The sequence below is a fragment of the Polaribacter sp. OB-PA-B3 genome (assembly GCF_054589375.1).
This window is the reverse complement of sequence record NZ_BAAIIX010000008.1, coordinates 115343-171807: the sequence shown is the minus strand read 5'-3', so window position 1 is coordinate 171807 and position 56465 is coordinate 115343. Positions and strand designations below refer to the sequence as shown.

The 56465-nt window shown below is 31.0% G+C and carries 46 protein-coding genes and 1 tRNA gene (1 of these 47 cut by a window edge); 19 read left to right on the top strand and 28 right to left on the bottom strand.

Annotated elements, in window-relative coordinates; genetic code table 11:
* Positions 1 to 562 precede the first annotated feature (562 nt).
* A complete protein-coding gene (locus ACYPV9_RS13945) occupies positions 563 to 4018 on the top strand; it encodes a pyruvate carboxylase (protein WP_459744713.1) in 3456 nt (1151 codons plus the stop codon).
* 84 nt (positions 4019 to 4102) lie between these two features.
* On the opposite strand, the gene ACYPV9_RS13940 is transcribed toward ACYPV9_RS13945, so the two are convergent.
* From ACYPV9_RS13940 to ACYPV9_RS13920, 5 genes are all read right to left on the bottom strand, one after another.
* Positions 4103 to 4828, bottom strand: coding sequence for a metallophosphoesterase family protein (locus tag ACYPV9_RS13940; protein ID WP_459744710.1), 726 nt, complete (start codon positions 4826 to 4828; stop codon positions 4103 to 4105).
* A gap of 71 nt (positions 4829 to 4899) precedes the next feature.
* Positions 4900 to 6150, bottom strand: a complete 1251-nt coding sequence (locus tag ACYPV9_RS13935) for a BamA/TamA family outer membrane protein (RefSeq protein ID WP_459744708.1) — start codon at positions 6148 to 6150, stop codon at positions 4900 to 4902.
* Between the two features lie 25 nt (positions 6151 to 6175).
* Positions 6176 to 7585, bottom strand: coding sequence for a hypothetical protein (locus ACYPV9_RS13930; RefSeq protein ID WP_459744706.1), 1410 nt, complete (start codon positions 7583 to 7585; stop codon positions 6176 to 6178).
* The gene (locus tag ACYPV9_RS13925; protein WP_459744704.1) at positions 7575 to 8576 is read right to left on the bottom strand and encodes a glycoside hydrolase family 113; all 1002 of its coding nucleotides are present in this window, start codon (positions 8574 to 8576) and stop codon (positions 7575 to 7577) included. The genes ACYPV9_RS13930 and ACYPV9_RS13925 overlap by 11 nt, the downstream gene beginning before the upstream one ends.
* Before the next feature lie 27 nt (positions 8577 to 8603).
* Entirely contained in the window at positions 8604 to 9473 is an 870-nt protein-coding gene (locus ACYPV9_RS13920; RefSeq protein WP_299065879.1) for a transporter, read from the bottom strand.
* A 175-nt stretch (positions 9474 to 9648) separates the two neighbouring features.
* Here ACYPV9_RS13920 and ACYPV9_RS13915 point away from each other — a divergent pair, with 175 nt between their 5' ends.
* Together ACYPV9_RS13915 and ACYPV9_RS13910 are read left to right on the top strand one after the other, a co-directional pair.
* Positions 9649 to 10998, top strand: a complete 1350-nt coding sequence (locus tag ACYPV9_RS13915; protein WP_459744700.1) for an NAD(P)/FAD-dependent oxidoreductase — start codon at positions 9649 to 9651, stop codon at positions 10996 to 10998.
* Positions 10999 to 11002: 4 nt separating this feature from the next.
* Positions 11003 to 12625 (top strand): 4Fe-4S binding protein, encoded by a 1623-nt coding sequence (locus tag ACYPV9_RS13910; RefSeq protein WP_299065910.1) that lies wholly within the window; start codon positions 11003 to 11005, stop codon positions 12623 to 12625.
* A gap of 203 nt (positions 12626 to 12828) precedes the next feature.
* Here ACYPV9_RS13910 and ACYPV9_RS13905 read toward each other — a convergent pair whose 3' ends face one another.
* Positions 12829 to 13830 (bottom strand): fasciclin domain-containing protein, encoded by a 1002-nt coding sequence (locus ACYPV9_RS13905; protein WP_459744698.1) that lies wholly within the window; start codon positions 13828 to 13830, stop codon positions 12829 to 12831.
* A gap of 25 nt (positions 13831 to 13855) precedes the next feature.
* A complete protein-coding gene (locus ACYPV9_RS13900) occupies positions 13856 to 14725 on the bottom strand; it encodes a hypothetical protein (protein ID WP_459744696.1) in 870 nt (289 codons plus the stop codon).
* Positions 14726 to 14899: 174 nt separating this feature from the next.
* Here ACYPV9_RS13900 and ACYPV9_RS13895 point away from each other — a divergent pair, with 174 nt between their 5' ends.
* The 6 genes from ACYPV9_RS13895 (at position 14900) to ACYPV9_RS13870 (ending at position 20840) form a co-directional block, all read left to right on the top strand.
* Positions 14900 to 15361 (top strand): toxin-antitoxin system YwqK family antitoxin, encoded by a 462-nt coding sequence (locus ACYPV9_RS13895; protein ID WP_299065871.1) that lies wholly within the window; start codon positions 14900 to 14902, stop codon positions 15359 to 15361.
* Positions 15361 to 16053: a glycosyltransferase family 2 protein gene (locus tag ACYPV9_RS13890; protein ID WP_459744691.1), complete on the top strand. Its 693-nt coding sequence runs from the start codon at positions 15361 to 15363 to the stop codon at positions 16051 to 16053. The genes ACYPV9_RS13895 and ACYPV9_RS13890 overlap by 1 nt, the downstream gene beginning before the upstream one ends.
* The gene (locus ACYPV9_RS13885) at positions 16053 to 17543 is read left to right on the top strand and encodes a cellulose synthase family protein (RefSeq protein ID WP_459744688.1); all 1491 of its coding nucleotides are present in this window, start codon (positions 16053 to 16055) and stop codon (positions 17541 to 17543) included. The genes ACYPV9_RS13890 and ACYPV9_RS13885 overlap by 1 nt, the downstream gene beginning before the upstream one ends.
* Positions 17543 to 18931 (top strand): mannosyltransferase, encoded by a 1389-nt coding sequence (locus tag ACYPV9_RS13880; protein ID WP_459744686.1) that lies wholly within the window; start codon positions 17543 to 17545, stop codon positions 18929 to 18931. The genes ACYPV9_RS13885 and ACYPV9_RS13880 overlap by 1 nt, the downstream gene beginning before the upstream one ends.
* A gap of 66 nt (positions 18932 to 18997) precedes the next feature.
* Positions 18998 to 20026: a LacI family DNA-binding transcriptional regulator gene (locus ACYPV9_RS13875; RefSeq protein WP_299065860.1), complete on the top strand. Its 1029-nt coding sequence runs from the start codon at positions 18998 to 19000 to the stop codon at positions 20024 to 20026.
* A 4-nt stretch (positions 20027 to 20030) separates the two neighbouring features.
* Positions 20031 to 20840 (top strand): HAD family hydrolase, encoded by an 810-nt coding sequence (locus ACYPV9_RS13870; protein WP_459744683.1) that lies wholly within the window; start codon positions 20031 to 20033, stop codon positions 20838 to 20840.
* Here ACYPV9_RS13870 and ACYPV9_RS13865 read toward each other — a convergent pair.
* From ACYPV9_RS13865 to ACYPV9_RS13850, 4 genes are read right to left on the bottom strand one after another with little or no spacing between them, the layout of a single operon-like run.
* Positions 20837 to 21259: a secondary thiamine-phosphate synthase enzyme YjbQ gene (locus ACYPV9_RS13865; protein ID WP_459744681.1), complete on the bottom strand. Its 423-nt coding sequence runs from the start codon at positions 21257 to 21259 to the stop codon at positions 20837 to 20839. The two genes, ACYPV9_RS13870 and ACYPV9_RS13865, sit on opposite strands and share 4 nt — an antisense overlap.
* Positions 21260 to 21261: 2 nt before the next feature.
* Positions 21262 to 22215, bottom strand: a complete 954-nt coding sequence (locus ACYPV9_RS13860) for a carbon-nitrogen hydrolase family protein (protein ID WP_299065853.1) — start codon at positions 22213 to 22215, stop codon at positions 21262 to 21264.
* A gap of 22 nt (positions 22216 to 22237) precedes the next feature.
* Positions 22238 to 22819 (bottom strand): hypothetical protein, encoded by a 582-nt coding sequence (locus ACYPV9_RS13855; RefSeq protein WP_299065851.1) that lies wholly within the window; start codon positions 22817 to 22819, stop codon positions 22238 to 22240.
* Positions 22820 to 22835: 16 nt separating this feature from the next.
* On the bottom strand, positions 22836 to 23627 hold the full coding sequence (locus tag ACYPV9_RS13850) for a DUF2797 domain-containing protein (protein ID WP_299065847.1): 792 nt from the start codon (positions 23625 to 23627) through the stop codon (positions 22836 to 22838).
* Positions 23628 to 23709: 82 nt separating this feature from the next.
* Here ACYPV9_RS13850 and ACYPV9_RS13845 point away from each other — a divergent pair, with 82 nt between their 5' ends.
* The gene (locus ACYPV9_RS13845; protein WP_299065845.1) at positions 23710 to 25218 is read left to right on the top strand and encodes a GH3 auxin-responsive promoter family protein; all 1509 of its coding nucleotides are present in this window, start codon (positions 23710 to 23712) and stop codon (positions 25216 to 25218) included.
* Positions 25219 to 25224: 6 nt separating this feature from the next.
* On the opposite strand, the gene ACYPV9_RS13840 is transcribed toward ACYPV9_RS13845, so the two are convergent.
* The 5 genes from ACYPV9_RS13840 to ACYPV9_RS13820 all read right to left on the bottom strand — a co-directional run bounded on the left by ACYPV9_RS13840 (position 25225) and on the right by ACYPV9_RS13820 (position 31685).
* Positions 25225 to 27108, bottom strand: coding sequence for a hypothetical protein (locus tag ACYPV9_RS13840; RefSeq protein ID WP_459744674.1), 1884 nt, complete (start codon positions 27106 to 27108; stop codon positions 25225 to 25227).
* 62 nt (positions 27109 to 27170) lie between these two features.
* On the bottom strand, positions 27171 to 28148 hold the full coding sequence (locus tag ACYPV9_RS13835) for a polyprenyl synthetase family protein (RefSeq protein WP_299065839.1): 978 nt from the start codon (positions 28146 to 28148) through the stop codon (positions 27171 to 27173).
* Between the two features lie 25 nt (positions 28149 to 28173).
* Positions 28174 to 29211: a dual-specificity RNA methyltransferase RlmN gene (gene rlmN / locus ACYPV9_RS13830; RefSeq protein ID WP_459744669.1), complete on the bottom strand. Its 1038-nt coding sequence runs from the start codon at positions 29209 to 29211 to the stop codon at positions 28174 to 28176.
* Between the two features lie 122 nt (positions 29212 to 29333).
* Entirely contained in the window at positions 29334 to 30383 is a 1050-nt protein-coding gene (gene queA / locus ACYPV9_RS13825) for a tRNA preQ1(34) S-adenosylmethionine ribosyltransferase-isomerase QueA (RefSeq protein ID WP_299065837.1), read from the bottom strand.
* A 72-nt stretch (positions 30384 to 30455) separates the two neighbouring features.
* Positions 30456 to 31685 (bottom strand): 3-phosphoshikimate 1-carboxyvinyltransferase, encoded by a 1230-nt coding sequence (locus ACYPV9_RS13820; protein WP_459744665.1) that lies wholly within the window; start codon positions 31683 to 31685, stop codon positions 30456 to 30458.
* Positions 31686 to 31739: 54 nt separating this feature from the next.
* Here ACYPV9_RS13820 and ACYPV9_RS13815 point away from each other — a divergent pair, with 54 nt between their 5' ends.
* Both ACYPV9_RS13815 and ACYPV9_RS13810 read left to right on the top strand, forming a co-directional pair.
* Entirely contained in the window at positions 31740 to 34844 is a 3105-nt protein-coding gene (locus ACYPV9_RS13815) for a VPS10 domain-containing protein (RefSeq protein ID WP_459744663.1), read from the top strand.
* Positions 34845 to 34938: 94 nt separating this feature from the next.
* Positions 34939 to 35547 (top strand): type IV pili methyl-accepting chemotaxis transducer N-terminal domain-containing protein, encoded by a 609-nt coding sequence (locus ACYPV9_RS13810; RefSeq protein WP_299065829.1) that lies wholly within the window; start codon positions 34939 to 34941, stop codon positions 35545 to 35547.
* On the opposite strand, the gene ACYPV9_RS13805 is transcribed toward ACYPV9_RS13810, so the two are convergent.
* The 6 genes from ACYPV9_RS13805 to ACYPV9_RS13780 all read right to left on the bottom strand — a co-directional run bounded on the left by ACYPV9_RS13805 (position 35544) and on the right by ACYPV9_RS13780 (position 40727).
* On the bottom strand, positions 35544 to 35825 hold the full coding sequence (locus ACYPV9_RS13805; RefSeq protein WP_299065826.1) for a hypothetical protein: 282 nt from the start codon (positions 35823 to 35825) through the stop codon (positions 35544 to 35546). The genes ACYPV9_RS13810 and ACYPV9_RS13805 overlap by 4 nt on opposite strands.
* Position 35826: 1 nt before the next feature.
* Positions 35827 to 36153: a nucleotide pyrophosphohydrolase gene (locus ACYPV9_RS13800; protein WP_299065823.1), complete on the bottom strand. Its 327-nt coding sequence runs from the start codon at positions 36151 to 36153 to the stop codon at positions 35827 to 35829.
* A 39-nt stretch (positions 36154 to 36192) separates the two neighbouring features.
* The gene (locus ACYPV9_RS13795; protein ID WP_299065820.1) at positions 36193 to 36747 is read right to left on the bottom strand and encodes a thioredoxin family protein; all 555 of its coding nucleotides are present in this window, start codon (positions 36745 to 36747) and stop codon (positions 36193 to 36195) included.
* 35 nt (positions 36748 to 36782) lie between these two features.
* Positions 36783 to 37997, bottom strand: a complete 1215-nt coding sequence (locus ACYPV9_RS13790; protein WP_459744655.1) for a BaiN/RdsA family NAD(P)/FAD-dependent oxidoreductase — start codon at positions 37995 to 37997, stop codon at positions 36783 to 36785.
* A gap of 73 nt (positions 37998 to 38070) precedes the next feature.
* A complete protein-coding gene (locus ACYPV9_RS13785) occupies positions 38071 to 39000 on the bottom strand; it encodes a GYDIA family GHMP kinase (protein WP_459744652.1) in 930 nt (309 codons plus the stop codon).
* A complete protein-coding gene (locus ACYPV9_RS13780; RefSeq protein ID WP_459744649.1) occupies positions 39000 to 40727 on the bottom strand; it encodes a hydroxymethylglutaryl-CoA reductase, degradative in 1728 nt (575 codons plus the stop codon). The genes ACYPV9_RS13785 and ACYPV9_RS13780 overlap by 1 nt, the downstream gene beginning before the upstream one ends.
* A gap of 142 nt (positions 40728 to 40869) precedes the next feature.
* Between ACYPV9_RS13780 and ACYPV9_RS13775 the strand changes: the two genes are divergently transcribed.
* The 3 genes from ACYPV9_RS13775 (at position 40870) to ACYPV9_RS13765 (ending at position 45229) form a co-directional block, all read left to right on the top strand.
* Positions 40870 to 43089, top strand: a complete 2220-nt coding sequence (locus ACYPV9_RS13775) for a S9 family peptidase (RefSeq protein ID WP_459744647.1) — start codon at positions 40870 to 40872, stop codon at positions 43087 to 43089.
* Positions 43090 to 43091: 2 nt separating this feature from the next.
* On the top strand, positions 43092 to 44606 hold the full coding sequence (locus tag ACYPV9_RS13770) for a peptide MFS transporter (RefSeq protein WP_459744644.1): 1515 nt from the start codon (positions 43092 to 43094) through the stop codon (positions 44604 to 44606).
* Between the two features lie 104 nt (positions 44607 to 44710).
* On the top strand, positions 44711 to 45229 hold the full coding sequence (locus tag ACYPV9_RS13765) for a thioredoxin family protein (protein ID WP_459744642.1): 519 nt from the start codon (positions 44711 to 44713) through the stop codon (positions 45227 to 45229).
* A 1-nt stretch (position 45230) separates the two neighbouring features.
* Here ACYPV9_RS13765 and ACYPV9_RS13760 read toward each other — a convergent pair whose 3' ends face one another.
* The 5 genes from ACYPV9_RS13760 to surE are packed head-to-tail and all read right to left on the bottom strand — an operon-like array spanning position 45231 to position 49934.
* Positions 45231 to 47249 (bottom strand): ComEC/Rec2 family competence protein, encoded by a 2019-nt coding sequence (locus tag ACYPV9_RS13760; protein ID WP_459744637.1) that lies wholly within the window; start codon positions 47247 to 47249, stop codon positions 45231 to 45233.
* Positions 47250 to 47274: 25 nt separating this feature from the next.
* Positions 47275 to 47766, bottom strand: coding sequence for a C40 family peptidase (locus ACYPV9_RS13755; protein ID WP_299065795.1), 492 nt, complete (start codon positions 47764 to 47766; stop codon positions 47275 to 47277).
* An 11-nt stretch (positions 47767 to 47777) separates the two neighbouring features.
* Positions 47778 to 48887 (bottom strand): lipid-A-disaccharide synthase, encoded by a 1110-nt coding sequence (gene lpxB / locus ACYPV9_RS13750; protein WP_459744633.1) that lies wholly within the window; start codon positions 48885 to 48887, stop codon positions 47778 to 47780.
* A 1-nt stretch (position 48888) separates the two neighbouring features.
* Positions 48889 to 49176, bottom strand: coding sequence for a hypothetical protein (locus tag ACYPV9_RS13745; RefSeq protein WP_299065789.1), 288 nt, complete (start codon positions 49174 to 49176; stop codon positions 48889 to 48891).
* Positions 49164 to 49934, bottom strand: a complete 771-nt coding sequence (gene surE, locus ACYPV9_RS13740) for a 5'/3'-nucleotidase SurE (RefSeq protein WP_299065786.1) — start codon at positions 49932 to 49934, stop codon at positions 49164 to 49166. The genes ACYPV9_RS13745 and surE overlap by 13 nt, the downstream gene beginning before the upstream one ends.
* Before the next feature lie 224 nt (positions 49935 to 50158).
* On the opposite strand from surE, the gene ACYPV9_RS13735 reads away from it, so the two are divergent.
* Together ACYPV9_RS13735 and ACYPV9_RS13730 are read left to right on the top strand one after the other, a co-directional pair.
* Positions 50159 to 52285: a carboxy terminal-processing peptidase gene (locus ACYPV9_RS13735; RefSeq protein ID WP_459744630.1), complete on the top strand. Its 2127-nt coding sequence runs from the start codon at positions 50159 to 50161 to the stop codon at positions 52283 to 52285.
* A 67-nt stretch (positions 52286 to 52352) separates the two neighbouring features.
* Positions 52353 to 52796 (top strand): acyl-CoA thioesterase, encoded by a 444-nt coding sequence (locus ACYPV9_RS13730; protein WP_459744628.1) that lies wholly within the window; start codon positions 52353 to 52355, stop codon positions 52794 to 52796.
* A 50-nt stretch (positions 52797 to 52846) separates the two neighbouring features.
* Here the strand turns inward: ACYPV9_RS13730 and ACYPV9_RS13725 are convergent.
* Positions 52847 to 52928 (bottom strand) — tRNA-Leu (locus ACYPV9_RS13725).
* Positions 52929 to 53033: 105 nt separating this feature from the next.
* Between ACYPV9_RS13725 and ACYPV9_RS13720 the strand changes: the two genes are divergently transcribed.
* Together ACYPV9_RS13720 and ACYPV9_RS13715 are read left to right on the top strand one after the other, a co-directional pair.
* Positions 53034 to 54422, top strand: coding sequence for a dipeptidase (locus ACYPV9_RS13720; RefSeq protein WP_299065778.1), 1389 nt, complete (start codon positions 53034 to 53036; stop codon positions 54420 to 54422).
* A gap of 16 nt (positions 54423 to 54438) precedes the next feature.
* Positions 54439 to 56465: the 5' portion of a S9 family peptidase gene (locus tag ACYPV9_RS13715; protein WP_459744625.1), read on the top strand. The gene runs 301 nt beyond the window's last position; the window shows 2027 of its 2328 coding nt (coding positions 1-2027); its start codon is at positions 54439 to 54441; its stop codon lies beyond the right edge, outside the window.

The window sequence follows — 56465 nt, the reverse complement described above, 5'->3', positions numbered from 1 at the left end:
TTTGGATGCTTGCCGTTACTTACAATTTGAATTCTTACAAAATTTAAAATAGGTCGGTGCTGTATGTTATCATGATTTGCTTTTCTTGACTCTTGTTTCTTGTCTCTTATCTCTTCACTCATTTTTTTTCTTCCCTATTCTTTTCCATTGATGAAAAGAATCAAAAATCTAGACGTACTTTTAAATTTCTTAAATTCTACTTTGTAATCCACTATCGCATCCAGACCACTGCGTTTTTTGGATGCTTGCCGTTACTTACAATTTGAATTCTTACAAAATTTAAAATAGGTCGGTGCTGTGTGTTATCATGATTCTCTTGCCTCACTTAACTTGTCTTTCTTCTTGTTTCTTGTCTCTTTCCTCTTACCCCAAACTCCAATCCCCTCAATTCAAAAAATCATCATCTGATAAAATGAACCCGTTTGAATTCATACATCAGCAATAAAACCGTTAAATGTTAAGAAAATCTTAAAAAAAATCAAAAAAAAGCCAACTACATCGATTTCGCTTAGTATCTTTAGCAAGAAATTTTTACTAAAAACTAAAAACAATACCCAAAAAAATGAAGATTAAAAAAGTACTTGTTGCCAATCGCGGTGAAATTGCCATTCGAATTTTTAGAGCCTGTACAGAGGTAAATGTAAAAACCGTTGGGGTGTACACATTCGAAGATCGCTATTCGTTACACAGGTACAAAGCAGATGAATCGTATCAAATAGGAGAAGACAATGCCCCATTAAAGCCGTATTTAGATATCAAAGAAATTATACGAATTGCTTTAAAAAGTGGTGCAGATGCCATACATCCTGGTTATGGTTTTTTATCTGAAAATGCAGATTTAGCACAACAATGTGCAGACAATAATATTATTTTTGTGGGGCCTAAAGTTGCTGTTTTGCAATCTTTAGGTGATAAAATTATGGCTAAAGAGGTGGCCGTTGCCAATAACATTCCGGTTATTAAAAGTAACGAAAACCCTTTAGACAGCATCGAAACGGCATTGGATGAAGCCTTAAAAATAGGATATCCTGTAATGCTAAAAGCAGCCTCTGGTGGTGGCGGAAGAGGTATGCGTGTTATTAGAGAGGCTGCCGAATTAAAAAAAGCGTTTAACGAAAGTAAACGAGAGGCACTAAATGCCTTTGGAGACGACACTGTTTTTCTAGAAAAATTTGTGCAAAATCCTAAACATATAGAAATACAAATAGTTGCCGATAATTATGGCAATACCGTACACTTATTTGAACGCGATTGCTCTGTGCAACGTCGCTACCAAAAAGTAATTGAATTTGCACCTTCTTACAATTTAAAGCAAGCAACAAAAGATGCTTTGTACAACTACGCTATTACTATTTGTAAGGCGGTAGAGTATAACAATATTGGTACTGTAGAGTTTTTGGTGGATGATGATGGATCTATCTACTTTATAGAAGTAAACCCAAGAATACAAGTAGAACATACCGTTACAGAGGTTGTTACCAATATCGATTTGGTTAAAACACAATTGTTTATTGCGGGTGGTTATAAATTAACAGACCAACAGATTAAAATACCGAGTCAAGAGGCGATTAAAATAAATGGCTATGCGTTGCAATGTAGAATTACTACAGAAGATCCGCAGAACGATTTTAAACCCGATTACGGCGAAATTACCACGTATAGAAGTGCGTCTGGTTTCGGCATTCGATTGGATGCGGGTAGCGTTTACCAAGGTGCCATTATTTCGCCATTTTTCGATTCGATGTTGGTAAAAGTTACGGCAAATAGTAGAACTTTAGACGGCGCTTGCAGAAAAGTAAGAAGAGCCATGGCAGAGTTTCGTATTCGTGGTGTTAAAACCAACATGCCGTTTTTAGATAATATTTTAAAACACGAAACTTTTAGAAAAGGAGATGTTACGGTTAATTTTATTAAAGAAACTCCTGATTTATTTGTGTTTAAAGCGCCTAGAAATAGAGCTACCAAATTGGTTACGTATTTGGGCGATGTGATTGTAAATGGTAATGCAGATGTTAAAAAATTAGATACATCTAAGAAATTTATAAAACCAATTGTACCTAAGTTTGATGCCGATGCTGCCTATCTAGAAGGTACAAAAGATAAACTAACAGCATTAGGGCCTGATGCATTTTCACAATGGTTAAAAGATGAAAAGAAAATTCATTTTACAGATACCACCATGCGAGATGCACACCAAAGTTTACTGGCCACAAGAATGCGAACTTTTGACATGTTAAAAGTTGCAGAAGGTTATGCAAAAAACAACCCCAACATTTTTAGTATGGAAGTTTGGGGAGGCGCAACTTTTGATGTTTGTATGCGTTTTTTACAAGAAAACCCATGGGAACGTTTGCAATTATTACGCAAAGCAATGCCAAATGTGTTGTTGCAAATGCTGTTAAGAGGCTCAAATGGTGTTGGGTATACAGCATATCCAGACAACTTAATTGCGAAGTTTGTAGAGCAGTCTTGGGAACATGGCGTTGATATATTCAGAATTTTTGATTCTTTAAACTGGATGCAATCGATTGCACCTTGTATAGAACATGTAAGAACTAGATCCAATGGTTTGGCAGAGGCTTCGATATGCTATACTGGCGATATTCTAAATCCTGAAAACACAAAATACAATTTAAAATATTATACCACTTTAGCCAAAGACATCGAAAATGCGGGTGCGCATATTTTGGCAATTAAAGACATGGCAGGTTTGTTAAAACCTTATGCCGCTTTCGAGTTGGTAAGTGCTTTAAAGCAAACGGTAAATATTCCGATTCACTTACACACACACGACACCTCTTCTATACAAGCAGCTACGTATTTAAAAGCCATCGAAGCAGGCGTGGATGTGGTTGATGTTGCTTTGGGTGGTTTGTCTGGTTTAACATCGCAACCCAACTTTAACGCGGTGGTAGAAATGATGAAGTTTAACGATAGAGCAAGCGATATTAACATCGATTCTTTAAATGAATATTCTAATTATTGGGAAACCGTAAGAGAGTACTACTACCCTTTTGAGTCTGGTTTAAAAGCAGGTTCTGGCGAAGTTTTTAAACACGAAATTCCGGGTGGTCAATACTCGAATTTAAAACCACAAGCGCAAGCACTTGGTTTAGAAGACCGTTTTTATGAAATTACCAAAATGTATGCAGACGTTAACTTACTTTTTGGTGATATTGTAAAAGTTACACCAAGTTCTAAAGTTGTTGGCGACATGGCGCAATATTTAGTAAGTAACAACTTAACAGTACAAGATGTATTAGAGCGTGGCAACACCATCTCTTTTCCGCAGTCTGTTGTAAGTTTCTTTAGAGGCGATTTAGGGCAACCCGTTGGCGGCTTCCCTAAAGATTTACAAAAACTAATTTTAAAAGACGAACAACCTTATACAGATAGGCCCAATGCCCACATACCACCAATAGATATTGATGCCGAGTACAAAGATTTTAAAAAAATATTTGAAAATGATTTAAGCAGACCTATTGATTTTACAGATTTCTTATCGTATAAATTGTATCCGAAGGTATTTACAGAGGCGTACAATAAGCATTTAAAATACGATAGTTTGATTAACCTGCCAACCAAAAACTTTTTCTACGGAATGGAAGTTGGCGAAGAAATTATTGTTGAGTTAGACAAAGGAAAAACGTTGTTAATTACCTTAGACTCGATTGGAGATGCCAACGAAGAAGGAATGGTTACTGTATACTTTAAGGTAAACGGACAAGGAAGATCTGTGCAAATAAAAGATACCTCTGTAAAAGTAGAAACCGTACAAAATATAAAAGCAGATAAAGAGAATGCCCGCCAAATAGGTGCGCCATTACAAGGTTTATTATCTACCATTTTGGTTAAAAAAGGCGATAAAGTTGTTAAAAATCAGCCTTTATTTGTTATTGAAGCCATGAAAATGGAAACCACCATTACTGCCAACGAAGATGCTACTATTAGTGCCCTTATTTTAAAAGAAGGCACATTGGTTAATGCAGAAGACTTGGTCTTACAACTAGAAGGTTAATTTTTTTTTTAATAGTTCACGTTAGAAGTCCGTTATTGTTTTATGCAATAGCGGGCTTTTTAATTTACAGAGAGTTACTTGTGTTTAGTTTCTACCTCTTTCATCTGGATACAATCCTGGTAAATTATCACTTTGGTAATACGTTTTTGTATCAATATTCATGGCAGAGACTTTCCCTTTAAAAGCAGCACCTGTATCTACATTCCATACATTTGCTCTGTTCATAGGTGTAGGTATTCCGAAATTAGTTGTTGGCGTGTGCCCAATATAAATTTCTGAATAATGTTGTAATCTCTTTGGATAAATTGGGTTATTTTTATCAATAGTAACATCCATTGCCAAAGCCATTTCCCACAAAGTTCTATCAAAATAAAAATTATCTGGAATCATTTCTTTGGCAACACCGTGCATTGACGTAAAACCTGCATGTAAAAACAACCTATTTGCATCATCTAAATGGTACAACGATAGGTTTTGGAAAAACGTTAAATGTTCGCTTTTTTCTGCAGCGGTAAAACCATCATAACTATCAATAGTTTCTTTACCACCATGCATATACCAAGTAGGGTTTACGGTTTCATCTTTTAACCATTCTTCGCACCAAACATCATGATTTCCTTTGATAAAAATACAGTTGATTTTTTTTGACAACTCGAGTAGAAAAGAAACTACTTGCGCAGACTCGCTCCAGCCATCTACGTAATCTCCCATAAAAATAAGTGTGTCTTCTTCTGTAACTTCTAGTTTGTTTAATACTTGTATAAGGGCTTTTAAACCACCGTGAATGTCTCCTATTGCAAAAGTGCTCATGTGTTGTGTTGTTTGGTAAACAAAACTAAACCATTCTAGCCAACTTTATGCGTATTTGGTTTAAATTAAGGTTAAAAATACTGTCCTAAACCAAAAACCAAGCCTCCTTTTGTAGTATTTCTAACTTCGTAAACTTTAAAACCATAATCGATTCTAAATGTAGCATTGTATATTTTTTTACTGATAAAACGCAGTCCAATACCAGAAAAAACTCTTAATTTCTCTTTTTTAAAAAGGTCGCTTAATTGTCCGCCAGGTTCTCGCCAAGTACCTGCATCTGTAAAGATATTTGTTTGAATTGCCAGCCATTTTTTATCATAAATCGTATGTCTATATTCAGAATTTAACACCGCAACACCTGTACCTCTATCTACCAAAATACCAACACCTCTAATGTTTACATTGTTATCTAGGGCAAAGGGAGCAAAAGGTGAATTCTCATTAGAAGCAATACCCAAACGCAATTTATTTGCCCAATTGCCTTTTGCACCAATTCTTTTGTAATAGAAAAAATCGTTCCATGCAATTAAGAAATCGTTTTGAAAATCATTTTGAGTAGTAACATATTGCGTGTATAAGACACTTTTAAAACCGCTTACATATTGGTAATAATAGTCTAAACCATTGTATTGATACACCAGTTTTAAAAGCTTTTTATCTAAATCTAACGCCAATGGCACACCGACTGCTGTTTCACCAGACAAGTACTTATATTTCTCTGAAAAGAAGCTAATACCGAAATCGATACGATGCTTTAAATTCAATTGATACAAACCTAACAACTCAACCGAAGTATTATTGTATAAATAGTTTGCTGTTTTTTCACCAAAATACAACGGCTCTTCACTTTTCCAATCTTTAAAACTAATGGCCAATCCCCATTTCTTAGAAAACAAATTGGGTGCGCGGTAGGTAAAACCATACGAATGAAAACCATTGTTTTGGTAAAAGCCACCAAACGTAGTATTATTTCCTAAAAAATTATACTCGTACAAACCTAGCTTGTAAGCGAATTGTTTATTGGTGGTTGTCCAGAAATTTAAACTTGGTAACAACGTAAAATTCTCTTCTATACCAATTTTTACATGACTTTTAGAACTGGATAAAAGATCTACTTTAAAATAGGCATGACTTACAGCAGGCAATCTTTTTAAAAATGTAATGTCTTGATTTAGTTTTACAGAATCTAATACTTCGCCTTGTTTTGTAGTAATTATCTTTTTTAAATAGCTTGTTTTAATTTTATCTTGCCCCACTATTTCTAAAGAAACAATTGTTGTTTTTTGCGCAAAGGTTACTTGCAGGCAAAAACTAAAAAACAAGAACAAAAAACTCTTTTTAATCACGTTATTGGGCTATAAATGTATTTTGAATTACTAAATTAAGCCAATTATCTGTATCTAAACCATAAATGTACAATTTATAAGAATCATCTAACACCAACGCTGGTGGCGTACTGGTATGAATATTATCTGCAACAATAATATTTGATTCGTTATAATACACAAACTGCTTATCTTTTGTATAAGTACCTGTTAGAAATGTATCGTCATTTAAAGTAAGTACTTCAAAGTATTTGTCTGTATCTGTAAACGTGCCATCTTGCCAAGTAAAAACAGGTGCTAATGTGTTAGGATATGTAATATCAACAGCAGTAGACCATTCGGTTGGTTTGGTTGCATTTTTTGTTTTTATGGGTTTAGAAATGTACAATTTATCATCTAAAAGATAAGTTACCAAACAATACACATTGGTAGTAACCTCGTTTGTAAAACGTCTAAATTTACCACCAAACTGTGCTGCACTTGTAAAGTTTCTACGCGTATAATTGCTATAATCTAAAGGATCTACTGTAGTATCTGCGGTTTCATAATAGCGATAATCGTAAGCACCGGTTAACGGATAAAAATAAATATTGGTTTGCGCCGCATTACCGTTTGCAGAACCTGCAAATGCTATAGCATCTTCTTGTGTTGTTTTGTCGGAATTTTTTGCAATATATTCTGATAGGTTTTGCGGTATAAATTGGTCTTGAATAATTAGGTTTACCCAATTATCTTCACTTACGCCCATCATGGTAAAATTGTAAATCTCATCTTCTACCAAATCTCTTGGAGCCGCTTCATTTAACTTTGGCGATGCTAAAACATTGCTTTCATCGTAATACTGAAAAAACTTTTCTGTTGTGTAGGTACCAGAAATAAACTCATTTTCTTCATCAGAAATTACTTCAAAATAAATAACATTTTCATCAATTGCGCCATCATTCCATGTAAAATTAGGCTCTACAGTAGATTTGTAACTTATTTCAACATCGTTAGAATATTCTGTAGCTTTAGATTGATTGTTAATTTTTATGGGCTCAGAAATTCTTAGTTCGTTTTCTTTTACATACGTAACCAAACACCAAGATTCAATCTCACTAGTACGTGTAAAGCGCCCTAATTTACCACCAAAAACAGCTTCACTATCTAAACTTTCTCTTCTATAATTTTCGAAATTATCTTTATCTAAATCTGGCGATGTTAATTCGTAATAACGAATATCTGTTGCGCCTTCTTCTGGATAATAAAAAATATAAGTTGTACTTGTGTTAGATACTGCACTTGCAGCACAAGCAACTACTGTTTTTTCTGTAACATTTGCTTTGGTAGCAATGTATTCTTGTAAAGTTCTTGGTACTGTAATGTCTGTATCTTCTGAACAAGAAACAATTGCCAAACATAAAAAAAGAAATGCTATTTTTTTAAAGACCATATAATTTTCTAATTAATTCTTCTGCTGGTTTATTTTGCGGTGTAAATCTATTGTTTTTTTTGCCACCAACGGTAGCGTGTCTATGAAACCATTTCCAAATAAAACCACCAGCAAACCATTCTTCTTGCCAAAATTGATTGTGAATTGCTTGCAAAGCATTGGCTTGTGCTTGTAAATTTACCGAACCTTCTATTCTATTAGAATCCCAAGGTTCTTTACCATTAAAATCTACGCTTCTATACCCAAACTCTGTAAATAGAACGGGTTTATTTACAGATTTCTGAAGTTTTAGAATCGCTTGTTTGTGCGGTTGCCAACCCGCTTCATAGTCTGCTACTGTTGGCGATTTTAAATCGCTTAAAGGAAAGTATGCATCTATACCAATGTAGTCTATTTCTTTCCAGAAAGGTACACGAGTATACTCATCCCAATTGGCTGCGTAGGTTAATTTCCCTTTGTAAACTGCTCTTATTTTCTGAATAAGTTGTTGCCAAAAAGCGGGTCTATTTACTACAAATTGCTCTAATTCTGTACCAATGCAAAAAATCTCTGCATTTAAAGATGCCGCGGCTTTGGCGTAAGTTAAAATAAAAGCGGTGTATGAATCTTCTAGAATTTGCCAATTTTCTTCAGAATCCATTTTTATATTTCCAGTAAATTCTCCTCGCCACACCCAAATGTGTGGTTTTACCATAATATGCACATTTTCTTTTTGAAAACGTTTTGCGTATTGTAACAACCCATTTTCTGTTTCGCCAAACCATTGTCTTTTGGTGTTGTGCGTAATTGTTGGTGTTGCCAAATTCTTAATAAAGCCAAAAGGCATCAATGCAACGTAATTGCTTTGTGCCTTTAAAACTGGTGTAATATGTTGGGTGCTAATAGTATCTCTTGATGCTACAAAGCTTACTCCGTTTATTTTTTTAGACTGACTTTGACAAGAGAAGTTTAAAAGAATTACTAAGAGAAATAGGAGTTTATTTGTTTTCATAAATCTCCATAAAAATACTTCTTTTTGTTAAAATAACGCTCTTAAACCAATGTTAAAACTTTGTCCTAAGCCAGTATCGTTACCGCGTATAAATTTACTGTACAAAACCTCTAAGTTTAACAAGTCTGTTAACTGGTATTTTCCACCAAAACCCAGTGCTGTATAATCTTGTGTAAAATCGCCAAAACGTTGCGCATGTTGTACAAAACCTAAAACCGTAGATTTATCCGAAGGAAAATAACTCATAAAAACACCAGGAGCTAATAGAAACGTCTTGTTTGCAAAACTATCTTCTTCGCCAAAATTATACTCGGTATTTAACTCTGTAAACAATTGCCAGTTGCCACTTGGTAGTGTGTAATCATAAAAAAAACGATTCTGAAAAGTGTAAGCCGTTTGGTCTAAAAAAACACCATTTTCTGTTTCGTTTTCTATAATAGGAATATGAAAAGCAGATTGTATCGAGAAATTTCCTACATTTTCTAATGGCTGAAATTTAATTGCTGGCGCAAAAGAAGATAAACCTTTTCTTGCGGTAACATCATTGCCTAAATCGAAAACTGCCGTTGCACTTCTACCGCCAATTGTATTAGAACGATACTCTAACAATAACCCAACATTAATTCTATTATTTTCTGAAACCCCAGTAAATACTTCTAATGTAGATGTAAAATAATTTTCTCTTGCCTTGTCTGCCTTAACACCGTTAAAAGTACCTTTAGTTTCTGTATACAAATTGTTAAAAAACTTAATATCCCACTGCCCTTTGTTTAATAATTTTGAAGGTGTGTACGTTTGTACATTACTTTTTGCAGGAGCATCATTTTCTTGCGCTTGCACCTGTAAACCTATTACTAAAAAGAATGCACACAAACTTTTAATTAAAACTTTTCTCATTTTTTGGTTGATTTAAATGTTGGTAAAATTTTTAAAATAAGTCTTAACTATATCTGGTTACTTACAAAGTTTGTGAAAAAAATTTATTTATAATGATTCTAAATTTAGTTAAAATAGATTTTCGTTTTTAAGTTCTTAACTTTAGCTTCGACATAAAAGCAACAATCAATCAACTATGGAACATATTGTAATTATAGGAAACGGTATTGCCGGTGTAACAGCAGCTAGACACATTAGAAAAAAGTCTGACAAACAAATAACCATTGTTTCTGCAGAAACTAAATATTTCTTTTCTAGAACTGCTTTGATGTATGTGTACATGGGCCATATGAAATTTGAACATACACAACCTTACGAAAATTGGTTTTGGGACAAAAATAACATTGCTTTAAAAGAAGGTTTGGTAACCAAAGTACACACAGAGAAAAGTAATATTGAATTTGCTACAGGTGAAATATTAGCCTACGATAAATTAATTATTGCAACTGGTTCTAAACCAAATAAGTTTGGTTGGCCTGGGCAAGATCTAGAAGGCGTTATTGGCATGTACCACAAACAAGATTTAGAAAAACTAGAACAACTTGCACCAGATAATAAAGCTTGTAACAGAGCCGTAATTGTTGGTGGCGGTTTGATAGGTATTGAATTGGCAGAAATGCTGCGAAGTAGAAAAATACCGGTTACTTTTTTAGTGAGAGAAAGCAGTTTCTGGAATGGTGTTTTACCTGCTCAAGAATCTGAAATGATAAATCAGCATATTAAAGAGCACCACATAGATTTGCGTTTAAACACCAACTTAAAAGAAATTAAAGCAGATAAAAACGGACGTGTAACTTCTATTGTTATTAAAGAAACAGGTGAAGAAATTGCTTGTAATGTTGTTGGTTTAACTGCTGGTGTTACTCCAAATATAGATTTCTTAAAACAATCTAACATCGAGCTTGGTAGAGGTGTAAAAGTAAATCGTTTTTTAGAAACCAATGTACCTAATATTTATGCCATTGGCGATTGTGCAGAACAACATGAAGCCATCGGACAAAGAAGAAATATTGAGGCTGTTTGGTATACGGGCAGAATGATGGGAGAAACCTTAGCAGAAACTATTTGCGGTAATAGAATAGCCTACAAACCCGGTCATTGGTTTAATTCTGCAAAGTTTTTAGACATTGAATATCAAACATACGGTTGGGTTTTTAGTGAAAGAAATAAGAAAGCAAACGAAACGTATTTTCAGTGGAAACATCCATCAGAAAATAAATGTATTACCATTTCTTTTGATAAGGATTCTAAACAATTCTTAGGAATTAATACGTTTGGTATTCGAATGCGCCATGAAATATTTGACAAATGGCTCACAGAAAATAGAAATATCGAACACGTATTAGAATTTTTAGCGGATGCTAATTTCGATCCGGAATTCTACAAACTACACGAAAAAGAAATTGTAGCAAAATTTAATAACGAAAACAAAACCAACATAAAACTACAAAAGAAAAGCTGGAGTAGAATTTTTAGCAAAGCATAAGATGATGAAAGCAATAAAACAAACAGGATTACTACTTTTTCTTATAGGTTTAGCCACCTTTATAGCCTTAATTTTTACAGGTGATTTTAACTTAAATCAAACTGAACTTGATACTTTTTTAAAAGATCAAAACTATAAAAATGAAGTAATTGCCAAAGAACTGCAACAAGCGGTAGTAACCAAAGATAACTTGTCTATTTTTGAGTTCTCTAGCCGTACTAGAAAAGCATATGCAAATGCTAATAAACATTACGATGATTTAATTGCAAAATATGATGCAGCAAAAAATTGGGAGAAAAAAGGAGCTCAGTTTCAATATAAAATCTCTGGTAAACCACACAGTCTTAGTTATACACTTGCAAAAAAGGCTGGTAAAGGTTTTGCTGCACAACAAACAGGTTGGGCATGGTTTTTAACCTTTGGTTTGGGTATTATAGGTGCACTTATGTTTATTGTACCAGATGTAATTTTACTAGGAAAACCTGGTATTAAAAATGATGGTATATTTTTAAATGCTGCTACCAATCGCGGTTGGATTGGTTGGTTTGCTTTTGTGTTTTTAGTTAGTTTTTACATCCTTTTATACTTCTACCCAGATTATATTGTAAATTGGGTGTATTTGGTAGATCCTATTAGTAAGTTTATAAGCGGCAACCCAGCAAGTCAATGGTTCTTATACGGTTTTTTATATTGCATTGTAATGACAGTAATGGCTATTAGAATGTATATAAAATATCGCCATAATAAATACCAAATTTTAAGAACTACTTCTGTTTTATTCTTTCAAATAGTGTTTGCTTTTTTGATTCCAGAAATTTTAGTAAGATTCGAAAAACCATGGTACGATTTTAAAAATGCGTTTCCATTAGATTATGATTTCTTTTTTAAATGGAATTTAGAAGAATTATTAGCAAGCGGTGGTTTAGGATTATTCATTTTAGTTTGGGGCGTGGTACTTACCATTGTGGTGGTGCCTGTTATGGTGTATTTTTTCGGAAAAAGATGGTATTGTTCTTGGGTTTGTGGTTGCGGTGGATTGGCAGAAACACTAGGAGATCCGTACAGGCAATTGTCTAGTAAAACCTTACTTTCTTGGCGAGTAGAACGTATTGTAATACATTCTGTATTAATATTTGTATTAGTAATGACAGGTTTTGCCCTATACACATTCTTTACAAACCAAGGACAAGTATTAGGTATTCAAACACAAACAATACAAGATATTTATGGCTTTTTAATCGGTTCTATTTTTGCGGGAGTTATTGGTACTGGTTTTTATCCCATTTTTGGTAACAGAGTTTGGTGTAGATTTGGTTGCCCATTAGCTGCTTACCTTGGTTTTGTGCAACGTTTTAAATCGAGATTTAGAATTACAACAAACGGTGGTCAATGTATTTCTTGTGGTAATTGTTCTACGTATTGCGAACAAGGGATCGATGTTAGAGCCTATGCACAAAAAGGAGAAAACATAGTACGCTCTAGTTGTGTTGGTTGTGGTGTTTGTTCTGCTGTTTGCCCAAGAGGTGTTTTAAAATTAGAAAACGGACCAGAAGAAGGAAGAATAAATCCTACTGATGTTTTGTTAGGAAACGATGTTGATTTAATGGATTTGGTGAATAAGAAATAATTACCAATATCTTATAAGGTTTATCAAAAAAAGGACGCTATATAGCGTCCTTTTTTATGGAATTACATTTACATAAATTAAACTTATACAATTAAATTACACCATTATAAATAGCCACATAAAGCTTAAATACTTTATATATAAAATAAGCCACAGATACAATCTGTGGCTTATTCATTCAAATCAAAAAACTAAAAAAGTTTTTATAGGTTTGGTAACAATACTCTATCTATTACGTGTACGATACCATTTGTTGTCTGTACATCAGGAATTCCCATATTTGCAACTTCTCCTCCATTTCCTTCACCTGTAACTGTAAGTGTACCGTTTGTAAAAGCACCTAATGTTAAATCATCTCCACCTAACGCAGTAACTGTACCAGCATTTAATTCTGATGTAAATTTACCATCGTTAGCAATAACATGATTTAATAGTACTTGTTGTACAGTTTCTTTTGGTAACTGACGGATATCTGCAGGAGTTGTAAATGTCAATCCTAAGGCAGCACCTAAATCAATAAACGCTTGGTCTGTTGGTGCAAAAACTGTAAAAGAAGGACTCCCTTCTGATGCTGTTAAAGCTTCTGCCAATTCAGCATAAAGAACAGCCTCTACTAAATATGTTAATTCTGGTGAAGTAAATACATTTGCACTCTGTAAAGCAATTGCAGTTTGTACAATATCTGCACCACTAGCAATCATCACTTTATCAATTACATGCACAGTACCATTACTTGCTGTAACATCTGTTGCCAAAATTTTAGAACCATTAATATAGGTATCTTCTCCTCTTTCGATAAACCTTCTATCTAAAGAAAGTGCAGAAGTAGACGTACCACCAGCATTGATTGTATTTCCTGCTAAGTTTCCATTTGAAACGTGGTACAATAAAGTGTTTGTTAAAAATGATTTCTGAAGAACACCAAGTGTATTTTCATTCAATCCTAAACGAGCAAATGCATCATTAGTTGGTGCAAAAACAGTGTATGCTCCGCTTGCATCGTTTGGGTTCGAATTACTTAAAACACCTGCAACACCACCCGCAACTGCTGCTGCCTCTAGAGTACTAAAGTTTGCATTAGATACTGCTATATTTGCTATTGATGGCAACTCATCTTCGAAACTAGATTCGGTTTGACAAGAAGATAGTAAGATAACTGTTAAAATTGTAATAAATATATATTTTAGTTTGTATAAATTTTTCATGATTGTAAGTTTTAAAATGTTTTAATTAAAATGAGTAGACAACGCCACCATAAGATCCTGTAGCTTTTCCTAAATTTCTACCAGAGATGTACGTATTTGTTCCGGCAGTTATACCAATTGAATCTGTAAATGGATAAAATGCATTGATACCAATTCTTGTATAATTTACACGTGTTGAAGGAAAAAACCCTGTAAATCCTTCGCCTAAAATATCAACACCACTATCATCTGATAATTGGTTTGCTACAAAAGCGTCTACGTAAAACTTAGAAGCTGCATACCCCAATTTAAACTCACTTAATAAAGCATTTGGCACATCGTTACCTCTAACACTGTATCCTAATTGACCTGTTGCAAAAAAACCAGAGTTCATCTTATAAGTAGCAATACCAAAAGCGTTGTACGTTGTAGCTTCGTTACCAATTGCAATAATAGATTGTAAACCTTCGTTTGCACTATAGTTACCAATTGGTGTTTCTATACCCGCTGCACCAATAAAATCTAAACTACTGTTTTCAAAATTTAAAGTGTGTAATCTGTATTTAGCATACACTTTTAAATCTTGTACTCCTTTTCTTACATTTTCAAAACCATTGTTTTCTAAAACTGCATCAGATGCATTTCCTTCGGATTTAATGTAAGGTACATTTAATACAATATTAAAATTGTCTGAAACCCCAATTTCTCCGAATAAAGAAATACTACTAATACTTACATCGTTAAAAACAGGTACTCCATCAATTTCATTAGGTACTAAAAATACTTTGCTGTAATTTTCTTTAGAATATGAAACTACTACAGAACCTTCACCAGATTTTTTCATAAAACCATTTACCGGACTTTGAGCTATTGTAAAGCTCGATACTAAAAGGCATAAGCCTAAAAGTGTATTCATTTTTTTTGTCATAATGTTTGTTTTTTAATTGTTAGTGACACCATACCTACGAGAAAAAAAGAAGTGCGGTTTTATTTTTTTTAAAAAAAACCAAAAAAAAAAAATTACGTATGTAAAGTAACCTCTGAAAGTTTACACTTTTTGTAACGACAACTTAAACACATAACCAATAGTATGCTTTTTAAATATCTAACATTTTTATTTTTTCTAACTAGTTTTAATCAAAAAGAATTTATTAAAAACTACGATAATCAAGGAAACTTAACATCCGAAGGATGGATGATAAACAATAAAAAAACAGATTATTGGACTTTTTATTACACAAACGGAACCATAGAAAAAAAAGGTCATTTTAATAGTGGTAAAAAAACGGGTTATTGGTATTTTTACGCAGAAAATAATACATTGCTTAAAGAAGGAAGTTACAAAAATAACAAGGCAAGTAACTGGTGGATCTTTTATTCTAAAAATAAAAAAATAAAAATTCAGTATAAAAATGGTCTAAAAGATGGTTACGCGCTTATATATTACAATAATCGTTTAAAAAAATCTGAACGCTACAAGTCTAATAAAAAAATTGGAGAATGGACTTCTTACTATAGTTTTAAGAAAGACAATCCGAACGCAAAATTTTAATGAATTTAAATATTAAAGTAATCATTCCTGCTTATAACGAGCAAGATTCTATTGGAAACGTTATAAGAGACATTCCTAAAATAGTAGACGAAATTATTGTAGTTAGCAATAACTCAACAGACAAAACAGAAGAAAACGCTACCAAAGCGGGTGCCACAGTTTTAACAGAAAACAGAAAAGGTTATGGATATGCTTGCCTTAAAGGAATGGATTATATTTCTAAGCAAAAATTAAAACCAGAAATTGTTGTTTTTTTAGATGGAGATTACTCTGATTACCCAGAACAACTCACAGAGTTAATTGCACCAATAGTGCAACAAAATTTAGATTTTGTAATTGGCGCTAGAGTAAAAGAGTTAAGAGAAACTGGTGCAATGACGCCACAGCAAATATTTGGTAATTGGCTAGCTACAAGCTTAATGAAACTTTTTTTTAATGCTCGTTTTACAGATTTAGGACCATTTAGAGCTATTAAATACAATAAGTTACTGGCACTAGATATGGAAGATAAAACCTACGGATGGACTGTAGAAATGCAATTAAAAGCACTAAAACAGAAACTTACATATACAGAAATACCTATGAAATATAGAAACAGAATAGGTGTCTCTAAAGTTTCAGGAACCGTAAAAGGTAGTATATTTGCGGGCATAAAAATTTTAGGTTGGATCTTCAAATACAGTTTTAAATAATGGTTTTAGAATACATCGTAATTATCATTTATTCTATATCTCTTTTGCTTATTTTAATGTACGCAATAGCACAATTAAATTTACTTTTTAATTACTTAAAAGCAAGAAAGAAAAAAGACACATCAGCAAAACTCGATTTTTCTAACCCAGATGAAATTCCGTTTGTTACCATACAATTACCTGTTTATAACGAGTTGTATGTAATGAAACGTTTGCTAAAGAATATCGCCAAAATAGAGTATCCTTTAGACAAATTAGAAATTCAGGTTCTAGATGATTCTACAGATGAATCTGTAGAAACTACAGCGAAACACATTAAAGAAATTGAAGAAAAAGGTATTGACATACAACACATTCGAAGAACCAACAGACAAGGTTTTAAAGCTGGTGCTTTAAAAGAAGGGTTAAAAATTGCAAAAGGAGAATTCATTGCCATTTTTGATGCCGATTTTTTGCCTCAAAAAGATTGGTTGCTGCAAACTGTTCCTTATTTTAAGAACGATAAAATTGGTGTTGTTCAAACACGTTGGGGCCATATCAACAGAAATTATTCTACACTTACAAAAATACAAGCTTTTGCCTTAGACGCACATTTTACTCTAGAGCAAGTTGGTAGAAATAGTAAAGGACATTTTATCAATTTTAATGGTACAGCGGGTGTTTGGCGTAAAGAATGTATTTATGACGCTGGTAATTGGGAAGGTGACACATTAACCGAAGATTTAGATTTAAGTTACCGAGCTCAATTAAAAAATTGGGAATTTAAATATTTAGAACATGTAGAAACACCTGCAGAATTGCCTGTAATTATTAGCGCAGCAAGATCGCAGCAATTTAGATGGAATAAAGGTGGTGCAGAGAATTTTCAAAAAATGATGAAACGTGTTATTAAAAGTGATAATGTTACTTTAAAAACGAAAATACACAGTTTGCTACATTTATTAAACAGCTCTATGTTTACCTGTATTTTTTTAGTCGCGGTTTTAAGTATACCTATGTTATACATCAAAAACGAATACGAACATTTAAAAATTTACTTTTATGTAATGAGTTTCTTCGTGGTTAGTTCTCTTATCTTTTTTATCTGTTATTGGCACATGTACAAAAATATTTATGGCGGCGGATTTAAAAATTTTATAAAATATATTGGTGCTTTCTTTACCTTTTTCTCTATTGCAATGGGCTTTTCTTTACACAATACAATTGCGGTTTTAGAAGGACATTTAGGTAAGAAAAGTGAGTTTGTAAGAACTCCTAAATTTAATATCAAAACCATAAAAGACGGTTGGAAAAACAATAAGTACATTAAAAAGAAACCTTCTGTTCATGTTGTTTTAGAAGGATTGTTGGCAATCTATTTTGTTTTTGGAATGTACAGTGCATTTGTAGTAGGAAATCAAGGTGGTGATTTTGGATTGTTTCCTTTTCACTTTATGCTTTTTGTAGGTTTTAGCTACGTGTTCTTTAAATCTGTTTTTTCAAAAGCATAATGGCTTTTTTTAAAAAATACACCACAGCTTTTGCTGTTATTGTAAGTATAATTGCTTATTTTCTTTTTGCTTATTTTATTGAAAGAACCGCTTTTTATACTGTTTGTTTTTTATGGTTTTCTTTATTTACCGGTTTTTATATACTGATAAAAAACAAACAAACTTCTTTTGAAACCTTAGCTGCAATTGCCATTGTATTTCGTTTGGTTTTTCTATTTTCAATTCCGAATCTATCGCAAGATTTTTATCGATTTATTTGGGATGGAAGAATGCTATTAAACGGCTTTAATCCGTATTTATCTTTACCAGAAACTTTTATCCAGCAAAACATAGAACCCATTGCAGATGCCGATGAGTTGTATGCTGGTATGGGTTCTTTAAACGGAAGTCATTTTACCAATTACCCGCCATTAAATCAGTTATGTTTTTTTATTGCTGCGTTATTTGCTAGTAAGAGTATCTTCGGATCTGTAATTGTTTTAAGAACTCTAATTATTTTAGCCGACTTAGGGATTCTATACTTCGGAAAAAAACTACTACAAAATTTAAACTTACCAATTAAAAACATTTTTTGGTATGTATTAAATCCGTTTATCATTATAGAAATGACTGGTAATCTACATTTCGAATCTGTAATGCTCTTTTTCTTAGTTTGGGCCTTGTATAAATTGCAGCAACAAAAATGGATTTTTGCAGCTGTATTAATTGCTTGTTCAGTTTCAGTAAAATTAATTCCGTTGTTATTTTTACCCTTATTTTATCAATGGTTTGTTACAAGTAAAGCTTCTTTTAAAACAAATAAAAATTGGTATGATTTTAAGATCAATTTAAAAGGACTCTTAAAATTTACAGCATTTAATAGTATTATTTTAATAGTAACATTTTTGTTTTTCTTACCATTTTTCTCATCAGAATTAATTGCTAACTATTCTAATTCAGTTGGCTTATGGTTTCGTAATTTCGAATTTAACGCTAGTTTTTACTACATTTTCAGAGAAATTGGCTATTTATTTAGAGGCTATAACGAAATTGCAATCATTGGTAAAATAACTCCTATTTTAACTATACTTTTTTTACTGTATTTAACTTTTTTTAGAAAAAATAAAACTAGCATTCAGTTAATTACTGCGATGTTATTTGGTTTGTGCTTTTATTATTTTACTGCAACAACTGTGCATCCTTGGTATGTGGCTACTCCATTAATTTTAAGTGTATTTACAAAGTATAAATTTCCAGTGGTTTGGTCTTTACTTATAATTTTAACGTATCAAGCCTACGCAAACACACCTTGGCAAGAAAATTTGCTTATTATTTTCTTAGAGTATTTTGTGCTTTATTCTTTTATCGGTTACGAACTTTGGCAAGACTATAAAATGAAGAAATTGTAAAATTACAGCGAACTTCTTCTTATCTACTGAGATTTTTGTATTTTGGTCACTAATTTTTTACCATATATGAAAAGACTTACAATAAAAGACATAGCTAAACAATTTGGTGTATCTATTTCAACGGTTTCTAAAGCGCTGAACGACAGTTATGAAATTAGCGTGAGTACTAAAGAAAAAATTCAGAAATACGCAAAAGAAAACAATTACAAACCTAATTTTAACGCCTTAAGTCTTAAAAACAGGTCTACAAAAACAATTGGTATTATTATACCAAATATGTTAAATTACTTTTTTGCACAAGTATTTAATGGTATCGAAAAAGTTGCCAACGAAAAAGGATATAAAATTATTTCTTGTATTTCTAACGAATCTTACGACAAGGAAGTAGAAACGATGGAAATGCTTTCTAACGGAAGTATCGATGGATTTATACTTTCTTTGGCAGAAGAAACCGTTTTAAAAAACGACTTTAAACATTGCGAAAATATTTTAGATAACGGCACACCTATAGTAATGTTTGATAGAGTTGCAGAAATTATTAATTGCGATAAAGTTATTACAGATGATTTTAAAGGTGCTTCTAAAACTGTAAAATATCTTTCTAAAACAGGAAGTAAAAACATTGCATTTATCTCTACTATTAGTAATTTAGAAATTGGTAAAAAAAGACATCAAGGTTATTTAAAAGGTTTAGAAAAAGCTGGTTTGCCAGTAAACAACAAACTAATTATAAATATTATTGAAGAAGATTATAAGAAATACGAAAGCATATTAGCACCAATCTTTGAAGCCAATGAAATAGATGCCGTAATTGCTACAGACGAATCTTCTGCAATTGCAGCAATGAAAATTGCACAGAAAAAAGGCTTAAAAGTACCCGAAAATTTTGCGGTTGTAAGTTTTTCTAACGGAATTTTAGCAAGACATTCTCAACCAAAAATGACTACTGTGAGTCAGCACGGAGAAAAAATGGGTGCAACAGCTGCTAAACTGTTAATAGATAGATTAGAAAACAAAGCAGAAACCAAAGAACAACCAAAAACAGTAATTATTAAAACAGATTTAGTAGAGCGTAATTCTACTAAAAGATTTTAAATAAATGGATTTAAGCAATGTAAAATTAGTGGTTTCTGACATGGACGGAACACTGCTAAATTCTAAAGGAGAAGTTAGTCCGTTATTTTTTAAACTTTTTAAAAAACTACAAGAAAAAAACATCACTTTCTGCGCCGCAAGCGGAAGACAATATCATAGCATTGTAGAAAAATTAGCTACTATTAAAGATGACATTTTCGTTATAGCAGAAAATGGCGCTATTGCTAAAAAAGCAGATAAAATATTACTACAAGAATCTTTAGAACCTTCTAAGATTGAGAAAATCATTCCGATTTTGAGAGATCTAGAAGACACTAATTTTGTTTTATGTACCAAAGACGCTGCTTTTATAGAAAGTAAAGACGAGCGATTTATTGGTTATTTTAAAGAATATTATCATAATTATAATAAAGTAGACGATTTATTAGATGTTGTAAAACATACACCTGTTTTAAAAATAGCGGTGTATAACTTTAAATCATCAGAAGATTATATTTTACCTGCTATAAAACATTTAGAAAATGACTATCTTTTAAAAGTTTCTGGTAAAAATTGGTTAGATATTTCTACAGACAAAGCCAATAAAGGCAATGCTTTAAGACAAGTGCAAAACTTATTAAATGTCTCTAAAAAAGAAACAATGGTTTTTGGAGATTACCATAATGATATTGAGATGCTAAAAGAAGCTGCTTTTAGTTTTTCTATGGAAAATGCACATAAAGATATTACAGAAATTGCAAATTATGCTACTAAAAGTAATGATAATTTTGGCGTAGAAACTATATTAGAAAAACTAGTTTTAGCTAATGCTTAAATACCAAAGGCTGTAACAATAATAGAACGAGAACCGCCAAAGTCTCGATGTTCACCTAAATAAATACCCTGCCAAATCCCTAAATTTAATTTACCGTTGGTTATTGGTATTTCTATAAAAGAACCTAAAAGTGATGCTTTAATATGTGCAGGCATATCATCACTTCCTTCATAGATATGCTCGTAATAAGCAGCATTTTCTGGCACTAGAATATTTATATGTTTTTCAAAATCTGATCTAACTGTATCATCTGCATTTTCATTTATAGTTAAACTGGCCGATGTGTGCTTTACAAATACCTTTAAAATTCCTTTTTCAATTTTTCTAAATGCCGGAAATTCCGCTAAAATTGTATCAGTAATTAAATGAAAACCTCTTGGATAAGGTTTTAGTCGAATTTCTTTTTGTTCAAAAACCATACTTAATCTTTATAAAAAACAGTACTCTGTCTTTCTCTGTTTACCTGAAGCTTGGTAATGTCTGGTCTAGAGTAATGTCCTACAACATCAAAGTTTTGTCTTTCTTCTAAAACTCTATTAAAATCTAAGGTTTCAATAATTAAACCTTCTTTATATAAAACAGGCGCAACCAACCATTCTCCATTAGGCGCAGCAATACAAGAACCTCCGTTTGCTAAAACGTCAGGAGCTTTTTCTATTATTTTGTCTAAATGCGGCGTTTCTGCAGGAAAATCTTTTTTGCTCATTAAACTAGATACAGAAATTACATAAGAACGAGATTCTCGAGCAATAAATCGGGTAATATCTTTTGTATTGTAATCGCTACCAGGCCAAACAGCAATATGCAAATTTTCGCCTAAACCATATAAAGCAGTTCTAGGTAAAGGCATCCAATTTTCCCAACAATTTAAGCCTCCAACTGTAAATTCTTTTAACGGATGAACTTGCAAACCATTTCCGTCTCCGGGTGCCCAAGTTAAACGCTCTTCGTACGTTGGTTGTAATTTTCTGTGTACAGATTTTATAATTCCATCAGCATTAATATAAACTAAAGAAGCGTAAATACTGTGTCCGCCTCTATTTTGGGCACGTTCCATAATACCTAAATAGATAGCAATTTTATGTTCTTTAGCTAAATCGCAAATAGTACCTAATTCGCCTTTTTCTATGGTAATTGAATTTCTAACATAATGTGCATGAATTTCTTTTTGAGTTTTAGAATCCCATTCTGCACCGTTTGTTAATGAAACCCAAAATGGATATCCTGGTAGCAAAGCTTCACCAAAAACAATGAGTTCGCAATTTTGTTTTGCTGCATCTGCAATAGATTTCTTAATCTTTTCTATTGTTTTTTCTTTGTTTAACCAAACAGGTGAGATTTGTGCTAATGCTACTTTTAATAAATTGTTATTCATGATTTTGGAATATTATAAGTAATTAGTTTCGCCTTTTTATTTTCTTCCTATTTTCAAATCGAAACTCATTTAATTCATTCAATTCTTTTTGCAACTTTATTTTCCATTCTTGCAAAACTACTAAATTGGTACCATTATTTGTTTCGTTTATGAATTGCATACGAATTTGAGCAAACTCATTTGATATTTCATTACTAATTAGTTTCATCACTTCAAATCCCTTAACTAACTTCTTTTTACCTAAAAAAAGCCTTTTTCTAAATTTTCTTGCTTGTATTTCTGCTATATCAAACTGCAATTGCTGAAATTCTAGATGTTTCTCTAAGTTAACAATTTTTGTAGTATCTATAAAGGAACCGTTACCAACAAAAATATTCTCTACTCTACTATTCAGGTTTTTTCTTAAAAAATCAAACCCTTTAGATTCGTATGAAATTAGAAACTGACTAAGAATAGCATCTTTATAATTTTTTTTGATGCTATAATCTTCTAAAGATAATTTTTCGGTCTCGCTCCATCTTTTCTGCCCTTTTAAAAGGTCTTGTCCGGCTACTGGAAAAACTAACAATAAAAGTAACACAGTAAGGTTTATAAAATTTCTCATTACTTCAACTTCGAATTTAAACCTCAATACTAACTACTAAACCTTCATTACTTCTTACGTTAAAAACAGTTTCGTCTTCGAAAATTAGATATTGTCCTTTTACACCAACTAATTTACCTGAATATTTAGGTGTTTTAATAAGATTTAAACTTTTAGGTTTTGCTGGATATTTACGTACAGGAAAATTGATATTTGTTTCAGAATTATTCTCAATAAAATATTCTTTTGCTTCGTCTGGTATAAATTCTTTTAACTTTTCTCTCCACTCGACCAAGTTTACATCTTCAATATCATTTTTAAGCATTTTACGCCAATTGGTTTTATCTGCAACGTGTTCTTTTAATGCAACCTCTGTAATACCCGCTAAATAACGATTAGGCACTTCTACAATTTCTATGGCTTCATGCGCACCTTGATCTATCCAACGGGTTGGTACTTGTTGTTTTCTTGTTACACCAACTTTTACATTACTAGAATTTGCTAAATACACAATATGCGGTTGCAATTGCACCTTTTTTTCGTACGTTAAATCTCTATCTTCGATGTCTAAATGTGCCTTACTTAATTCTGGTTTCATAATCCAATCACCAGCATTTGGCGTTTCAAAAAAGCAAGACTTACAAAAACCTTGTCTGTAAATTGTTTTTTCTAAACCACAATTTAAACACTCGTAAGTAACAAAATTTAAAGATATTTCTTTGTTAATTAACTGGTTCATGTTTAAAAAATCAGTTTTCATATCTAAATAATACTGAATTTCATCTGCATTTTCGGTCATCATTTTTTTTAAAACTCCTTGGTAAATCATCTCACAAATTTTAGTATTTTTAAACTTCGATTTTAAATTGCAGACTGCATAAAAATCGTGCTAAACAAACTTACGAATTTCTATGGCTTTTCAGATTATCAATTCTATAATTTCTTGGTTTTTGAAGAAACGAAAACATCAAATTGAACTGTTTTTAAAGTACCCAAAAGATGTACAAAACGAATTGCTTTTTAAATTGATTCAAAATGCCAAACAAACTTCTTTCGGTAAAGAACATCATTTTAGTTCTATTAAAAATCATGCAGATTTTGCTAAACATGTTCCGATTCAGAAATACGAAACGTTTGAGCCACTCATAGAAAAATGTAGAAAAGGAGAACAAAATATTTTTTGGCCATCGCACATTAAATGGTTTGCAAAATCAAGTGGTACAACCAATGCAAAAAGTAAATTTATACCCGTTTCTGATGATGCGTTAGAATACTGCCATATGAAAGCGGGCAAAGATATGTTGTGTTTATACATAAACAATAATCCTAAAACACAACTTTTTACCGGTAAAGGCTTGCGATTAGGCGGTAGCTCGGAAGTTTACCAAGACAATGGTTCTTATTTTGGCGATTTGTCTGCAATTATCATAGAAAACATGCCTTTTTGGGCAGATTTTAGCTCTGCTCCTAGCCAAGAAGTTGCTTTAATGAGCGATTGGGAAACAAAAATGGATGCTATTATTGATGAAACCATTAACGAAAATATAACAAGTTTAGCGGGTGTACCAAGTTGGATGTTGGTTCTTTTAAATCGTGTTTTAGAACGCTCTGGTAAAGACAATATTTTAGAAGTTTGGCCCAATCTAGAAGTTTATTTTCATGGTGGCGTTAACTTTAATCCGTATAGAGAACAGTACAAAAAAATCATTCCTAAATCCGATTTTAAATACTACGAAATCTACAATGCCTCCGAAGGATTCTTTGCAATACAAGACAGAAATAACTCGAAAGAATTGTTATTGATGTTAGACTACGGAATCTTCTATGAATTTATTCCGATGAGCGAATATAAAGGTGAAAGCTCGAATGCAATTACTTTAGCGGATGTTAAAAAAGATATTGATTACGCACTGGTTATTACTACAAACGGTGGTTTATGGCGTTATTTAATTGGTGATACCATTCGTTTTACGTCTTTAGAACCTTATCGAATTAAAATAACAGGTAGAACCAAACACTATATTAATGTTTTTGGTGAAGAGTTAAATATCGAAAATGTAGAAGATGCTCTTAAATTGGCTTGTGAAAAAACAGCTGCTACAATTGCAGATTATACTGTTGGACCAATTTTTATGCAAGGAAAAGAAAAAGGCGGCCATGAATGGATTATCGAATTTATTAATAAACCAGATTCTATAGGTTATTTTTCTGAAGTATTAGACAATGCTTTAAAGTCTATAAATTCTGATTACGAAGCGAAACGTTATTTAAATATTACATTAATGCCTCCTAAAGTTCATTTAGCTAAAGAAGGCTTGTTTTATAGTTGGTTAAAGAAAAAAGACAAACTTGGCGGACAACATAAAGTACCAAGATTGTCTAATTCTAGAGAGTTTATAGAAGAACTTTTAAGTTTATAAAACTTTTTATTTAGTACAATTTTCGCAATACGTTGCTCTTAAGTATTTGTTTTCTAATAATTGAAAAGTAACACCTCCATCTAAAGAAGAATTAAATAACTTACAAAAACGATCTCTATTCATTTCGATAGCGTTTAACATGATTGTTCTATAGTTTTGAGAATCTACGGCGTACTCATCTACTATTGTTAAATTTAAATAATAAAAAAGTAAATCTTCATCTATAGTAATTGTTTTTACTTTTTCATCTAAAACTTCTGTAGCTTCATCTGTGTTGGCGTAATAAGTTAAAAATTGTGCTAAACTTAGATAATCGTAATTCGATAAATTAAAGTTTTCATAAGTGTCTATAATAAATTCTACAGAAGCATCTTTTTCATCGTACTTTCTAGCTCTCATATTTTTTTCTGCTTTTACAATATGAAAATTCACCAGCATTCTATCAATTAAATGCTGTTTAATTCCGTAAGATTTTAACTTTAAAATTTCTTGTTTAAACGAACTTGCTTCGATTTTTTCCCAATTATTTTTCCAAATGATAAACTTTACAACTATCAAATTATACTTTATGTTTTTATTCTTAGGATCTAACTTTTCTAGTTTTTTAAGTTCATCAAAAGCAATTTTAGCATAACTTAAATTTAATATATACTTATAAATACTATTCTTATTAAGAATTGGCACAAATTTTCTTTGTTTAGGTACATTTAAAGTATTTAATAAATCTGGAGAACTTTCTTTTTTAAGTTTCTCAAAAATAGAATTCTGCACTACTAAAGCTTCTTTTATATTTTCTTTTAGAACAAGATCATTAAATGTTGCTACCAACTTTTCTTTCGACATATTTTTATACTTGTCTTTTCGCTCTAACTCTAATATCACAACTGCTTTTCGATGCTTTTGCAAATACTTTTCTAAATCTTTTGAAACTTCTCCAACAACTTTATTTTTAATTGTTTGTTTAGGTAAAGTTTTTAAATCTTTATACTTTGTTTTAGAAATATCGTTTAAAAATTCTACCCAATTTTCTGAAGATGAAATTTCTGTAATTATATTTGGTTTTTGAAAAGTTTGCAAAGATTTTACAATACTATTAGCTCTTTTTTCTTGAAGTTCTAAATTTCTTTTTAAACTACCTTCTATCGATGCGTAAGCTTTAATATTTATCTTTTTAATATTAAAATCTGTTAATCTTAAACTATCATATAAAGGTTTTATATCTTCAGATGAATAATCGTATTTATTCTTTTGAAAAGGAATTACAAACTTTAAAGTTTTATATTTTGTAATAAATTTATCCGAAGTATTAATACTTTTATCTTTGTAGGTTAATGAATCTAAATAAACTCCCATATCTAACAAATCCCAACCATAAGAATCTAAATTATAAGTAGTTTGATACCTACATAACGCCTTGTTATTTAAAAATAAAATATTAAACTCTAATTCTTCTTTTGCCAAAGCAGCAGGCACAGAACCTACTAATGTCTTAAAACTACTTGTACCGTCAACTTCTTTGAAACCTCTTATTAGTTTCTGAGCAAAAACCGCAGGAAGCACAGTTCCTTTAATTTGAGAAGCATCTAATTCATTTTCGCAATTATATCTAGATTTAGAAACAACATCAATAGCAATACCATCACCAGAACTTTTAAATAAAGCAGTAAACCATTTCTTATTATTAGTGGTAAAATATAACTTGTTTCCTTCTCTTTTGATTCCGAAACCAACTTCTTTAGGTTTTTGTCTAAAAGCACTTAAAAAATAACCACATTTTTGATTTCTCTCTGCGTTATTCGCTGGAAAAGTAAATCCTAAAGAATTTTGAGATTGTAAGACTTGTGCAAAAGTTAGCACAAATAAAAGCACAAGGCTTTGATAAATTTTCATAGTATTGAATTCTGTTTTATAGCAATAAAACCAAATTTAACAAAACTATTAGAATAAGCAAATTATATTTTACGCTCTACAACGTAATCAATCATCGTTGATAAAGAATTTTTATACTCCGAATCTGGAAAGTCTTTAAGAATAGCCAAAGCTTTCGATTTATAACTGTTCATTTTGTTAATTGTATAATCAATACCACCATTTTCTTTTACAAACGCAATAACCTCTTTTACTCTTTTCTTATTTTTATTGTGCTTTTTAATAGAGTTGATTAACCATGCCTTCTCTTTTTTAGAACAGTTATTTAAAGTATAAATTAACGGCAAAGTCATTTTTTGTTCTTTAATATCTATACCAGTAGGTTTGCCTATTTTAGCATCAGAATAATCAAATAAATCATCTTTAATTTGAAAAGCGATTCCAATATATTCTCCAAACTTTCGCATTTTACGCACACAATCTTGGTTTGATCCTACAGATGCTGCACCAATACCACAACAAGCCGCTATTAAAGTTGCTGTCTTTTTTCGAATAATATCAAAATAAACGGCTTCTGTAATATCTAATTTTCTAGCTTTTTCAATTTGAAGTAATTCTCCTTCACTCATTTCTCTTACCGCAATAGAAATTAACTTTAATAAATCGAAGTCTTCGTTATCAATAGAAAGCAATAATCCTTTAGACAATAAAAAATCGCCTACTAAAACTGCTATTTTATTTTTCCATAGGGCATTTATAGAGAAAAAATCTCTTCTTCTATTGCTATCATCTACTACATCATCATGCACCAAGGTTGCTGTATGAATTAATTCTACCACAGATGCGCCTCTATAAGTTCTTTCATCAAAACCGCCGTCAGAAACCATTTTAGCAACTAAAAAAACAAACATTGGTCGCATTTGTTTTCCTTTTCTACGAACAATATAGTAGGTTATTCTATTTAATAACGGAACTTTAGACAACATAGAATCTTTAAACTTTTCTTCAAAAAGTTCCATTTCTTTTATGATTGGTTGTTTAATTTGTTCCACTAAATTCATAGGTCGAAAATTGTTTTTTTACTATTTAAGATTTATTTGCTAATTGACCACAAGCGGCATCAATATCTTTACCTCTACTTCTTCTTACATTTATTGTAATATCGTGCATTTCTAAATTAGAAATATAATTATTTATTGCAGATGAACTTGCTTGCTGAAATTCACCATCATCTATAGGATTGTACTCTATTAAATTTACTTTACATGGTACATATTTACAAAAATCTACCAACGCTTTAATATCTTCTTTTCGATCATTTATGCCATCCCAAACAACATATTCATAAGTAATTGCTCTTTTGGTTTTCTCGTACCAATATTCTAAAGACTCTTTTAAATCTTTTAAAGGGAAATTTGTATTAAAAGGCATTATTGATGTTCTAACTTCATCTATTGCAGAATGTAAAGATACCGCTAAATTAAATTTTACTTCTTCATCTGCCATTTTACGAATCATTTTTGGTACACCCGAGGTAGAAACCGTAATTCTTTTTGATGACATTCCTAAACCTTCTGGAGACGTAATCATCTCTATAGATTTTAGAACATTTTTATAGTTCATTAGAGGTTCTCCCATTCCCATAAAAACTATATTCGTTAGTTTTTTGTTGTGATATAATCTACTTTGTTTATCGATAACTACAACTTGATCGTAAATTTCATCAGGATTTAAATTACGCATTCTTTTTAACCTTGCAGTAGCGCAAAATTTACAATCTAAGCTACAACCAACTTGACTAGAAACACATGCTGTAGTTCTTTTTTCTGTAGGAATTAAAACAGATTCTACAACCAAACCATCGTGTAATTTAATTCCGTTTTTTATGGTACCATCTTTACTTTTTTGCATAGAATCTACCATTATGTGGTTAATCACAAAGTTTTCTTCTAACATCTCTCTGGTAGCCTTAGAGATATTTGTCATATCTTCAAAAGTATGTAAAGACTTGCTCCATAACCATTCGTAAACTTGGTTACCACGAAATGCTTTATCATTATTTGCCACAAAAAAATCTCTTAATTGTTCTTTTGTTAAGGCTCTTATGTCTTTCTTTTTATTCAAAATAGACGGATTAAAAATTAAATGATTTCAAAATAAATTCTGTTGCAAAAATATGCATAAAAAAACTGACACTTTAAAAAAGTGTCAGTTTTAATATTTTCTATTTCTAAATATTAAGAATATTATAAAATTAACATTGCGTCTCCGTAAGTAGAAAATTTATATCCTTCTTTAATTGCTTCTTTGTAAGCTTCCATTACAAAATCATATCCTCCAAAAGCAGCTGCTTGCATTAATAAAGTAGATTTTGGCATATGAAAATTAGTAATCATCGCATTTGCAATACTAAAATCATGTGGTGGAAAAATAAATTTATTTGTCCATCCTTCATAAGCATTCAATTCTTGCTTAGAAGACACAGAAGATTCTACAGTTCTCATAACTGTTGTACCCACAGCACAAATTCTTCTTTTATCTTTCTTAGCATTATTTATTAATTTAGCTGTTGCCTCTGGAATAAAAATTTGCTCAGAATCCATTTTATGCTTTGATAAATCTTCTACTTCTACTGGGCTAAATGTACCTAAACCAACATGTAAAGTCATTTCTGCAAAATCAACTCCTTTAATTTCTAAACGTTTTAATAAATGCTTAGAAAAGTGCAACCCAGCTGTAGGTGCTGCAACGGCTCCTTCGTTTTTAGCAAAAATAGTTTGATATCTTTCTTCATCAGATGGTTCTACTTCTCTATTGATTTCTTTTGGTAATGGTGTTTGTCCTAATTCTAACAATTTGGCTCTAAACTCTTCGTAAGAACCATCAAATAAGAAACGTAAAGTTCTACCTCTTGATGTAGTGTTATCTATAACTTCAGCAACTAAACTATCGTCATCTCCAAAAAATAATTTATTTCCAATTCTGATTTTTCTTGCCGGATCTACTAAAACATCCCACAATCTATTTTCTGCATTTAGCTCTCTTAATAAGAAAACTTCTATTCTAGCACCAGTTTTTTCTTTGTTACCAAACATTCTGGCAGGAAAAACTTTGGTATTATTTAACATCATAACATCACCTTCATCGAAGTAGTTAATAACATCTTTAAACTGTTTATGTTCAATAGTACCATCTGCTCTATTTAACACCATCAAACGAGATTCGTCTCTGTGCTCTGCAGGATAGATTGCCAATAATTCTTCTGGCAAATCAAATTCAAAATGCGATAATTTCATATATGTATTTCTTGTAAAAGTTGCAAATATACGATATCGAGATAGGCGTTGTCAAGTGTTTCGCCTATTAATTTAAAGTTCTTCTACCTTAATACCAATTTGTTGCATGTCTTGCCAAAATTTTTGATATGATTTTGTAACAACTTCTGCATCTAATATTTTTACAGGTACTTTTAATGCCAAAGGCGCAAATGCCATCGCCATTCTATGATCATTATAGGTTTTTATTGCCACATTTTCTTTAATTGAAGAACGTTCTTCTAAGTGTAAAGATTCATTAGTTACAGAAATTGATGCACCTAAATTTGTCAATTCTTCTTTTAAAGCCTCTAACCTATCGGTTTCTTTAATTTTTAATGTGTGTAAACCCGTTAAATTACAAGCAATATTTTCTGAAAAACATGTTACTGCAATTGTTTGTGCAATATCTGGTGCATTTTTTAAATCTATTTCTAATGCCTCTTTGCTACTTTCTTTTTCTTTTGATAATGTAATTGTGTTATCAGAAAAACTAGTAGCAACACCAAAATGTTTATATATTTCTGCCAAACAAGAATCTCCTTGCAAGCTTTCTTGTTTATATGCAGATAGCTGAATTGACGAACCCAATGGAGAAGAAGCTACAATCGAATAAAAATAACTGGCAGAAGACCAATCAGACTCCACAACAACATTTTGTTTATCAATAGAGGTCTTTGGCAAAACTTTAATTAAATTTCCTTTAAATGAAGTTTCTATACCTATTTGATTTAATAGCGTTAACGTCATTTTTATATAAGGTACCGAAGTGATTTTTCCTACCAATTCGATTTCTAATCCTTTTTCTAATTTTGATGCTATTAGTAGTAAAGATGAGATGTATTGACTAGATACATTACCATTAATTGCAACTTTATCTTTTGTTATTTTTTTCCCTTTAACACGTATTGGCGGGTAGCCAATTTTATCTTCGTAACTAATTTCTGCACCTAAATCTTTTAATGCATTTACTAAAATCTCGATTGGTCTGTTTTGCATTCTTTCAGAACCTGTTAAAAGAACTTCTCTATTTTCTTTAACTGCAAAATAAGATGTTAAAAAGCGCATTGCTGTACCTGCATGACCAATGTCTACAATTTCTTTATTTGTAGAAAGTGCATGCTGCATATGCACAGAGTCATCAGAATCCGATAAATTCTTAATCGTTATTTCTGGGAAAAGGTTTTGTAAAATAAGTAGTCTATTTGATTCACTTTTAGAACCAGAAATTGTGATTTCCTCATTTATTTTGCTATTCTTTAAAACATTTAACAATATGTCCATTCTAAAAACTGATTTTAATTCTTATTTTTAAACCTTTAATTACAACTAACCAACATGAAAAAACACTTATTATTAGTCGTTTGCATGCTTTTGTGTGTAAATGCCAAAGTTAATGCACAAAAAAATGCTAACAAAGTTTCTAGTGAAAATTTTAATCCTATTACCTGGAGAAATATTGGCCCATTTAGAGGTGGTCGTAGCGCTGCTGTAACTGGTGTACCAAATAAAGCAAATTTATTTTATATGGGCGCAACCGGTGGTGGTGTTTGGAAAACTAATGATGCAGGTAATACTTGGCAAAATATTTCCGACGGATTTTTTGGTGGTTCTGTAGGAGCTGTTGCCGTTTCTGAATCTGATAACAACGTTATTTATGTTGGAATGGGAGAAAAAACAGTTCGTGGAAATGTTTCTTCTGGTGATGGCGTTTGGAAATCTGAAAACGCAGGTAAAACTTGGTCACATATCGGTTTAAAAAATTCAAGACATATACCTCGAATAAGAATTCATCCTAAAAACTCTAACATTGTTTTTGCAGGAGTTATGGGAGATTTATACAAACCAACACAAGAAAGAGGTGTCTATAAATCTATCGACGGAGGACAGAACTGGAAAAAAGTTTTATTTTCTAATGAAAATGCAGGTGTAGTAGATTTAATAATAGATCCAAATAACCCAAGAATTTTATATGCAACAACCTGGAATGTTAGAAGAACTCCGTATAGTTTATCTTCTGGTGGTGATGGTTCAGCTCTATGGAAAAGTACTGATGAAGGAGAAACATGGACAAACATTTCTGCGAATAAAGGACTACCAGACGGAATTTGGGGAATTAGCGGAGTTACAGTTTCGCCCGTAAATTCTGATATTGTATATGCTTTAATAGAAAACAAAAAAGGTGGCGTTTACAAATCTACAGATGCTGGTAATACTTGGCGATTAATAAATTCTGAAAGAAAACTACGCCAGAGAGCTTGGTATTACACACGCTTGTATGCAGACACACAAGATGAAGATATTTTGTATGTTTTAAATGTTCGTTATCATAAATCTACCGACGGAGGAAAAACTTATAAAACATACAATGCACCGCATGGAGACCATCATGATTTATGGATCGCTCCAGAGGATAACCAAAGAATGATTATTGGTGATGATGGTGGTGCACAAGTTTCTTTTGATGCCGGTGAAAACTGGAGCACGATGAACAATCAACCGACTTCTCAATTTTATAGAGTTACTACAGACAATCATTTCCCGTATAGAATTTTAGCGGCACAACAAGATAACTCTACAATAAGAATTGCACACAGAACCACAGGAAGATTTATTACAGATTCTGATTGGGAACCTACTGCAGGTGGCGAAAGCGCACATATTGCTGTAGACCCTTTAAATAATGATATTGTTTATGGTGGAAGTTACGGAGGACTGCTTACTAGAAAAAATCATAAAACAGGAGAAACAAGAGCTGTTAATGTTTGGCCTGACGACCCAATGGGGCATGGTGCTGAAGATTTTAAATATCGTTTTCAATGGAATTTTCCAATATTCTTTTCTCCAAATAACAAAAAGAGATTGTATGCAGCTTCTAACCATTTACATATTACCGAAAATGAAGGACAATCATGGAAATTACTTAGTCCTGATTTAACTAGAAACGATCCAAAAACTTTAGGACCGTCTGGTGGACCAATTACAAAAGATAATACGGGTGTGGAATATTACGGAACTATTTTTGCTGCTACAGAATCTTCTTTAGAACCAGGATTAATCTGGACAGGATCTGACGATGGTTTGGTGCACGTTTCTAAAAACAACGGAAAAACATGGACAAACGTTACACCTAAAAAAATGCCAGAATGGATGATGATTAATTGTATTGAAGTTAGTCCGTTTGATAAAGGAAGCGCTTATATTGTTGGAACTAAATACAAATCTGGTGATTACAAACCATATATTTATAAGACAGAAAATTATGGTAAATCTTGGAAACTAATCGTAAACGGAATAAAAAATGAAAGCTTTACGAGAGCTTTAAGAGCCGATCCAAAACGTAAAGGATTATTATATGCAGGTACAGAAAAAGGAATGTATGTTTCTTTTGATGATGGTAAAAATTGGGAAACTTTTCAGAAAAACTTACCAATTGTACCAATTACAGATTTAGCTATTAAAAACGATAATTTAATTGCAGCTACACAAGGTAGAGCACTTTGGATTATTGATGATTTAACACCATTACATCAACTTAACAGAAATACAAATGCAAACGTAATTCTTTACAAACCAAAAGACGCTTATAACATGAGCGGTGGCAGAGGAAGAACCTCAAGAACATCTGGTACAAATCATCCGGGTGGTGTTGCAGTTTCTTACTATGTAAAAGAAGAAAACAAGAAAGATACAATTGCACTTTCGTTTTTTGATGCTAATAATAACTTGATAAAAAAGTTTAGTACAAAACCTAATACAAAGGAAAAAGAAGCTAAATTATCTGTAAAAGACGGAAATAATATTTTCTATTGGGATATGATGTATACAGGTGCAGAATCTGTTAAAGGTATGATTCTTTGGTGGGCTTCTTTAAACGGACCAATGGCATTACCTGGTAAATATAAGGTTGCATTAACCGTAAATAACCAAACAATAACTAAAGATTTTAACATCTTAAGAAATCCTTCATCAGAAGTTTCTGAAGAAGAAATGAAGGCTCAGTTCGATTTTATTAACGAAATTAATGCTAAAATGACAGAGATTCATAAAGCTCTAAAAAACGTTAAGAAAATTAGAACTCAAGTTAGTGCTTTAAAGAAATCTATTAAAAACAGAAAAAAGCACAAAGAACTATTAGATTTTGCAGACAAATTGGTAAAGGATATTACAAAAATTGAAGAAACTCTATATCAAACCAAATCTAAAAGTGGACAAGATCCTTTAAATTATCCTATTCGACTAAATAATAAATTAGCACATTTAAATTCTTTAACTAGAACAGGTAATTATGCACCAACACAACAAGCTATCGATTTTAAAAATGAAATTACTAAAGAAATTGATGCAGAATTATTAAAACTAAACGCTTTGTTTACAAAAGACGTTAAAGAGCTAAATAAAAAAGTAAAAGAAAGTAATATAGATCTTATACAATTAGATTAATTCTTAAAATAACATTAAAAAAAGCGACTTTATAGTCGCTTTTTTTATTATTCAAACTATTTTAATTTAATTTGCAGTTCTAAATCCCCCAAAAATGAAAAAAAAGGTTACCCTATCTTTTATACTTTTTACCTTACTTGTTGTATCAAATCAAATTATCTTTCACTTTGACATCAAAAGACAATCTTACGATGCCGAAATTATTAATAAAGCTGGTAAACAAAGAATGTATAGTCAAAAACTAACAAAACATGCTTTTTTTGCCAATAATGCTAAGAACACAGATTCGTTTGAAGATCAAATGTTAGATTTTAGAGAAACGTATCAAGATTTTAAAATAGGAAATTACTACATCAACAATATTGTTTTAAAATTTTATAACAATCAAAATTTAAACAATCTATACAAAGAAAACCAACTGTATTATAAAAATTTAGAAAACGCATCTTCTGCTATTTTAAACGACATTCATAACGACTCTGTATTAGTAAAATCTATAAAAACTATTAGAGATAATGAGAACAGATTCTTGGTTTCTATGGATAAAATTGTAGAAGAATATCAAAAAAATTCTGAAATAAAAGTTAGTAAGCTACAGCAAATGCAGTTATTATTTCATGCGGCCGCTTTTGTTTTATTACTATATGTTTTATTTTTTATTATAATTCCTATTTTTGGTAGAGAAACAAAAAGTATCGATTAAGCCATTTTTTTTAGTGTTACGTACATGCCGTAAAACATACTAATAAAAATCTTTAAACCCCAAAAGCTTTTCCATTTTCCTTCAGAAAAATTTGTTTCATTAACTTTAGCAAAATCACCCGAAAAAATAGCACTAGAACTATTAATTAATAAACTAATGATAGTTACTAAAACAAAAAATGGTAGCGCTACTTTTAAAAAGTTAACCCAAAATATTTTAGTCTGCAGTCTTGCCCCAACAATTTTTGCACCCGCTACAAAATTCTTTAAAAAACTCATTTTATTTTAATTTTTCGTTATTGTGATGTCTATCGTGATCTCTTTTCGTTTTAATGTCTAACTTTTTTTCAAAAGCATCTTGTAAATTTATTCCTGTTTGATTTGCCAAACACAACACCACAAACATTACATCTGCTAACTCTTCGCCCAAATCTTTATTTTTATCAGATTCTTTCTCACTCTGCTCGCCGTATCTTCTAGCAATAATTCGAGCAACTTCACCAACCTCTTCTGTTAATTGCGCCATATTTGTAAGTTCATTAAAATAACGAACTCCGTGATTTTTAATCCAATTGTCTACTTGCTTCTGTGCATTTTCAATATTCATTTCTTTTATAATTTTTTAATGAATTATTTAGGTTTTAATTTATTTCCATTTTATACCACAACCAACGCTAGGTTTTTGATTTTCTAGAACCGGTTTCTTTTCTATTAAATTATGTAATGCTGCTCTAATATCTTTACCTGTTAATGGCTCCCCATTTCCTGGTCTAGAGCTATCTAATTGCCCATGATAAACAGCTTTTAAATCTTTGTCAAAAACATAAAAATCAGGCGTGCAAGCAGCATCATAAGCCTTGGCAACTTCTTGAGTTTCGTCAAATAAATACGGAAATGGGTATTTTAAATCTTCTGCAACCTCTTTCATAAATTGAGGTGCATCTTGTGGGTAATTTATAATTTCATTAGAACTAATTGCAATAAAATTAATCCCTTTATGTTGAAATTCATTTGCCATTTTTATCAATTCTGGATTTACATGAATTACAAACGGACAATGATTGCAAATAAACATAATTACTGTACCAACAGATCCTTTTGCATCTGTTAAAGAGACCATTGTGTCATCCACAGTATTTATCAACTTAAAATCTGGTGCTATTCTTCCTATTAAAAATTCGTTAGATTCTGCTCTTGCCATTTTATATTTTTTTATGATTTTGTTTAAATAAAAGCTTAAACTTCTTCTGCTAATGCTTTGGCACATATAAATCCACCTGTCCAAGCATTCTGAAAATTGAAACCTCCTGTTACTGCATCAATATTTAAAACTTCGCCTACAAAAAATAAATTTTTGTGTTTTTTACTTTCAAAACGTTTAAAATTGATTTCTTTTAAATCAATTCCGCCAGCTGTTACAAATTCATCTTTAAAGGTAGTTCTACCATTTGCATTGTAAATACCATTTGTTAACTCTTTAGCCAACTTTTCTAATTGTGTATTGTTTAAATCTGCCCAATTTTGAGTTTTAGATATCGATGCATACAATACAAAACGTTCCCACAACCTTTTAGAAATCTCTGTAAAAGGAGATTTCAAAATAACCGTTTTTCTAGGTTCTTTCTTTTTTAAATTTAAAAGTACATTTAAAACTTTATCGGTTGGTCTAGACAACCAATTCACGGCAACATTGTATTGATAGTTTTTATCTGCTAAATGTCTTGCTCCAAAAGCAGATAGTTTTAAAACTGCAGGACCACTCATACCCCAATGCGTAATTAATAACGGACCAGAAGCTTCTAATTTAGAATCTATAATTTTTACGGTTGCATTTGGTACAGAAGTTCCTAGTAAATCGACCAATCTTTTATCGTTTATATTAAATGTAAACAGAGAAGGAACTGGCTCTACAACTGCATGATCTAAGGTTTTACATAAATCCCATACTTTTTTAGAGCTACCAGCTGCAATTACCACTTTATCAGCTTTAAAAACATCTTCTTTTGTGTTAATAACCCACAAATTATCTTGTTGATAAATAGAATTTACGCCAGAGTTTGTTAACACTTTGATCCCTAAGTTATCAACAGATTTTTGAAAACAATCTATAATTGCCTGACTTGTATTTGCTTCTGGAAAAACACGATTGTCACTTTCTATTTTTAAAGGAACTCCTCTATCATCAAACCACTCAAATGTGTCACCTGTCATAAACTGATGAAACGGACCTAACAATTCTTTTTCGCCTCTTGGATAAAATTTAACCAATTCTTTAGGCTCAAAACAAGCATGTGTAACATTACATCTTCCTCCACCAGAAATCTTAACTTTTTGTAAGACATCTTTTCCTTTTTCAAGAATAGTAATATCTAAATCAGGATTATTTTCTTTTGCATTAATTGCTGTAAAATATCCTGCTGCTCCACCTCCTATTATTACTATTTTTTTCATTTTTTATCTATTATAAATTCAAAATTTATATATTTAATTTTGAACCAAGTATGTTATTAATGTAATAATAATTCTATGATAATATCATTTCTGAATATGAAAGAATTGTTTCATATCCTTTGCTTTTAAAATAAGCCGGAGTTTCTTCATTTCCTGTAACTAATACAAAATCTCCGCCCCAAGCTCCTAAACTTTTAATAGCACCAAAATAATCTGGAAATAATTTTTCTTTAACCGGTGTAAGTTTGATAATACTACTAATAATTTGCTCGTGCTCTTCTATCAAATCTTCAAAAGTTTGCAGGTTTTGAGATTTTAGAAATTCTTCAGAAATCTCTGATATTCTTGTAATTTGTTTATCAAAATTTAGGTTACTTTCTCTAAATTTTGCAATACCTTCTTTAGAATCTTGTTTTTGATTTAAATGCACAAAGAACAAATTATCTTTAAATTCTGGATTGAATTCTACTTGTTTTACAACGGGTTTTTTATTTTCTATTTGATAAAATATTGGCGTGTTATTTTGTGCACAAGCAATATCATAACCACTTCCTTTAAAAGAATTCCATAACAAATCAAAAGCATTTACATTTGCCCAACTAGCAATAGAATTAATTAAGGTAGAAGATGAACCTAAACCCCAATCTCTAGGAAAAGTAAGCATTGTTTTTACAATAAAACCGTGTTCTTCCTCTAAAAAATTTTGATTTATTTTTTTTGCTGCCTTTAAAATATCTAATAATGTTTCTGCAATAATATCTCCGCCACCATCTTGCTCTGAATTAAATGTGCAATTCACCAATCGCATTTTTTTCAAATCAAAAACTGCTTCAAACCAACAATCTCCTTTACTAGTAAAACTACCCCAAATTAACTGCGACTCTTTTATTTTTTCTACAACTAAATCTTGTCCAAATTTTGTAGGTAAAGCCAAAGATTTGGCTCCGTCTAAAACCAAGTATTCACCTGTTAGCAATAATTTTCCGTTAGAGTAATAATTCATTAAACTAAATTAAATTGTTTAAAATGATGCGTAAAGTGCTTTACATGAAACTTGCTCCAGTATTCATAATCTAACTCTCCAAAAAACGGATGATTTTCTGAAGTGTTTGTTTTAAAATGAGTTTCAAAATTATCTATTTGCAATATCAAATCTTCTATAGAATCTTTTAAAGTAGAAAATTTTGCAGGAACTGGTTCTTCTGATAGCATCGAGGCTTTAAAACCAACTTGTAATTCGTTATCTGAATCTAAAAAAGGTTTTCTTCTAGCAGATTTTTCCTCATCAACAAAAAAATCAGCATCTATTTTACCGTTAGAAACTTTTAACAATAATGCCAAATGTTCTACCATTTGTTGTCCGTTCATCTTACCAAAAACCGCAGGTGTTTCAATTTCTAAATTGGTTAATAATTCTCTTAAACTAGTTTCATTTTTAAAATCTACCCAATTTATTTTCTTCTTATTAATTTCTTCAAACTTAGATACAACAGCCGAATGAGAAACTGTTTTACCTTCGAAATAACTTGCGATAATTTCTTTTTCTTGTGGATTAGCACCTAATTGATTCAAGATATTCTGCAAATGCATTTTCATATGACCGTGCTGAATTCCTTTTGTTGTAAGTGCTCTTAAAGCAGCAAAATTCTGAGCCAAACCAGCAGTTGCAATAATTTGCATTAATTCTTTTGCAGATGGTTTTTGCAACATTTCTAAAGATAATTTTGCCAAAGGATGCAATGCGGTTAAACCACCAACGGTACCTAATGCTAAAGGTAAATCTAACCAAAATCTAAAGACTCCGTTATCTATTGTACAATGCGATAAACTTGTATATTTTCCGTCTTTTGCGGCATACGCATGCACACCAGCTTCTACAGCTCTAAAATCGTTACCAGTAGCAATTACAACAGCATCCACTCCATTCATTATTCCTTTATTGTGTGTTACAGCTCTGTAAGGTTCTACTTCGGCAATTTTAACTGCTTGGTAAAATTTTTCTGCAAATTTCTGTGGATTTTCGCCACCCAAATCATCAATTTTACAACTTACTTCTGCCCTTACTACACATTCTGGCACATAGTTAGATAAAATACTCATTACAATTTCAATTTCATCATTTCTAAATTTAGCAGCAATCGCTTCTAAACAAGAATTTATAAAATTGGCGCCCATCGAATCTTTGGTTTCGAAAGTAATATGTAATTGGTAGTAATTTTCTAACTGATCTGTTTTATCAATTAACTGTATGTCTAAAATTCCGCCACCACGTTTTTCCATATTTTTAGTTATGGATGCAGTAGCCGCATACAATTCGGTTTTATTTTTATTAAAATAAGAAGTTAAATCTTGTTTGTTACCAGCAAACATAAAATGTACTTGTCCTATTTTTGTTGTGCCTAAAACGGTTGTTTTAAATCCGCCTTTAGTACTCCAAAATTTAGCAACTAAAGAAGCCGCAGCAACAACAGAACTCTCTTCGGTTACCATTGGTACAACATAATCTTTATTGTTGATAATAAAATTTGGCGCAACACCCATTGGTAAGTAAAAATTAGAAATGGTGTTCTCTATAAAATCGTCGTGCAATTGTTGTAGTTGCTCATCAGAATTCCAATATTGTTTAATAATATCAACAACTTTTAAATTATCATTAAAATAATTTTTTGCAATCCAATTAATCTTTTCTTCTTTAGTAAATTTAGAAAAACCCTTTATTATTTTACTCATTTTATCTGCTATAAACTATCAGCAACAAATATAATTCAATCCGTTAAAACATTATACATTATTCAAGTTTTCTCAAATTTTAAAACATTTTTTGCGGATTTTTACGTAAACTTGACAAACTTTTATTAAAACGATGTCTATAATGAAAAAAATCTTCATTTTAGCAACTATATCTCTACTTGTTAGTTGCAAAGAAAAAACCACAACATCAACTAATTATACAACAGGAAACAAAGAAATTACATTAGAAGAAATCTGGAATGGTACTTTTTCAGCGAAAAGAATGAACGCTTTAAATTCTATGAATGGCGATTTTTATTCTTTATTAAATACTGATGCTAACGGAAACACAACGGTAGATAAATACAGTTATAAAACTTTAGAAAAAGTAGAAACAATTGTAAATAGTACTAATTTAAAGGATTTAAAAAGTTTTGACTCTTATAATTTTAATGCAGAAGAATCTTCTATTATTTTAGGTACAGATTTTAATAAGATATACAGACGTTCTTTTACAGGTACATTTTACTACTACAATATTGCTTCTAAAAAACTTACTTTAATTGGTAAAGATATTCAAGAACCAACTTTTTCTCCGGATAGTAAAAAAATTGCTTATGCAAAAAATAACAATATTTATATTTTAAATCTTACAAACGGAAACAAAGTAACCCAAATTACAAAAGATGGTAAATTTAACAAGGTAATTAACGGAATTACAGACTGGGTTTATGAAGAAGAATTTGGATTTGTTAGAGCTTTCGAATGGAGTAAAAGCAGTAAACATTTAGCTTTTTTACGTTTTGATGAAAGTGAAGTTCCTACTTTTTCTATGGATATGGTTGGTACTGCCAATTATCCGAATCAGCAAGTATTTAAATACCCAAAAGCTGGTGAGAAAAATGCTGAGGTTACGTTGCATATGTTTACGCTATCTTCTAAAAATACAAAAAAAATAGCTTTAGGTAATTACGAATACATCCCTAGAATAAAATGGTCTAATGATGATAATATTTTAGTGGCAACAACCCTAAACCGCCATCAAAACAACTTAAAATTACATAAAGTTAATGCTTTAAGAAGCAACTCTAGTTTATTATTAGAGGAAACTGACAAGGCGTACGTAGACATTACAGACAACCTTACTTTTTTAAATGATAACAGCTTTATTTGGACAAGTGAAAAAGACGGTTTTAACCATATTTATCATTATGACTTCTCAGGAAAACTAATCAATCAGGTTACAAAAGGAGATTGGGAAGTAACTAATTATTATGGCTATAATCCTTCTAAAAAAACAATTTATTATCAATCTGTAGAAAATGGATCTATAAATAGAGGCGTTTATTCTATTCAATTAGATGGAAAAAACAAAAAACTTTTAAGTAATATAGAAGGAACAAATTCTGCTTCATTTAGTAAAAACTTAAATTACTTTATCAATACTTTTTCTTCTTCAGAAATTCCACCAATATATTCTTTATACACTGCAGAAGGAGAAATGCTAAAAGTTATCAAAGATAATTCAGAGCTAAAAGAAGATTTATCAGAATATAAGATGAGTCCGAAAGAATTTTCAACCATTTCTATCAACGGAAACGAATTAAATATGTGGATGATTAAGCCCGCAGATTTTGATGAAAATAAAAAATATCCTTTATTAATGTTTCAATACTCGGGACCAGGATCACAACAAGTTGCTAATAAATGGAATGCAAGTAACGATTACTGGCACAACATGTTAGCCCAAAAAGGAATGATTGTTGCCTGCGTAGATGGTAGAGGAACAGGTTTTAAAGGAAGTGATTTTAAAAAATCTACGTATTTAAACTTAGTTAAATATGAAACTGAAGATCAAATTGCTGCTGCAAAAAAATTGGCAAATCGCTCTTATATCGACGAAAACAATATCGGTATTTGGGGTTGGTCTTTTGGCGGACATATGAGTACAAATTCACTTTTAAAAGGAAGTGATATCTTTACAACGGCAATTGCGGTTGCGCCTGTAACTTCTTGGCGTTTTTATGACACTGTTTATACAGAACGCTTTTTAAGAACTCCGCAAGAAAACCCTGCTGGTTATGATGATAATTCGCCTGTTAATTATCCAGAAAAATTAAAAGGAAATTACTTATTAGTTCACGGTACAGGAGACGACAATGTACATGTACAAAATAGTTACAGAATGATAAATTCTTTAATTGAAGCAAATAAACAATTTGATATGTTTATTGTACCCGATAGAACACACGGAATTTACAAAGGAAAAAATACGCGTTTAAATTTATATACAAAAATGACAAATTTTGTAGAAACGCATTTAATTAATAAATCAAATTCAAAAACAAAAATTAAAGGATAATTATGTTAGACAAAGGAGTTAGTACTGCTACAGAAGACCCACAAATGTTTGGTCACCCAAAAGGGTTATTTTACTTATTTTTTGCAGAATTATGGGAACGTTTTAGTTTCTACGGAATGAGAGCGTTGCTTACGCTTTACATGGTAGATGAGATATTTAAGGCAATCGCAGAAAGAGATGCAGCTGCAGCAGTAGTTTATGCTTCTTACGGTTCTTTAGTATATGCATCAACAGTAATTGGAGGTCAAATTTCTGATAAAATATTAGGAATGCGAAGTTCTATTTTTTTAGGTGGAATTTTAATGACAATTGGTCATTTCGTATTGGCTATAGAAAATGATATGGCGTTTTTCTTAGCACTTGCATTTATTGTTGTTGGTAACGGTTTTTTTAAACCAAACATTTCAACCTTTGTAGGTGCTCTCTATAAAGATGGTGATATTAGAAAAGATTCTGGTTTTACAATTTTCTACATGGGAATTAACATTGGTGGAATGGTAGCTCCTTTCTTATGCGCTTGGTTAGCTGTTGAATATGGCTATCATTACGGTTTTGGTTTAGCTGGAATTGGTATGTTAACTGGTTTAATTTTCTTTTGGAATGGAATTAAAAAGAATGTTTTTGGAGACAAAGGTTTACCGCCAAGTCAAGAAGTGTACGAAAAGACAGTTGCTGGTATACCTCAAAAAACTTTAATTCCAATTATTGCTTTTTTATCTGCACCAGCTATAGCTTGGTTATTAGCTTCATGGAAAGATAATTATGTAACTGGAATTTTCAAATTTATTGGTGTAGCAGTTTTAATCTATCTTGGTTATATTATTTTTAATTTAAAGACTAATGAAGCTAGAAAGAAGTTAATAATGGCAGTATTAATTACTTTTTTTATGACATTGTTCTGGGGTTTTCATGAATTATCTGGAAGTGTAATTACCCTTTTTGCATCAAGAAATGTTGATTTAGAAGGTATAATGAGTGCAGGACAAACTAATGGTCTAAACTCCATGTTTATCATCATTTTAGCAATTCCTGTTTCTCTTTTATGGGGATATTTATCGAAAAGAAATTTAAACCCAAGAACACCCTATAAATTTGGTTTAGGATTATTATTTGCAGGTTTAAGTTTTTACATTTTATCTATTAGTGGTTTAAGTGCTAACGAAAATGGAATGGTCCCTTTTTATTATTTGTTTGCAATGTATTTTATAATTTCTGTAGGTGAGTTATTTATGTCTCCTGTAGGTTTATCAAAAATTACAGATTTATCACCAAAAAACATTGTTTCTTTTATGATGGGAGTTTGGTTCTTATCTTCTGCATTTGCATTTCAAATTGTAGGTTTTATTTCTGAAGAGCTAGCCATAGAAAATGTTCCGGGTCAAGTTATTAATCCATTAGACACTCTAAGTGTATATACTGAAGGTTTCCATTTAATTGCACTATATGCATTAGGAGCAGGAGCAGTAGTTTTATTGTTTTCTCCGTTAATGAAAAAGTTAATGGGTAACGTACATTAATCAAAAAATTACTTTAAAAAAACCTCATAAATTATGTTTATGAGGTTTTTTTGTACCTAAAACTTTATTTGTAAGTTTGGTACTATAATTGCGAATAATAAATCATGAGAAAATTAATATTTATTTTAACACTAGCACTGGTATCATTGTCTGCAAATGCACAAGGCAAAATTAAATGGCTGTCTTTTGAAGAAGCAATTGCACTAAATGCAAAAACACCAAAACCAATTTTAATTGATGTTTATACGGATTGGTGTGGCTTTTGTAAAAAAATGGATATTGAAACGTATTCTAACAAAACAATTATTAAAATAATTAATGATAATTTTTACGCTATTAAATTAAACGGAGAAGAGAAAAAAGACATTACCTATAATGGGCATACGTTTAAATTTCAAAAAAACGGTAGAAGAGGATTCCATCAATTACCAGCTACAATAATGAACGGAAAACTATCGTATCCATCAACCATATTTTTATCTGAAAAAGAAGAATTACTTCAAAATATACCTGGTTATCAACAAAAAGAAATGTTTGAAAAAATATTAGTTTATTTTTCTTCGGATAATTATAAAAATACTAGTTGGAAAGATTTTGATAAAGAATTTAAAAGTAGTTTATAAATTAATCAGTTAAAATAAAAGCGCCTTTTTGACCAGTATAATGAAAAGGAATCTCGAATTTTGAAGATATCTTTTCCCAAAATAATACATCCTTTTTATAATTAGAGCCATCAGCAATTACCAAACTCGGTTTTAAGATATTTATCATTCTTGCCATATTTATTTTTGGCGAATATTGCAAAACCACAATAGGACTCTGCATTTTTTCTAATTGATATACTCCTAAACTATCAATTATTAAAATATCTTTTCCTTGAAAATTGATGTAGTTTTTAAAATCAATTTTATTTGTCTTTTCTATTTTTTCTGAAAGCATAAAAGGTTTAATGGCTTTAATCTCATCAACAGAAACACTATCTATATTATGCTGAATATTTAGTTGTTTACCAATTTTACTACCTATAATAGAAAACCTACTCTTATGAAATACCATAAAAGCGTTTTGTTCTTTTGCTTTTTTGTACTCTAAAAAATAAATACTTTGACACAATACTATTGATACTAAAAAGATTACCAAACGTTTTGAATTTTTATTCAATAAGAAAAAAACAGCTGAAAAAACAATAAAATATAAGACTAACATTATTTTAAATGAAATCGAAATTTCTTGCCATAAAAACTGCTCTTGACGAGAAATAAAGCGAACAAAACTATTCATTAAAGAAATTATTATACCGTAAAAATCAGCAAAAAACTGTGGTAAAATATTTAAAACAGATAATATAATTATAACGATTCCTAAAACGAGAATAAACCCTAAAAAAGGAATGATTACTATATTAGAAAGCATAAACAAACCTGGAAATTGTTGAAAGTAATATATACTTAAGGGTAAAATTCCTACTTGAGCTGCTATTGAAACAGTTAGCAATTGCCATAATTTTTTATCCAAATAATATTTGGAAACATATAAAGAATCTAGTTTTGGTTGAACCCAAATTATTCCGAATACAGCTAGATAGCTCAACTGAAAACCAACATCAAATAAAAACATTGGTTTTACCAACAACAAAAATAACATTGAGGTTATTAAAGAGAATTCTATCAAAGTTTTCTTTTGAAATGATTGCCCTATTGCAACAAAAGAAAACATTGTAACCGCTCTTACAACAGAAGCAGATAAACCTGCGATAACTGCAAATATCCAAAGTAATAAAATAACACATATCGCTTTAATATATTTACCGTTTTTAAGCCTTTCTAAAGGTCTTAATATAAAAGTTATAATTAATAATAAAATACCTACGTGTAAACCAGAAACAGCTAAAATGTGTATTGCGCCAGCATTTTGATAATCTGTTAACAAGCCTTTAGAAATGTCTTGCCTTTGACCAAGTAAAAGAGCACTAATTACTGCTAATTCATCTTTTTTAAAGTTTCTTTTTTTTAAAGACTTTATAATTTTATTCCGAATACTTTCTGCAATTCCTATTAAAGAAGTCTCTTTTAAATTCGATTTTAAATATTGATGCTTTTCTATAAAAATTTGATGATAAATCCCTTGTTTTGCCAAATACGATTTATAATTAAATTGATACGGATTTAAAGGCGGAATTAATTCTTTGAAAACAGGTTTTACATATACTTGGTCATCAATAGAAAATCTAAAATTTAAAGTATCTTTTTGCACATTTAACAAAACCTCTCCAATTGTTTTATACTGATTTACGTTTATAATTTCAGCAATATATTTTTGATAATAGTTTCCCGGTTTTAAAACTTTCGTGATTTTCAAAAGAACTTGCGCTTCTTCTTTATTAAAGTTACCGTAATGATTTTTATAATTTCGAGAATCGTTGAGAAACGTTACAGAAATTCCTATTAATAAATAGATTAAAAAAGTAGATATTGTAGTTAACTGTTTTTTTATATTAAGAATGTAAATAACTATAAAAACACCAAATACAAAAGATAATTTTAGAAAACCATATTGCCAAATTTCATAATAAAACTGCAAACAGATTCCTAAAATTAAAAACACCAAAAAGTGTAAAGGCACGTATTTAATTAACCTTTTCATAGCAACGTCAAGTTACTAAAAAAAACTATAAGATTCTGTTTGTTTTTACGTAAGCGTTTTTCCAATATTTTTGAGATAAATCAGAAATAATTACACCTTTTGATGTGGTAGCATGAATAAATCTAATACTACCATTTGAAACTGCAATAATTAAACCAACATGATTGATGCCTCGACCTTTCTTAGAAGTTTTAAAAAATAATAAATCTCCTTTTTTAGCTTTTTTTAAGGCAATCTTTCTACCTCTTTTAGCCATATCTCTAGAAATTCTAGGCAATTGTATATTTTCCTCTAAATAAGATACATATACAATACCAGAGCAATCCATTCCTTTGGTAGTTGTACCACCAAATCGATATTTTACACCTTCGTATTTTAAAGCATTGGCAACAACTCTATCAACCTTAGAAACGGTTTTGTTTACTCTTTTTCTAGATGAATTGTTTACATTTTTTGTAGATGAACAAGAGGTAATCACTAAAGATAATATCAATAAAACAATATACCACTTTCTCATCTTTAGAATTTTTATTTTAATGAATTTACAATTGCAGTAGCAACGTTTTTAGATGCCCCTTTACCTCCTAATTTTTTTTCTAATTCAAAATAATTTAAAAACATTTGTTCTCTAGTGGATTCTTCTAAAATAAGTTGTAGTTCCTTTTTTAAATTCTTTTTATTAAAGTTTTCTTGAATTAATTCTGTTACCACTTCTTTATCCATTATTAAATTCACCAAAGAAATAAATTTTAAAGTAATTATTCTTTTGGCTATTTGGTAAGAAATATAACCACCTTTATAACATACAACTTGTGGCACTTTAAACAATGCAGTTTCTAAAGTTGCAGTACCAGATGCTACCAATGCAGCATAAGAATTACTTAATAAATCATAGGTTTTATTATTGATGAACGCCACTTCTCTACCTCCAATTATTTGCTGATAAAAAGAAAAATCTTGACTCGGAGCACCCGCAATTACAAACTGGTAATCAGAAAAATCTGACACTAAAGAAAGCATTACAGAAAGCATTTTTGTAATTTCTTGTTTTCTACTTCCTGGTAATAACGCAATAATTTTTTTATCGGATAAATTGTGTTTTTTACGAAAATCACTTTCAGATATTTGTGCTCTATTCGCAATTGCATCAATTAACGGATGCCCTACAAACGTTACATCATAATCGTATTTTTTATAAAAATCTTTTTCAAACGGCAGTATAACAAATAATTGATCTACATCTCTTTTGATATCTTTAACTCGACTTGCTCTACTTGCCCAAACTTGCGGAGAAATATAATAGTTAGTTTTAAAACCTTTTTCTTTTGCCCATTTAGCAACACGCAAGTTAAAACCAGAATTATCAATAAAAATAATTACATCAGGTTTAAATTTTTCGATATCTTTTTTGCAATCTTTAATAAATCCTAAAACTTTAGAAAGGTTTTTTAAAACTTCAAAAAAGCCCATAAAAGCTCTTTCTTTATAATGACTTACAAGAGTTCCGCCAACATTTTTCATTAAATCGCCTCCCCAAAAACGAATATCTGCAGTTGCATCCTTTTTTAACAGTTCTTTCATTAGATTAGAACCGTGTAAATCTCCAGAAGCTTCACCTGCAATTATATAATATTTCATTTTAAAAAAACTTTAATAATAATGTTGTTAATGCAATAAGAATTGTTGCAAACAAAACACCCTTTGCTTTATTGTCTTGTTTCTTTTTTATAAAGATAAAAAAGACAAATAGATTAGGTATAGCTGCTAAAGATAGAACTTTACCATACAGTTTTCCTTCCTCAATCATTTTTAATGTGTCATCAAAACTAAATTTAGAAAAGTATTCTAAATATAAAAACACACCTCCAAAAGTGGCAAATAAGGCAACTAAAAATCCTATTAAAATATCTTTTTTTACAGTTCCCAAGAATTTAGTTTTTGAATCATATGATGTGCTGTCATATCAAATTGAACAGGTACTACAGAAACGTATCCATTTTCTAACGCATAAACATCTGTGTCTTGCCCTTTATCTTTATTAACAAATTGCCCAGAAAGCCAGTAATATTCTTTACCAAAAGGACTTTTACGTTTGTCAAAATCTTCTTTCCAATAGCCACTTGCCTGTCTACAAACTTTTACACCTTTTATATCTTCCTTTTTTAAATCAGGAATATTAACATTTAAAACCACGCCTTCTGGTATACCATTTAAAAGCGCATTTAAAGTAATGTTTTTTACATATTCTTCTGATGGTTTAAAATCTGCATGCCATTTAAAATCTAACAAAGAAAAACCAATTGCTGGCACACCTTCAATACCTGCTTCTATAGCAGCACTCATTGTACCAGAATAAATTACATTTATAGATGAGTTTGCGCCATGATTAATACCAGAAACACACAAATCTGGTTTTCTATTTAAAATTTCGCTAATTGCCATTTTTACGCAATCTGCAGGCGTACCAGAGCACGTGTACTCTAATTGCGGTCCTTCATCTATAGTTATAGGATTACAAGTTAAAACATTATCAACAGTAATGGCATGCCCCATACCGCTTTGCGGACTATCTGGCGCAACAACAACTACATCACCAATTTTATTCATTATTTTTATTAATGCTCTAATACCCGGAGCAGTAATTCCGTCGTCATTTGTAACTAAAATCAAAGGCTTTTCTTGCATAATTGTAAAATTTAAATACAAATGTAATTTATTTATAGGAGTTTCTTTTTAACAATTTGTAAAGAATCTAAGCACTTACGTTTACTTAATTTTGTAGTAAAAAATATATAAATTATAAATAAAAATTAATATTGAAGTGAGTAACTTTAAATATTTGGCATTATTTTAGTAGTTTAGTAGCAACACAACAGTAATTTTACAATACACAACACGACATAAGTTTTATGAAGAAAGCATATAGAATAAAAATATCATTAATCGCATTTTTAATGTTATTTAGTAGCTTACAAGCTAATACTAAGTTTAATGATCCAGACCCAGAAAAAGATAAAATCTTAATATATGTTTTAAAAAACATTTTAACCAGAGGTCATTTTGTTGTAAAAGACATGAACGACAATTTTTCTGAACAAGTTTTTAATAGTTTTATTGATGGTTTAGACCCAAACAAAAGGTACTTTACTCAAAAGGATATTAAAAAATTTTCGAAATATAAATACGAAATAGATAACCAACTTTTAAAGGATGATGTTTCTTTTTACAACCTTGTTTACAGTAACTTCTTAAGTAAGATTAAAAATGCTGAATCTTATTACACAGAATTGTTAGAAAGCCCTTTTAACTTTAAAAAAGATGAAGATATTGATATTGATTATGATAAGGTTCCGTTTGCTAAAAATGAAAACGAATTAATTGATTATTGGAGAAAACAATTAAAATTAAACGTTTTAAGTAGAATTCAAGACAAATTAGACAAACAAGAATCGCAAATAAAAAAAGATAAAAATTTTAAGAAAAAATCTTTCAAAACTTTAGAAAAAGAAGCAAGAGCAGAAGTAGCCAAAAATATGGATGAGCTTTATCTAAGAATTGAAGAACTAGAACACGAAGATTGGTTTTCTACTTTTTTAAATAGTGTTGTTGGTGCTTTTGACCCACATACAACATACATGGCACCTAGAATTAAAGAGCGTTTCGATCAAGATATGTCTGGTAAATTAGAAGGAATTGGTGCTAGATTATTAAAAAAAGGAATTTATACTGAAATTTTTGAATTAGTATCTGGTGGACCAGCATGGAAACAAGGAGACTTAGAAGCTGGTGACATTATTTTAGAAGTGGCACAAGGAGATAAAGAACCTGTAGATATTGTTGGTATGCGTTTAGATGATGCTATAAAATTTATAAAAGGTCCTAAAGGCACAGAAGTTAGGTTAACAGTAAAAAAGAAATTGGATGGCTCTACTAAAGTAATTTCTATTATTAGAGATGTTGTAGAATTAGAAGAAACTTTTGTAAAATCTACTATTGTAGAAAAAGATGGTAAAAAATATGGTTTAATAGATTTACCAAGATTTTACATAGATTTCTCTGACACAGACGCTAGAGATTCTGCCAAAGACATGGAAAAAGAAATCGAGCGTTTAAAAAACGAAAACGTTTCTGGTTTGTTAATAGACTTAAGAAATAACGGCGGTGGTTCTTTAAAAACTGCTATAGAAATTGCCGGTTTGTTTATAGAAAAAGGACCAATTGTTCAAGTAAAATATAGAGGGCAAGACCCAATAGTTAAAAATGATGTTGATCCTAAAATGCAATGGGACGGATCTGTAGTTGTTCTTGTGAATGAACTTTCTGCTTCTGCTTCAGAAATTTTTGCAGCTGCTATGCAAGATTATGGTAGAGCAGTAATTATTGGCGGAAACCAAACTTATGGTAAAGGAACGGTACAAAGTGTTATTCCTATTAACAACTTTTATCCGAAGTACGAAAAAGATTTAGGAGCTATTAAAATGACTATTCAGAAATTTTACAGAGTTAATGGTGGTTCTACTCAAATTGAAGGTGTATACTCTGATATTGCTATGCCAGATAAATATAGTTACATGAAATTTGGTGAAAGAGATTTAGACGGCGCACTGGTTTGGGACAAAGTACCACAAGCAAATTATACTAAAACTAATACTTATGAAAACTTTGCAGACGTTGTAAGTAAAAGTAAAAACAGAATTGCAACAGATACCAATTTCAAATTGATAAACGACTATGCTAAATGGTTAAAAGAAAAGCAAGACGATACTACATATTCTCTAAATTTAAAGCAATTCTCGATAGAAAGTAAGGCTGTTGAAAATGCATCAAAGAAATATGCAAACGTTTTTAAATACGAATCTAATCTTAGCTTTCAATCGCCTAAATACGAATTACCTTTAATCAAAAAAGATAGTGTTTTAGCTAATAAAAGAAAAGCATGGCATAAGAACTTATCAAAAGATATATATGTTTCTGAAGCTTTAAATGTTTTAAAAGATTTAAAAGTTAAAACATCTACCGAAATTGTAAAAAACTAAACACCAAATAATTAACCTTAAATACCTGATAAATTAAGTTTATCAGGTATTTTTATATTATAAACATATGAGTTTTAAAGTAACTTTTAATACAAAATGGTCTGATTTTGACCCAAACAGACACATGAGGCATACGGCATATAACGATTATGCTGCAGAAGTTAGAGTACGATATTTTGCAAAGTATAATTTTTCTATAGAAGAGTTTACCAAGCATAACCTAGGACCAATACTATTTACAGAAGAAACTTCTTTTAGAAAAGAAATTCATTTAGGAGAAAACATTACAGTAAATCTTAAGTTACAAGGTTTGTCTGAAAACAACGAACGTTGGAAAATAGTACACGAAGTTTTTAATGAACAAGGAAAGTTATCTGCTATTATAAAAGTATATGGCGCATGGATAGACTTAACAAAAAGAAAACTTAGAACTCCGCCAGAAGAAACAAAAGAAATGTTTGAATTCGCAGAAAGAGCAGAAGATTTTGAAGTAATTTCTTTATCTAGATAGTTCTTAAAATAAAAAAAGCTGAAGTAAATTACTTCAGCTTTTTTTGTTTGTACAGGCGGAGAGACTCGAACTCTCACACCTCGCGGCACTAGATCCTAAGTCTAGCGTGTCTACCAATTCCACCACGCCTGCAACTTTTACCGTTATTTCGGGATGCAAATATAAACAATAGTTCCAAACTACAAACTTGTTCATAATAATTTTTCTATTTTTGAGTAAGAAATTAAAAAAAACTTCATGAATACAATTCAAACATATATACAAGACAATAAAAAACGTTTTTTAGACGAGTTAATAAGTTTACTTAAAATTCCTTCTATAAGTGCAGACACAACATATAAAAAAGACGTTTTAAATACTGCCGATTTTGTTTTAGATAGTTTAAAAAAAGCAGGATGCGACAAAGTAGAGCTTTGTGAAACACCTGGATACCCAATTATTTATGGTGAAAAAATTATCGACATAAATTTACCAACTGTTTTAGTTTATGGACATTATGATGTTCAGCCAGCAGATCCTATAGAATTATGGACCTCACCTCCTTTTGAACCCGTGATAAAAAACACAGAAATTCATCCGGAAGGAGCCATTTTTGCAAGAGGTGCTTGCGATGATAAAGGCCAAATGTATATGCATGTTAAAGCATTAGAGTACATGACATCAACAGGAAACTTGCCTTGTAACGTTAAGTTTATGATTGAGGGTGAAGAAGAAGTTGGTTCAGAAAGTTTAGCTTGGTTTGTGCCTAGAAACAAAGAAAAATTAGCAAACGATGTTATTTTAATTTCTGATACTGGAATGATTGCTAACGATATTCCGTCAATCACCACAGGTTTACGTGGTTTAAGTTACGTAGAAGTAGAAGTTACGGGCCCAAATAGAGATTTACACTCTGGCTTGTACGGTGGTGCTGTAGCAAATCCTATTAATATTTTAACCAAAATGATTGCTTCTTTACATGACGAAAACAATCATATTACAATTCCTGGGTTTTATGATAAAGTAGAAAATTTATCAGAAGAAGAAAGAGCAGAAATGGCTAAAGCTCCCTTTTCGCTAGAAAACTATAAAAAAGCTTTAGATATAAATGATGTCTATGGAGAAAACGGATATTCAACAAACGAAAGAAATTCTATAAGACCAACTTTAGATGTAAACGGAATTTGGGGTGGTTACACGGGTGAAGGTGCAAAAACTGTAATAGCTAGTAAAGCATATGCAAAGATCTCAATGCGTTTGGTGCCAAATCAAGATTGGAAAGAAATTACCCAATTATTTAAAACTCATTTCGAAAGTATTGCGCCTACATCTGTAAAAGTAGTTGTAAAACCGCATCATGGTGGGCAAGGTTATGTTACACCAATAGATAATATTGCTTATAAAGCAGCTAGTAAAGCTTACGAAACTACATTTAACAAAACTCCAATACCGCAAAGAAGTGGTGGTAGCATACCAATTGTTGCTTTATTTGAGCAAGAGTTAAAAAGTAAAACTATTTTAATGGGGTTTGGCTTAAACTCAGATGCTATTCACTCTCCAAACGAACATTTTGGTGTTTGGAATTATTTGAAAGGAATCGAAACAATACCTTATTTCTATAAATACTTTACAGAATTATCTAACTAACATAATTAAACTCAATATGAAATCTACCTTAACCAAGTTTTTAGTTTGTAGTGTTTTTACTGCATTACTATTTAATTGTTCTAAAACCGAAGAACAAAAACAATTTACTATTGCAGAGTATGAAGCCGCTGCAAAACATATGGACAGAAGTTTGTATCGTCTTGTGTATAACCAGGTGTCTAATGTTTCTTTTGCTAATGGAAATAAATTAATCTACACTACAAACAACGAAAATGGCAAACGATTTGTTTTTATAGATGCAACCTCTAAAACAAAAACAACGGCTTTTGATCATGAAAGTTTAGCTTCTTTACTATCAAAAGAATTAGATAAAGAAGTTAAAGCAAATGCTTTACCAATTTATAATGTTGCTATTTCAGAAGATCTGGAAAGCATCAATTTCTCTACTTCTAATAAAGAATTCAGCTATAACATAGAAGGTAAATCTTTGATAGAAAAGCAAGGAAACACGAAGAATTATAGTAGAAATGAGCATATTTCTCCTAACGGAAAATTAGTGGCTTACATAGACAATTATAATCTTTGGGTTCGAAATTTAGAAACAAACAAAAAAACACAAGTTACTTTTGATGGTGAAAAAGATTATGGTTATGCCACAAACAATGCCGGTTGGATTAAAAGTGATGGTGCAGTTTTAAAGTGGTCTCCTAACTCAGATAAAATTGCAACTTTTCAGCAAGATGCAAGAGGTGTTGGTATGATGTATTTAACCTCTACAAATGTTGGACACCCAAGGTTAGAAGCATGGAAACATCCGTTGCCTGGTGACGAAAAAATCTTTACGATAGAACGTGTAATCATCCATTTAAATAACAAACCTAAAACAGTTCGTTTAAAAATGGGAAAAGATTTTCAAAGAGGAACAACTACAGATCATATTGCGGGTAGAAATAACGAATTGTTAGATGCACAATGGAACAAAGAAGGTACAAAATTTGCTTTTGTTTCTAATTCTAGAGATCACAAAATTGCACATTTACAAATTGCGGATGCAAATACGGGTAAAGTAACATCTGTACATAAAGAAGAAGTAGATACTTATTACGAATCTGGTGTTAACGCCGAAAACTGGAAAGTTTTATTTGATTCAAATGAGTTTATTTGGTATTCAGAAAAAACAAATTGGGGACATATTTACTTGTATGATCTAGAAACCAAAAAGTTAAAAAATCAAATTACCAAAGGAGATTGGTTGGTAAAACAAGTTAAAAATATCGATGAAAAGAATAGAGTTATTTACTTTGCTGCAGGTGGCAAAGAAGAAGGAAATCCTTATCATAATTACTACTACAAAATTAATTTTGATGGATCTAACATGGTGAATCTTACTCCTTCTAAAGGCACTCATAATGTAAGTTTTAATGACGATTATAGTTTATTTGTAGATACCTATTCTACAACAACCTCCGCTCCTATTTCTGTATTGAGAGATAATTCTGGAGAAAAAATAATGGATCTAGAAATTGCTGATATTTCTAAATTAAAAGAAAGAAACTGGCAAGCACCTTTAGAATTTTCTGTAAAAGCTAGAGATGAAAAAACAGATATTTACGGTATAATGTGTTTACCTAGCCATTATGACGAATCTAAAAAATATCCCGTTTTAAACTACATTTACCCTGGTCCGCAATCTGGTTCTGTTGGTAATTACGGTTTTAGACCTGTTTGGAGAGATTTTCAGGCAGTTGCAGAATTAGGCTTTATTGTTGTAGCAGTAGATGCTATGGGAACACCTATGCGTTCTAAGTCTTTTCATGATGCATATTATGGTAATATGGGCGATAATGGTTTGCCAGATAATATTACTGCAATAAAACATTTGGCAGAAAAATATAAAGGAATGGATATAGAAAGAGTTGGAATTTGGGGACATTCTGGTGGTGGTTTTGCCTCTACAAGAGCAGTTTTTGCGTATCCAGAATTTTATGACGTTGCAGTTTCTGGTGCTGGTAATCACGATAACAGAAATTACGAGGCAGATTGGGGAGAAAAATGGCAAGGTCTTTTACAAAAAGGAAACAT

What these genes read in the sequence shown, in the direction of transcription:
- ACYPV9_RS13945 (WP_459744713.1), top strand. Translation starts at nt 563, where the DNA reads ATGAAGATTAAAAAAGTACTTGTTGCCAATCGCGGTGAAATTGCCATT.
- ACYPV9_RS13940 (WP_459744710.1), bottom strand. Translation starts at nt 4,828, where the DNA reads ATGAGCACTTTTGCAATAGGAGACATTCACGGTGGTTTAAAAGCCCTT.
- ACYPV9_RS13930 (WP_459744706.1), bottom strand. Translation starts at nt 7,585, where the DNA reads ATGGTCTTTAAAAAAATAGCATTTCTTTTTTTATGTTTGGCAATTGTT.
- ACYPV9_RS13925 (WP_459744704.1), bottom strand. Translation starts at nt 8,576, where the DNA reads ATGAAAACAAATAAACTCCTATTTCTCTTAGTAATTCTTTTAAACTTC.
- ACYPV9_RS13920 (WP_299065879.1), bottom strand. Translation starts at nt 9,473, where the DNA reads ATGAGAAAAGTTTTAATTAAAAGTTTGTGTGCATTCTTTTTAGTAATA.
- ACYPV9_RS13915 (WP_459744700.1), top strand. Translation starts at nt 9,649, where the DNA reads ATGGAACATATTGTAATTATAGGAAACGGTATTGCCGGTGTAACAGCA.
- ACYPV9_RS13910 (WP_299065910.1), top strand. Translation starts at nt 11,003, where the DNA reads ATGAAAGCAATAAAACAAACAGGATTACTACTTTTTCTTATAGGTTTA.
- ACYPV9_RS13905 (WP_459744698.1), bottom strand. Translation starts at nt 13,830, where the DNA reads ATGAAAAATTTATACAAACTAAAATATATATTTATTACAATTTTAACA.
- ACYPV9_RS13900 (WP_459744696.1), bottom strand. Translation starts at nt 14,725, where the DNA reads ATGAATACACTTTTAGGCTTATGCCTTTTAGTATCGAGCTTTACAATA.
- ACYPV9_RS13895 (WP_299065871.1), top strand. Translation starts at nt 14,900, where the DNA reads ATGCTTTTTAAATATCTAACATTTTTATTTTTTCTAACTAGTTTTAAT.
- ACYPV9_RS13890 (WP_459744691.1), top strand. Translation starts at nt 15,361, where the DNA reads ATGAATTTAAATATTAAAGTAATCATTCCTGCTTATAACGAGCAAGAT.
- ACYPV9_RS13885 (WP_459744688.1), top strand. Translation starts at nt 16,053, where the DNA reads ATGGTTTTAGAATACATCGTAATTATCATTTATTCTATATCTCTTTTG.
- ACYPV9_RS13880 (WP_459744686.1), top strand. Translation starts at nt 17,543, where the DNA reads ATGGCTTTTTTTAAAAAATACACCACAGCTTTTGCTGTTATTGTAAGT.
- ACYPV9_RS13875 (WP_299065860.1), top strand. Translation starts at nt 18,998, where the DNA reads ATGAAAAGACTTACAATAAAAGACATAGCTAAACAATTTGGTGTATCT.
- ACYPV9_RS13870 (WP_459744683.1), top strand. Translation starts at nt 20,031, where the DNA reads ATGGATTTAAGCAATGTAAAATTAGTGGTTTCTGACATGGACGGAACA.
- ACYPV9_RS13865 (WP_459744681.1), bottom strand. Translation starts at nt 21,259, where the DNA reads ATGGTTTTTGAACAAAAAGAAATTCGACTAAAACCTTATCCAAGAGGT.
- ACYPV9_RS13860 (WP_299065853.1), bottom strand. Translation starts at nt 22,215, where the DNA reads ATGAATAACAATTTATTAAAAGTAGCATTAGCACAAATCTCACCTGTT.
- ACYPV9_RS13855 (WP_299065851.1), bottom strand. Translation starts at nt 22,819, where the DNA reads ATGAGAAATTTTATAAACCTTACTGTGTTACTTTTATTGTTAGTTTTT.
- ACYPV9_RS13850 (WP_299065847.1), bottom strand. Translation starts at nt 23,627, where the DNA reads ATGATTTACCAAGGAGTTTTAAAAAAAATGATGACCGAAAATGCAGAT.
- ACYPV9_RS13845 (WP_299065845.1), top strand. Translation starts at nt 23,710, where the DNA reads ATGGCTTTTCAGATTATCAATTCTATAATTTCTTGGTTTTTGAAGAAA.
- ACYPV9_RS13840 (WP_459744674.1), bottom strand. Translation starts at nt 27,108, where the DNA reads ATGAAAATTTATCAAAGCCTTGTGCTTTTATTTGTGCTAACTTTTGCA.
- ACYPV9_RS13835 (WP_299065839.1), bottom strand. Translation starts at nt 28,148, where the DNA reads ATGAATTTAGTGGAACAAATTAAACAACCAATCATAAAAGAAATGGAA.
- queA (WP_299065837.1), bottom strand. Translation starts at nt 30,383, where the DNA reads ATGAAATTATCGCATTTTGAATTTGATTTGCCAGAAGAATTATTGGCA.
- ACYPV9_RS13820 (WP_459744665.1), bottom strand. Translation starts at nt 31,685, where the DNA reads ATGGACATATTGTTAAATGTTTTAAAGAATAGCAAAATAAATGAGGAA.
- ACYPV9_RS13815 (WP_459744663.1), top strand. Translation starts at nt 31,740, where the DNA reads ATGAAAAAACACTTATTATTAGTCGTTTGCATGCTTTTGTGTGTAAAT.
- ACYPV9_RS13810 (WP_299065829.1), top strand. Translation starts at nt 34,939, where the DNA reads ATGAAAAAAAAGGTTACCCTATCTTTTATACTTTTTACCTTACTTGTT.
- ACYPV9_RS13805 (WP_299065826.1), bottom strand. Translation starts at nt 35,825, where the DNA reads ATGAGTTTTTTAAAGAATTTTGTAGCGGGTGCAAAAATTGTTGGGGCA.
- ACYPV9_RS13800 (WP_299065823.1), bottom strand. Translation starts at nt 36,153, where the DNA reads ATGAATATTGAAAATGCACAGAAGCAAGTAGACAATTGGATTAAAAAT.
- ACYPV9_RS13795 (WP_299065820.1), bottom strand. Translation starts at nt 36,747, where the DNA reads ATGGCAAGAGCAGAATCTAACGAATTTTTAATAGGAAGAATAGCACCA.
- ACYPV9_RS13790 (WP_459744655.1), bottom strand. Translation starts at nt 37,997, where the DNA reads ATGAAAAAAATAGTAATAATAGGAGGTGGAGCAGCAGGATATTTTACA.
- ACYPV9_RS13785 (WP_459744652.1), bottom strand. Translation starts at nt 39,000, where the DNA reads ATGAATTATTACTCTAACGGAAAATTATTGCTAACAGGTGAATACTTG.
- ACYPV9_RS13780 (WP_459744649.1), bottom strand. Translation starts at nt 40,727, where the DNA reads ATGAGTAAAATAATAAAGGGTTTTTCTAAATTTACTAAAGAAGAAAAG.
- ACYPV9_RS13775 (WP_459744647.1), top strand. Translation starts at nt 40,870, where the DNA reads ATGAAAAAAATCTTCATTTTAGCAACTATATCTCTACTTGTTAGTTGC.
- ACYPV9_RS13770 (WP_459744644.1), top strand. Translation starts at nt 43,092, where the DNA reads ATGTTAGACAAAGGAGTTAGTACTGCTACAGAAGACCCACAAATGTTT.
- ACYPV9_RS13765 (WP_459744642.1), top strand. Translation starts at nt 44,711, where the DNA reads ATGAGAAAATTAATATTTATTTTAACACTAGCACTGGTATCATTGTCT.
- ACYPV9_RS13760 (WP_459744637.1), bottom strand. Translation starts at nt 47,249, where the DNA reads ATGAAAAGGTTAATTAAATACGTGCCTTTACACTTTTTGGTGTTTTTA.
- ACYPV9_RS13755 (WP_299065795.1), bottom strand. Translation starts at nt 47,766, where the DNA reads ATGAGAAAGTGGTATATTGTTTTATTGATATTATCTTTAGTGATTACC.
- lpxB (WP_459744633.1), bottom strand. Translation starts at nt 48,887, where the DNA reads ATGAAATATTATATAATTGCAGGTGAAGCTTCTGGAGATTTACACGGT.
- surE (WP_299065786.1), bottom strand. Translation starts at nt 49,934, where the DNA reads ATGCAAGAAAAGCCTTTGATTTTAGTTACAAATGACGACGGAATTACT.
- ACYPV9_RS13735 (WP_459744630.1), top strand. Translation starts at nt 50,159, where the DNA reads ATGAAGAAAGCATATAGAATAAAAATATCATTAATCGCATTTTTAATG.
- ACYPV9_RS13730 (WP_459744628.1), top strand. Translation starts at nt 52,353, where the DNA reads ATGAGTTTTAAAGTAACTTTTAATACAAAATGGTCTGATTTTGACCCA.
- ACYPV9_RS13720 (WP_299065778.1), top strand. Translation starts at nt 53,034, where the DNA reads ATGAATACAATTCAAACATATATACAAGACAATAAAAAACGTTTTTTA.